Source organism: Streptomyces sp. NPDC052101, assembly GCF_040680235.1.
Taxonomy (GTDB): Bacteria; Actinomycetota; Actinomycetes; order Streptomycetales; family Streptomycetaceae; genus Streptomyces.
The window spans coordinates 57672-115204 of sequence record NZ_JBFAWH010000022.1; the positions used below are offsets into that span (position 1 = coordinate 57672).

The 57533-nt window shown below is 72.4% G+C and carries 47 protein-coding genes and 1 riboswitch (2 of these 48 cut by a window edge); of the genes, 29 read left to right on the forward strand and 18 right to left on the reverse strand.

Going from position 1 to position 57533, the window contains the following annotated elements; all coding sequences use genetic code 11:
• The 3 genes from AB0L75_RS31370 to AB0L75_RS31380 form a co-directional block, all read left to right on the forward strand.
• On the forward strand, positions 1–437 hold the final stretch of the coding sequence (locus AB0L75_RS31370) for a serine/threonine-protein kinase (RefSeq protein WP_365187706.1). Its footprint begins 496 nt before the window's first position; only the last 437 of its 933 coding nucleotides appear in the window; its start codon lies beyond the left edge, outside the window; it ends in the stop codon at positions 435–437.
• Between the two features lie 136 nt (positions 438–573).
• Positions 574–2187 carry a succinic semialdehyde dehydrogenase gene (locus tag AB0L75_RS31375; RefSeq protein WP_365187708.1) on the forward strand — a complete coding sequence of 538 codons (1614 nt, stop codon included), beginning with the start codon at positions 574–576 and terminating at the stop codon, positions 2185–2187.
• Between the two features lie 100 nt (positions 2188–2287).
• The gene (locus tag AB0L75_RS31380) at positions 2288–4066 is read left to right on the forward strand and encodes a GMC family oxidoreductase (RefSeq protein ID WP_365187710.1); all 1779 of its coding nucleotides are present in this window, start codon (positions 2288–2290) and stop codon (positions 4064–4066) included.
• Positions 4067–4610: 544 nt separating this feature from the next.
• Here AB0L75_RS31380 and AB0L75_RS31385 read toward each other — a convergent pair.
• Positions 4611–4904, reverse strand: coding sequence for a chorismate mutase (locus AB0L75_RS31385; protein WP_365187712.1), 294 nt, complete (start codon positions 4902–4904; stop codon positions 4611–4613).
• A gap of 296 nt (positions 4905–5200) precedes the next feature.
• Between AB0L75_RS31385 and guaA the strand changes: the two genes are divergently transcribed.
• Positions 5201–6781, forward strand: a complete 1581-nt coding sequence (guaA, locus tag AB0L75_RS31390) for a glutamine-hydrolyzing GMP synthase (protein ID WP_365187714.1) — start codon at positions 5201–5203, stop codon at positions 6779–6781.
• A gap of 3 nt (positions 6782–6784) precedes the next feature.
• Here guaA and AB0L75_RS31395 read toward each other — a convergent pair whose 3' ends face one another.
• Positions 6785–7249 (reverse strand): pyridoxamine 5'-phosphate oxidase family protein, encoded by a 465-nt coding sequence (locus AB0L75_RS31395; RefSeq protein WP_365187717.1) that lies wholly within the window; start codon positions 7247–7249, stop codon positions 6785–6787.
• A 140-nt stretch (positions 7250–7389) separates the two neighbouring features.
• Here AB0L75_RS31395 and AB0L75_RS31400 point away from each other — a divergent pair, with 140 nt between their 5' ends.
• The 3 genes from AB0L75_RS31400 (at position 7390) to AB0L75_RS31410 (ending at position 10434) form a co-directional block, all read left to right on the forward strand.
• A complete protein-coding gene (locus AB0L75_RS31400) occupies positions 7390–8184 on the forward strand; it encodes a class II aldolase/adducin family protein (RefSeq protein ID WP_365187720.1) in 795 nt (264 codons plus the stop codon).
• Positions 8185–8439: 255 nt separating this feature from the next.
• Complete coding sequence (locus AB0L75_RS31405; protein WP_365187723.1) at positions 8440–9720, forward strand: hypothetical protein; 1281 nt, start codon at positions 8440–8442, stop codon at positions 9718–9720.
• A gap of 183 nt (positions 9721–9903) precedes the next feature.
• On the forward strand, positions 9904–10434 hold the full coding sequence (locus AB0L75_RS31410) for a DoxX family protein (RefSeq protein ID WP_365187726.1): 531 nt from the start codon (positions 9904–9906) through the stop codon (positions 10432–10434).
• Between the two features lie 34 nt (positions 10435–10468).
• Here AB0L75_RS31410 and AB0L75_RS31415 read toward each other — a convergent pair whose 3' ends face one another.
• Together AB0L75_RS31415 and AB0L75_RS31420 are read right to left on the reverse strand one after the other, a co-directional pair.
• Positions 10469–10678, reverse strand: coding sequence for a hypothetical protein (locus AB0L75_RS31415; RefSeq protein ID WP_365187729.1), 210 nt, complete (start codon positions 10676–10678; stop codon positions 10469–10471).
• Positions 10665–12158 (reverse strand): PspC domain-containing protein, encoded by a 1494-nt coding sequence (locus AB0L75_RS31420; protein ID WP_365187732.1) that lies wholly within the window; start codon positions 12156–12158, stop codon positions 10665–10667. Before AB0L75_RS31420 ends, AB0L75_RS31415 begins: the two co-directional genes overlap by 14 nt.
• A 211-nt stretch (positions 12159–12369) precedes the next feature.
• Between AB0L75_RS31420 and AB0L75_RS31425 the strand changes: the two genes are divergently transcribed.
• Complete coding sequence (locus AB0L75_RS31425; RefSeq protein ID WP_365187735.1) at positions 12370–13656, forward strand: PspC domain-containing protein; 1287 nt, start codon at positions 12370–12372, stop codon at positions 13654–13656.
• Positions 13653–14396 carry a response regulator transcription factor gene (locus AB0L75_RS31430; protein ID WP_365187738.1) on the forward strand — a complete coding sequence of 248 codons (744 nt, stop codon included), beginning with the start codon at positions 13653–13655 and terminating at the stop codon, positions 14394–14396. The genes AB0L75_RS31425 and AB0L75_RS31430 overlap by 4 nt, the downstream gene beginning before the upstream one ends.
• A gap of 26 nt (positions 14397–14422) precedes the next feature.
• Here AB0L75_RS31430 and AB0L75_RS31435 read toward each other — a convergent pair whose 3' ends face one another.
• Positions 14423–15487 carry an NlpC/P60 family protein gene (locus tag AB0L75_RS31435; protein WP_365187847.1) on the reverse strand — a complete coding sequence of 355 codons (1065 nt, stop codon included), beginning with the start codon at positions 15485–15487 and terminating at the stop codon, positions 14423–14425.
• A 458-nt stretch (positions 15488–15945) separates the two neighbouring features.
• Here AB0L75_RS31435 and AB0L75_RS31440 point away from each other — a divergent pair, with 458 nt between their 5' ends.
• On the forward strand, positions 15946–16299 hold the full coding sequence (locus AB0L75_RS31440) for a hypothetical protein (protein ID WP_365187741.1): 354 nt from the start codon (positions 15946–15948) through the stop codon (positions 16297–16299).
• 3 nt (positions 16300–16302) lie between these two features.
• On the opposite strand, the gene AB0L75_RS31445 is transcribed toward AB0L75_RS31440, so the two are convergent.
• On the reverse strand, positions 16303–17268 hold the full coding sequence (locus AB0L75_RS31445) for a tellurite resistance/C4-dicarboxylate transporter family protein (protein WP_365187743.1): 966 nt from the start codon (positions 17266–17268) through the stop codon (positions 16303–16305).
• A gap of 137 nt (positions 17269–17405) precedes the next feature.
• Entirely contained in the window at positions 17406–18602 is a 1197-nt protein-coding gene (locus AB0L75_RS31450) for an NlpC/P60 family protein (RefSeq protein WP_365187746.1), read from the reverse strand.
• Between the two features lie 7 nt (positions 18603–18609).
• Positions 18610–18781: riboswitch (cyclic di-AMP (ydaO/yuaA leader) on the reverse strand.
• Positions 18782–19052: 271 nt separating this feature from the next.
• Between AB0L75_RS31450 and pcrA the strand changes: the two genes are divergently transcribed.
• On the forward strand, positions 19053–21545 hold the full coding sequence (pcrA, locus tag AB0L75_RS31455; protein WP_365187749.1) for a DNA helicase PcrA: 2493 nt from the start codon (positions 19053–19055) through the stop codon (positions 21543–21545).
• Between the two features lie 41 nt (positions 21546–21586).
• On the opposite strand, the gene AB0L75_RS31460 is transcribed toward pcrA, so the two are convergent.
• Positions 21587–23128: a M23 family metallopeptidase gene (locus AB0L75_RS31460; protein ID WP_365187751.1), complete on the reverse strand. Its 1542-nt coding sequence runs from the start codon at positions 23126–23128 to the stop codon at positions 21587–21589.
• 212 nt (positions 23129–23340) lie between these two features.
• Positions 23341–24192, reverse strand: coding sequence for an alpha/beta fold hydrolase (locus AB0L75_RS31465; protein WP_365187754.1), 852 nt, complete (start codon positions 24190–24192; stop codon positions 23341–23343).
• Between the two features lie 224 nt (positions 24193–24416).
• Here AB0L75_RS31465 and AB0L75_RS31470 point away from each other — a divergent pair, with 224 nt between their 5' ends.
• Positions 24417–24839: a cobalamin B12-binding domain-containing protein gene (locus AB0L75_RS31470; RefSeq protein WP_189816521.1), complete on the forward strand. Its 423-nt coding sequence runs from the start codon at positions 24417–24419 to the stop codon at positions 24837–24839.
• Here the strand turns inward: AB0L75_RS31470 and AB0L75_RS31475 are convergent.
• A complete protein-coding gene (locus tag AB0L75_RS31475; RefSeq protein WP_365187755.1) occupies positions 24815–26530 on the reverse strand; it encodes a DUF5691 domain-containing protein in 1716 nt (571 codons plus the stop codon). The genes AB0L75_RS31470 and AB0L75_RS31475 overlap by 25 nt on opposite strands.
• 247 nt (positions 26531–26777) lie before the next feature.
• Positions 26778–28133, reverse strand: a complete 1356-nt coding sequence (locus tag AB0L75_RS31480) for an SWIM zinc finger family protein (RefSeq protein ID WP_365187758.1) — start codon at positions 28131–28133, stop codon at positions 26778–26780.
• Between the two features lie 140 nt (positions 28134–28273).
• Between AB0L75_RS31480 and AB0L75_RS31485 the strand changes: the two genes are divergently transcribed.
• From AB0L75_RS31485 to sucD, 7 genes are all read left to right on the forward strand, one after another.
• Positions 28274–29413, forward strand: a complete 1140-nt coding sequence (locus tag AB0L75_RS31485; protein ID WP_365187760.1) for an AAA family ATPase — start codon at positions 28274–28276, stop codon at positions 29411–29413.
• Entirely contained in the window at positions 29410–32007 is a 2598-nt protein-coding gene (locus tag AB0L75_RS31490; RefSeq protein WP_365187763.1) for a DUF5682 family protein, read from the forward strand. Before AB0L75_RS31485 ends, AB0L75_RS31490 begins: the two co-directional genes overlap by 4 nt.
• Positions 32004–33182, forward strand: coding sequence for a VWA domain-containing protein (locus AB0L75_RS31495; RefSeq protein WP_365187765.1), 1179 nt, complete (start codon positions 32004–32006; stop codon positions 33180–33182). Before AB0L75_RS31490 ends, AB0L75_RS31495 begins: the two co-directional genes overlap by 4 nt.
• A gap of 146 nt (positions 33183–33328) precedes the next feature.
• Positions 33329–34198 carry a hypothetical protein gene (locus AB0L75_RS31500; RefSeq protein WP_365187767.1) on the forward strand — a complete coding sequence of 290 codons (870 nt, stop codon included), beginning with the start codon at positions 33329–33331 and terminating at the stop codon, positions 34196–34198.
• 190 nt (positions 34199–34388) lie between these two features.
• On the forward strand, positions 34389–36380 hold the full coding sequence (locus AB0L75_RS31505; RefSeq protein ID WP_365187770.1) for a hypothetical protein: 1992 nt from the start codon (positions 34389–34391) through the stop codon (positions 36378–36380).
• Between the two features lie 449 nt (positions 36381–36829).
• Positions 36830–38008 carry an ADP-forming succinate--CoA ligase subunit beta gene (sucC, locus tag AB0L75_RS31510; protein WP_365187772.1) on the forward strand — a complete coding sequence of 393 codons (1179 nt, stop codon included), beginning with the start codon at positions 36830–36832 and terminating at the stop codon, positions 38006–38008.
• Between the two features lie 27 nt (positions 38009–38035).
• On the forward strand, positions 38036–38920 hold the full coding sequence (gene sucD / locus AB0L75_RS31515) for a succinate--CoA ligase subunit alpha (protein ID WP_365187775.1): 885 nt from the start codon (positions 38036–38038) through the stop codon (positions 38918–38920).
• A gap of 64 nt (positions 38921–38984) precedes the next feature.
• Here sucD and AB0L75_RS31520 read toward each other — a convergent pair whose 3' ends face one another.
• Positions 38985–39869 carry a sigma factor-like helix-turn-helix DNA-binding protein gene (locus AB0L75_RS31520; RefSeq protein ID WP_365187778.1) on the reverse strand — a complete coding sequence of 295 codons (885 nt, stop codon included), beginning with the start codon at positions 39867–39869 and terminating at the stop codon, positions 38985–38987.
• A gap of 93 nt (positions 39870–39962) precedes the next feature.
• Between AB0L75_RS31520 and AB0L75_RS31525 the strand changes: the two genes are divergently transcribed.
• The gene (locus tag AB0L75_RS31525; RefSeq protein ID WP_365187781.1) at positions 39963–41735 is read left to right on the forward strand and encodes a DUF6350 family protein; all 1773 of its coding nucleotides are present in this window, start codon (positions 39963–39965) and stop codon (positions 41733–41735) included.
• 14 nt (positions 41736–41749) lie between these two features.
• On the opposite strand, the gene AB0L75_RS31530 is transcribed toward AB0L75_RS31525, so the two are convergent.
• Positions 41750–42601 (reverse strand): hypothetical protein, encoded by an 852-nt coding sequence (locus AB0L75_RS31530; RefSeq protein ID WP_365187784.1) that lies wholly within the window; start codon positions 42599–42601, stop codon positions 41750–41752.
• Between the two features lie 293 nt (positions 42602–42894).
• Here AB0L75_RS31530 and purN point away from each other — a divergent pair, with 293 nt between their 5' ends.
• Positions 42895–43533 carry a phosphoribosylglycinamide formyltransferase gene (gene purN, locus AB0L75_RS31535; protein ID WP_365187787.1) on the forward strand — a complete coding sequence of 213 codons (639 nt, stop codon included), beginning with the start codon at positions 42895–42897 and terminating at the stop codon, positions 43531–43533.
• Positions 43530–45110 (forward strand): bifunctional phosphoribosylaminoimidazolecarboxamide formyltransferase/IMP cyclohydrolase, encoded by a 1581-nt coding sequence (purH, locus tag AB0L75_RS31540; RefSeq protein WP_365187789.1) that lies wholly within the window; start codon positions 43530–43532, stop codon positions 45108–45110. Before purN ends, purH begins: the two co-directional genes overlap by 4 nt.
• 74 nt (positions 45111–45184) lie before the next feature.
• Here the strand turns inward: purH and AB0L75_RS31545 are convergent, their stop codons facing one another.
• From AB0L75_RS31545 to AB0L75_RS31560, 4 genes are all read right to left on the reverse strand, one after another.
• Entirely contained in the window at positions 45185–45655 is a 471-nt protein-coding gene (locus AB0L75_RS31545; RefSeq protein WP_365187792.1) for a hypothetical protein, read from the reverse strand.
• Between the two features lie 126 nt (positions 45656–45781).
• Positions 45782–47320 carry a protein kinase gene (locus AB0L75_RS31550; protein ID WP_365187795.1) on the reverse strand — a complete coding sequence of 513 codons (1539 nt, stop codon included), beginning with the start codon at positions 47318–47320 and terminating at the stop codon, positions 45782–45784.
• Positions 47317–48072 carry an FHA domain-containing protein gene (locus AB0L75_RS31555; protein WP_365187797.1) on the reverse strand — a complete coding sequence of 252 codons (756 nt, stop codon included), beginning with the start codon at positions 48070–48072 and terminating at the stop codon, positions 47317–47319. The genes AB0L75_RS31550 and AB0L75_RS31555 overlap by 4 nt, the downstream gene beginning before the upstream one ends.
• A 151-nt stretch (positions 48073–48223) precedes the next feature.
• The gene (locus AB0L75_RS31560) at positions 48224–48772 is read right to left on the reverse strand and encodes a hypothetical protein (RefSeq protein ID WP_365187800.1); all 549 of its coding nucleotides are present in this window, start codon (positions 48770–48772) and stop codon (positions 48224–48226) included.
• A gap of 263 nt (positions 48773–49035) precedes the next feature.
• On the opposite strand from AB0L75_RS31560, the gene AB0L75_RS31565 reads away from it, so the two are divergent.
• From AB0L75_RS31565 to AB0L75_RS31590, 6 genes are all read left to right on the forward strand, one after another.
• Positions 49036–49890, forward strand: a complete 855-nt coding sequence (locus tag AB0L75_RS31565; protein ID WP_365187803.1) for a bifunctional methylenetetrahydrofolate dehydrogenase/methenyltetrahydrofolate cyclohydrolase — start codon at positions 49036–49038, stop codon at positions 49888–49890.
• 52 nt (positions 49891–49942) lie between these two features.
• A complete protein-coding gene (locus tag AB0L75_RS31570) occupies positions 49943–50344 on the forward strand; it encodes a DUF3017 domain-containing protein (RefSeq protein WP_365187850.1) in 402 nt (133 codons plus the stop codon).
• 267 nt (positions 50345–50611) lie between these two features.
• Positions 50612–51727, forward strand: a complete 1116-nt coding sequence (locus tag AB0L75_RS31575; protein ID WP_365187853.1) for a sensor histidine kinase — start codon at positions 50612–50614, stop codon at positions 51725–51727.
• Positions 51728–51763: 36 nt separating this feature from the next.
• Entirely contained in the window at positions 51764–52432 is a 669-nt protein-coding gene (locus tag AB0L75_RS31580; protein ID WP_365187805.1) for a response regulator transcription factor, read from the forward strand.
• A gap of 231 nt (positions 52433–52663) precedes the next feature.
• The gene (locus tag AB0L75_RS31585; RefSeq protein ID WP_365187807.1) at positions 52664–53998 is read left to right on the forward strand and encodes a DUF2690 domain-containing protein; all 1335 of its coding nucleotides are present in this window, start codon (positions 52664–52666) and stop codon (positions 53996–53998) included.
• Between the two features lie 347 nt (positions 53999–54345).
• Positions 54346–55335, forward strand: coding sequence for a malate dehydrogenase (locus tag AB0L75_RS31590; protein ID WP_365187810.1), 990 nt, complete (start codon positions 54346–54348; stop codon positions 55333–55335).
• Between the two features lie 101 nt (positions 55336–55436).
• Here AB0L75_RS31590 and AB0L75_RS31595 read toward each other — a convergent pair whose 3' ends face one another.
• Entirely contained in the window at positions 55437–56831 is a 1395-nt protein-coding gene (locus AB0L75_RS31595) for an MFS transporter (protein ID WP_365187812.1), read from the reverse strand.
• A gap of 101 nt (positions 56832–56932) precedes the next feature.
• Between AB0L75_RS31595 and AB0L75_RS31600 the strand changes: the two genes are divergently transcribed.
• On the forward strand, positions 56933–57533 hold the 5' portion of the coding sequence (locus AB0L75_RS31600) for a LysR family transcriptional regulator (protein ID WP_365187814.1). Its footprint extends 329 nt past the window's final position; the window shows 601 of its 930 coding nt (coding positions 1–601); its start codon is at positions 56933–56935; its stop codon lies off the right edge, out of view.

The window sequence follows — 57533 nt, forward strand, 5'->3', positions numbered from 1 at the left end:
GGGACGTGAAACCGGCCAATGTCCTGCTGGAGTCCGGCACCGGCCGCGTGGTCGTCACCGACTTCGGTACCGGCGACGGACATCCGGCGCAGGCGCCCGCCGGCTTCATCGCCCCCGAGCGCGCCGCGGGCCCCGGTGCCGGACCGGCCAGCGACCTGTGGTCCCTGGGCGCGCTCCTCCGCGCCGCCCTGGGGGACGCGGACCCCGGCCCGCTGGGCCCCCTGCTGGAGCGGCTGCACGCCGACGAGCCCGAGGCGCGCCCCGCCGCGGAGGAGGTCACAGCAGCGCTGCGGACGTATCTGGGCCTTGGGCCCGTACCGGACGCGGAGCCTGGCACCGCGTCCGAGCCCGCCGCGCCGCCGCCCCCCGGCCCCCGTCGCCGCACCCCGCGCACCGCGCTGGGGCTGCTCCTGGCGAGAAAAGCCGGACTCGAATGATCGTTCTGCTCACCGCCGCGTCAACGCCCTGATCAGCACATTCGCTGCCAGTGATCACTGGCGGTATGTGAGTACTCCGTGAATCCGCGTTACCGACGGGTACACAAAGCCTGCGCTCCGGCATACCCTGCGCGTCATGACGGACACGCAGGCCCCGGACAGCACCGGCACCAACCCCCTCGCGCCCGCACCCGAAGGCGCCCGCACCGCCGCCGACGTGGTCACCCCGGAGCTGGTGGCCCAGCTCACCAAGGGTGTCGTCGGTTCCGGCCGTACCGCCAACCACACCCCGTTCACCGGCGAGAAGCTGGCCGACCTGCCCGAGTCCACGCCCGAGGACGTACTCAAGGCCTTCGAGGCCGCCCGCACCGCCCAGGGAGTGTGGGAGAGGACCCCGGTGCGGCAGCGGGCCGCGGTCCTGCTCCGCTTCCACGATCTGGTGCTGGCACGCCAGGCCGAGGTCCTCGACCTCATCCAGCTGGAGACCGGCAAGGCCCGCCTGCACGCGCACGAGGAGGTCCAGGCCGTCGCGGTCGCGGCCCGCCACTACGGCCGCAAGGCCCCCGCCTATCTGCGACCCAAGCGGCACACCGGCGCCGTCCCCACGCTCACGAAGGTCACCGAACTGCGCCACCCGCGCGGGGTCGTGGGCCAGATCGCCCCCTGGAACTACCCCCTGGAGCTGTCCGTCGGCGACGCGCTGCCCGCCTTCGCCGCCGGCAACGCGGTCGTGATGAAGCCGGACACCGAGACCTGCCTGACCGCCCTGTGGGCGCGCGACCTGCTGATCGAGGCCGGCCTGCCCGAAGGCGTCTTCCAGGTCGTGCTCGGCGAGGGCCCGGTCGTCGGCCCCGAGGTCGTCAAGCACGCCGACTACGTCTCCTTCACCGGCTCCACCCGCACAGGGCGCGAGGTCGCGCAAGGAGCGGCGGCCCGCCTGGTCGGCGTCTCCCTCGAACTCGGCGGCAAGAACGCCATGCTGGTGCTGGACGACGCCGACATCGAGAAGGCCGCCGCCGGTGCCGTACGCGCCTGCTTCTCCTCGGCCGGACAGCTCTGCATCTCCATCGAGCGGCTGTACGTCCACGAGTCCATCGCCGACGCCTTCCTGGAGCGCTTCGCCGCCCGCACCCGGGCCATGCGGCTCGGCAACTCCCTCGCCTACGGCGCCGACATGGGCTCGCTGGTCGGTGAGCGGCAGCTGAAGACCGTCGAACGGCACGTGGAGGAGGCCGTCGCCAAGGGCGCGAAGCTGGTCGCGGGCGGGGCCGCCCGCCCGGACATCGGCCCCTACTTCTTCGAGCCGACCATCCTCGACGGCGTCGAGGACTCCATGTCCGTGTGCGAGGAGGAGACCTTCGGCCCGGTCGTCTCCGTCTACCGCTTCTCCTCCGACGACGAGGCGGTCGAGCGCGCCAACGCCACGCCGTACGGCCTCAACTCCTCGGTCTGGACGAAGAACGCCGGGCGCGGCCGCGAGGTCGCCGCCCGTCTGCGCACCGGCACGGTCAACGTCAACGAGGGCTACGCACCCGCCTACGGCAGCGTCCAGTCCCCGATGGGCGGCATGAAGGACTCCGGCCTCGGCCGCCGCCACGGCTCCGAGGGCATCCTCAAGTACACGGAGGCCCAGACGGTGGCCCAGCAGCGGTTGCTGCCGATGGCTCCCTCGCTGGGCATGACGGACGAAGGGTACGCCCGCTTCATGAGCACGAGTCTGCGGCTCATGAAGGCATTCCGGTTCAGGTAAGGGCTTTGGGGGCGCGGGGCCGCATTCGATATGCGGCTCCGCCGCAGGGGCGCGACCAGCCACGGACGGCCCGCACGCGAAACTCAACGAGGAGACACCCGTGCCGCAAGACACCTACGACTACGACGTCCTGATCGTCGGATCCGGTTTCGGCGGCTCCGTGTCCGCCCTCCGCCTGACGGAAAAGGGCTACAAAGTCGGCGTGTTGGAAGCGGGCCGCCGCTTCACCCGCGAGGCCCTGCCCCGCAACTCCTGGGACCTCAAGAACTACCTGTGGGCTCCCAGGCTCGGCTGCTACGGAATCCAGCGCATCCACCTGCTGGGCAACGTCATGGTGCTGGCCGGCGCAGGCGTGGGCGGGGGTTCACTGAACTACGCCAACACCCTCTACGTACCGCCGAAGGCCTTCTTCGACGACCCCCAGTGGCGGGAGATCACCGACTGGCAGGAGGAGTTGAAGCCGTACTACGACCAGGCCCGGCGCATGCTCGGCGTACGGCTCAACCCGACGATGACCCCCTCCGACGTCCATCTGAAGGCGGCGGCCCAGCGGATGGGCGTCGGCGACACCTTCCATCTCGCCCCGGTCGGCGTGTTCTTCGGCGACGGCAAGGACGCCGACGGGACGGCGAAGGCGCAGCCGGGCGGTGAGGTCGCCGACCCGTACTTCGGCGGAGCCGGTCCCGCCCGCACCGCCTGCACCGAGTGCGGGGAGTGCATGACCGGCTGCCGGCACGGTGCGAAGAACACCCTCAACGAGAACTACCTCCACCTCGCCGAGAAGGCGGGTGCGGTGGTCCACCCCATGACGACGGTCGTGTCCGTCACGGACGACTCACGGGGCGGGTACGCGGTGGCGACCCTGCCGACGGACCGGAAGAAGAAGGGCGAGGGCCGGCTGTTCACCGCGCGGAGGGTCGTCCTCGCCGCCGGCACGTACGGTACACAGACCCTGCTGCACCGTATGAAGGCCGGCGGTCAACTGCCGTATCTCTCCGCCCGGCTCGGCGACCTGACCCGCACCAACTCCGAGGCGCTGGTCGGCGCGCAGACCGACAACCGCCGCTACCGCAAGGCGACCGGCGAGCCGAGGGCCGACTTCACGCGGGGTGTGGCCATCACGTCCTCGATCCACCCCGACGAGAACACCCATATCGAGCCGGTCCGCTACGGCAAGGGCTCCAACTCGATGGGCGGCCTGTCGATCCTCCAGGTGCCCTACGCCGAGGGCTCCTCCCGCGCGCTGGCCTGGCTGACGAACGCGACCAGGCACCCCCTCCTCGTCCTGCGCTCCCTCTCCAACCGGCGCTGGTCCGAGCGGACCATCATCGGCCTGGTCATGCAGTCGCTGGACAACTCCCTGACGACGTATCTGAAGCCCGGCGGCGTCGGCCGGGGCCTGCTCACCGCACGGCAGGGCCATGGCGCGCCGAACCCCAAGCAGATCAAGGCCGCCACGCAGGCCGCCTCCGCGCTCGCCGCCGAGATCAACGGTTTCGCCGGCAGCAACGTCGGGGAGCTGATGGGCACCCCGCTGACCGCGCACTTCCTCGGCGGCTGCCCCATCGGCGACTCGGCGGACACGGGGGTCATCGACCCGTACCACCGCCTCTACGGCCACCCCGGCATCTCGGTCGTGGACGGCGCCGCGGTCTCGGCGAACCTGGGGGTGAACCCCTCGCTGACGATCACCGCGCAGGCCGAGCGCGCGATGTCCTTCTGGCCGAACAAGGGCGAGGAGGATCCGCGTCCGGCGCCGGGCGCGGTGTACGAGCGGCTGAAGCCGGTGGAGCCGCAGGCTCCCGCGGTCCCGGACGGCGCCTTCGGCGCGCTGCGCCTGCCGTTCCTGGGGATGCCGGCGGTGCCGCCGAAGAAGTAGGCCCGCACCAGGACAGCTCCAGGACAGCTCCAGGAAAGAGGGACCTGCATCCCCCTCCGAAGGCAGGTCCCTCTCGCTGTCTTTTCGACTTGGCAGGTTTGATCAGCGAAGACCTTCAACGGTTGCTCCGGGCGCACCCGATTTCCCTGTGAGGTGGGTCACGCCATGGCGAAGGGCCCCGCGGGACGGAGAGACCGCGGGGCCCTTCTTTCAGTCAGCACCGACGTCAGGGCAGCGTCGGTGCCTGGGCGGCGCCGGGGGGTGCGCCGCTGGTCTGGGATCCCCCACTGTGCTGTTTTCCGCCGGTCGGCTCCGGGCGTCCCCGGAGCCGACCGTTCTCTTGGGTGACCGGGCTGCTGTCCCCTGCCGTCCGGTCACTTCCCTGGGGCGAGGTCCCACGGCGTACGGCACGACCCGTACGCCTCATCGCCCCAGCGAGCCACGCGTGGTTCTGTCGGGCCCGCCCCTGGCTGGCACGGACACCCCCTCAACGAAACGCCGCCCGAACCGGTCACGCTCCGTACGGGTGAGACGGTGATCGAACTCAGATACGCCCCCGGCACAGTTCGAGCAGGGTCATGGCGAGGCCGGTGCCCGGCTTGCCGAGGGCCTCGCGGTAGCGGCCGAGGATCTCCATCTCGCGGGAGAGGTGCACCCGCCGGCCGCCGGAGGCGATACGGGTCTGCTGGACGACGGCGGAGACGGCCATCCGCTCCTGGATGAGACCGATGATCCGGTCGTCGAGCACATCGATCCGCTCACGGGCGCCTGCGATGGTCCTTTCCGGGGCGGTGATCTCTTCCGGAGCGGTGGTCGCTTCCGGGGTGGTGGTGGTCATGTCGGGGCTCCTGGTGAAGGTGGCGGCAACGCCCCGGAACGGCAGGACCCGGAAAACGACAGGCGCCCCGGGCCTTGTCGGCCCGGGGCGCCTGGGAAGTCGCTTGGCGGTTGGCTCAAGCAGCACGACCATGGCAGCCGGCGGGCCGGTTGCCATAGGTAAAGAGGAAGGTCGAGTGCGTGAGCATGGCGCTCAGTATGCCACGGCGAGGTCCGGGCGAAGTCCAGGGGAAGCCCTCCCGCCCACGCCGTTAGACTCGTTAGCACAGCCCCCGCCCGACCACCAGAAGGCACCCCGTGTCACCAGCGACTTCCACTGCCGCCACCCCCGACACCGTCCTGGTCGTCGACTTCGGCGCGCAGTATGCCCAGCTCATCGCCCGTCGCGTCCGCGAGGCCCGGGTCTACAGCGAGATCGTGCCCAGCACCATGCCGGTCGCGGAGATGCTCGCCAAGAACCCGGCGGCGATCATTCTGTCCGGCGGCCCCTCGTCCGTGTACGAGGAGGGTGCCCCCCGTCTCGACCGCGCGATCTTCGAGGCCGGCGTCCCCGTCTTCGGCATGTGCTACGGCTTCCAGCTGATGGCACAAGCCCTCGGCGGCACCGTGGACAACACCGGCGCCCGCGAGTACGGCCGTACCGATCTGCACGTCTCCCGGACGTCCTCCACCCTCTTCGAGGGCACCCCGGCCGAGCAGCACGTGTGGATGTCGCACGGCGACGCCTGCTCCGCCGCCCCGGAGGGCTTCACGGTCAGCGCGTCCACGGACGTCGTCCCGGTCGCCGCGTTCGAGAACGACGAGAAGAAGCTCTACGGCGTCCAGTACCACCCCGAGGTCATGCACTCCACGCACGGCCAGCTGGTGCTGGAGCACTTCCTGTACCGCGGCGCGGGCCTGAAGCCGGAGTGGACCACGGGCAACGTGATCGAGGAGCAGGTCGCCGCGATCCGTGAGCAGGTCGGCGACAAGCGCGCGATCTGCGGTCTGTCCGGCGGCGTGGACTCCGCCGTCGCCGCCGCCCTCGTCGCCCGCGCCATCGGCGACCAGCTGACCTGCGTGTACGTCGACCACGGTCTGATGCGCAAGGGCGAGACCGAGCAGGTCGAGAAGGACTTCGTGGCCGCGACCGGCGTCAAGCTGGTCGTCGTGGACGCCGAGGAGCGCTTCCTCACCGCGCTCAAGGGCGTCAGCGAGCCCGAGGAGAAGCGCAAGATCATCGGCCGAGAGTTCATCCGCGTCTTCGAGCAGGCGCAGGCCGAGATCATCGCCGACGCGGGCCCGGCGGTGGAGTTCCTGGTCCAGGGCACCCTGTACCCGGACGTGGTCGAGTCCGGCGGCGGCACCGGCACCGCCAACATCAAGTCGCACCACAACGTCGGCGGCCTCCCCGAGGACCTGGAGTTCCAGCTCGTCGAGCCGCTGCGCAAGCTGTTCAAGGACGAGGTCCGGATGGTGGGCCAGGAGCTGGGCCTGCCGGAGGAGATCGTCCAGCGCCAGCCGTTCCCGGGACCGGGCCTCGGCATCCGCATCGTCGGCGAGGTGACGAAGGAGCGGCTGGACCTCCTGCGCGAGGCCGACGCGATCGCCCGCGAGGAGCTGACCGCGGCGGGCCTCGACCGCGACATCTGGCAGTGCCCGGTGGTCCTGCTCGCGGACGTCCGCTCGGTCGGCGTCCAGGGTGACGGCCGCACCTACGGCCACCCGATCGTCCTGCGCCCGGTGTCCTCCGAGGACGCCATGACCGCCGACTGGTCCCGGCTGCCCTACGACGTCCTGGCCCGGATCTCGACCCGGATCACCAACGAGGTCCGCGACGTCAACCGCGTCGTCCTGGACGTCACCTCCAAGCCCCCGGGCACCATCGAGTGGGAGTAGGCCCTATGCGCGCTTGATCGTGCGCACGGGCTCACCGGGCTTCCAGACCTGGACGACCAGATACTTCTCGTCCTCGACGTAGGTCCGTACGACCTCCGTCAGCTCGGTGCGGAAGAGGTGGAACGGCTGCGGCGGTTCCACCTCTTCGACGTATGCGGCCTTGGCCTGGTCGTCCCCGATCTCGAACGCCCGTCCGCCGACCCGGATGTCCCCGCTGCCCAGGTCGGCGTCCCCCGGATTCGCCTGGAGCGCGAAGCGCGGGTCACGGAGCAGGTCGAGGGCCTTGAGGGACCCCTGCATCATGCCCAGCCACAGCTCGCCCCGCGTGAAGCGGACCTCCAGGCCCGAGGTGCGCGGCGAACCGTCCCCGCGGAGGGTGGCGAGGACGTGATGACGGTACGAGCCGAAGCGCTCCTCGGCGATCCTGGCGAGGTCAGGTGCGGCGGTGCTGAAGGCTGCCCAGTTCATACGCGTCAGTCTCACCGGTAAACCGGACAACCTCCGTCGTGTATTCGCCGCGTACGTCATCTTTACAAAACAGCTCTGCCCTTTTGCGCTGACCGGCGGTAACTTCCGGCCAGTACCGCAATTGACGCGCTGGAGGACCTATGCCCGGGCCCACACCGCCGCTGCCGCTGCCCACCGACCAGCTGCGGTTCGCCATGCCGCCGATGCACGACTCGGTCGAGGACGAGCGCCGGCACCGCAAGGAACGGCTCGCCGGAGCCCTGCGGATCTTCGGGCGGGCCGGGTTCGAGGACGGGGTCTCCGGGCACATCACCGCACGCGACCCCGAGTTCAGCGACTGCTTCTGGGTCAACCCGTTCGGGATGCCGTTCAAGCACGTCACCGTGAGCGACCTCGTCCTCGCCAACCAGGACGGGCAGGTCGTCGAGGGCCGCTACCACGTCAACCAGGCCGCGTTCACCGTGCACACCCAGGTCCACGCCGCCCGCCCCGACGTCGTCGCCGTCGCCCACTGCCACTCCGTGCACGGCCGCGCCCTCGCCGCGCTCGGCGAGCTGATCGACCCCATCACCCAGGAGAGCTGCGCCTTCTACGAGGACGTGGCGCTCTACGACGCCTACACCGGCGTCACCGTCGACATCGAGGAAGGCCGCCGGATCGCCGGGGCGCTCGGCTCCCGCAAGGCGCTCGTGCTGCGCAACCACGGACTGCTCACCGTCGGCGACTCGGTGGACGCCGCGGCCTGGTGGTTCATGTCCATGGAACGGTCCTGCCAGGTGCAGCTGGCGGCGAAGGCGGCCGGCCGCCCCGTCCTCATCGACCACAAACTGGCCGTCGCCACCCGCGAACAGCTCGGCGGCGACCTGGTGGCCTGGATCAACTACCAGCCCCTGTGGCAGGACATCAGCCGCAGCGAGCCGGACCTGCTCAGCTGACGTCCTCCGGCACCGCACGCTGCCGCCGAAGCCCCGGGCTCGTCCCGCCGGACGACCTCGGGCATACGGAACTTCTCGCGGCCGGGTCAACACGGCGGTCCGTAATTCACCCGCCGTGACCCGGCCCGACGATCCAGGACGGCCTGTCGTAGGGCACAATTCGCTGTCGACGCAAGGGAGTTGCCCGGCGGCGAGGCCTTCCGTCAAGAGGTCGCCGACCGGGCCGGTGAGTCGAGGGGAAGGCGGGCGCCGGGCGTGGCGGTGCAGGAGGCGACACAGGGCACGGGAGCCGAGGGGATGCACGAGGGCGGCTGCGCCTGCGGGGACTGTCCGCACGGCGCCCGGGAGGGGCACCGGCGGGCCGTCGCCGCGTTTCTGCGCCGGCGCGACGAGTTCGCGGCCGGACAGGGCCTGCCGGCGGCCGTGGCGCACTCGGCCTCGGCATCGCGCCAGTGGGTCTCCGAGGAACTGACCCAGCGGGCGGAGGCCGTCGCCGAACGCGGCCGCGCCGAGGGCGAGGCACGGCTCTCCCGGCTGTGGCTGCGCACGGTGGCCACGGTGTGGTGCGCCGTCCTCGCGCTGCTCCTCGGCGAGGCGCTCACCGCGGTCGGCGCGGGCTGGACCGGCGCCCGTACCGCTGCCCTGGCCGCCGCGCTCGTCGTCGCCGGTACGGTCAGCGCCGCCTCCTGGCTGCACCGGGCGCGCGGCGGGGTGCTGGCCCCGGTGATCGGCGAGGACAACCGGATGTCCACCTCCCGCACGGTGGCCGCCTGTTGGGTGCTGTTCGTCGGCTATGCCGTGCTGCTGCTGGCCGCCCGGCTGGCCGCCGCCTCCGACCACGCCGAACGCGACGCGCTGATCTCGGGCCTCGCTCTCGCGCGCGGCGCGGGCGTGGTGACCGTCCTCGCCGTGGTGTGCGGCATCGCCGTCCTGGTCCGCCGGGTGGTGGGCCTGCGTATCCTCGCGCAGCGGCTGCAGAAGGTCCCGGCCCACCGGCCGCGCGCCGCCGACCTGCTCACCGACGACTCCGGCCGGGGCGCCTTCGCCGACATCCAGTACGTCGCCATCAGCGCCGTCGCCCTGCTGTTCGCCGTGGTACGGCTCGCCCGCCGCCCCGACCGGCTGCCCGACCTGCCCTGGGGGCTGGGCATGGTGGTGCTGATCTCGGCCGCCACCTATCTGGCAGGCAAGTACGCCGAGGGCACTCGCCCGGTCGTCCTCTCCGTGGTCCGCGTCCGTGAACCCGGCGACCTGGACGGGCCGATCCGCACCGGCGACGACATCGAGATCCGCGGCGCCGGATTCGTGCCGCCCGGCGCCCACGGCGCCGACCGGCTCTCCCGCATGGTCGTCCGCATCGGCACCGTCGACGTGCATGTGCCGCTGGTCCCCGTCCCGGGCGGCTTCAGCAACCCCACCGACACCGTCCTGACCGTGCCCGTACCGGCCGATGTCGAGCCCGGGGCGGTGGAGGTGCAGGTGGTCACCGCGGCCGGCGTGGCGACCAACCGGTGCATCGTCCAGGTGACCGAGTGAACGACACCGGCGACCGGCGACCTCCCCGCCTCTGACGGACCCCGCCCGGCCCCTCTTCGCACGAGGGGTCGCACCTGGGGCCGAAATCCGGAAAAACGTCCGGGGTGGGATTGAACTGCACCCCCTTGTCGTACGTATGGTCAAGTGAGGGGCGGGACGGCGGGCGAGAGGCGGCGGGCGACGATGACTCACGGCATGCGGACCGACACGCACATGGACCGGCCGAACGGCCTGCGCGGCTGGCGGGACGCCGCCGGCCACTACGCCCTTCTGCCGCTGCGCGTCTTCCTCGGCGTCACCTTCATCTACGCCGGCCTGGACAAGCTCACCGACAGCGCCTTCATGAAGTCCGGCGGCGCCGGCTCCATCGGCGACACCATGCGCGCCGCCCGCGACTCCGCCGCCATCCCCGCCCTGGTCGACCTGGCGCTGAAGGCCCCGGTGGGCTTCGGCTACGCCATCGCCTTCGGTGAGCTGGCCGTCGGCATCGGCACCCTGCTCGGTCTGGTCGCCCGGCTGGCCGCGCTCGGCGGCGCGCTGATCTCGTTCAGCCTGTGGATGACGGTGAGCTGGGCGACGACCCCCTACTACTATGGCAACGACCTCGCCTACTTCATGGCCTGGATCCCCCTGATCCTCGCCGGCGCCCCCTACCTCTCCGCCGACGCGGTCTGGCGAGCCCGGCACCGACACCCACTGGCTGGCTACCACTAGCCGACGGCCCGCCCACCGCCTAACCGCCCGCCGCCTAACCGCCCTCCACACGGCGCCGTCTGCGTATGCCCCGTGCCACGGCCGAAGTGACACCGGCCAGCCACAGACCGCCCACGACCAGCGGCACGACCGCGGCCCACGGAGCCTTCCACAGCCCGCCCGCGTCTCCCGCGAAGACCACGCCGGTGGCGGTGAGGAAGAGCCCGGCGACCAGCTTCCCGGGCTGGAACTCATGACGCAGCACGACTGACCTCCACCTGTCCCAGTCCGACGCCCAGCTCGAGGTCGAGCGTGCCCGCGTCCTTGGTGCCCTTGGCCGGAGCCAGCGTCACGCTCTGGTGCCTGTCCGGCTGCACGTCCACGTCCCTTCTGCTGTCCCCGGGCAATCGGATGTCGCCCACCCCCACATCGATCTTCATCCGCACGGTCGCGTCCGCCGGCACGATGACCTTCAGCTGTCCCGCACCCACGTGGGCGTGCGTCGCCACGGTCCGCCCCTTGCCCGGACGCACCCCGCTCAGGTCCAGGGTGCCGCGCCCGGTGCCGAGGTCGTACGCCGGCCGTATCTGCGCCGTCGCGGTGGGCGTCCAGGAGGCGTTCCTCCAGTGGGTGGTGATGTCCTTGGGCATGGCCGACGCCCCGGCGAGCAGCGCCGCCGTGACGATGGCCAGGAACACCGTCCCGGCTCCCGTACGCCCCAGGAACGCGCTGACCATGAGACCCAGGCCGAAGACCGCCAACGCGCACGCCAGGCCGGTCTGCAGACTGGTGCCCAGCGGATGCCTGTCCCAGGTCAGCCCGGTGCCCAGGCCGCCCGCCAGCAGCGCGAGCAGGAACACCCAGCCGCCGATCCAGCGGGGGCCGCGCGGTCTCGGGGGCGGGGCGGGCCGCGGTTCTACGGAGCCCTGGTGGACCCAGGGGGTGGCGAGGCGGACGTCGAGCACCGAGGTGAGGTCCCGCTCGCGGCCGTCCCCCGGCCCCCACAGATAGCCGGTGCCGCCGACATGGGTGCCGTCCTTGACGATCGGATCCCGCCACCAGGACGGGTAGACGGCGACGACCGGCGGCGCCTGGGCCTCCGGCGGGGCGTCGGCGGCGGCCTGCGCGGAGAGCGGGTCGGGATCGGGGGCGCCGCGGCGCTGCGACCAGTACCCGGTGCCCGCCAGCAGCAGGGAGAGCACCACGGCGAAGGTCAGCACCGCGCCGTTTCTCAGCATGGTCAGGAAGATTCCGCAGCCGACCAGGGCGAACAGCACGGCGGCGAGCGCCTGCCCGTCGACCCGGCCCGTCAGCAGCTTGCGGACCTCGTTCTCCTCCTCGTCCGCGTACGGCACGAGGAGCCAGGCGAAGCCGTAGAAGATGAGGCCGATGCCGCCGGTCGCGGACAGCACGGCCAGGGTGATCCGGAAGATCACCGGGTCCATGTCGGTCTGCCGGCCGAGGCCCGCGCACACGCCCCCGATCATCTTGTGCCGGCGGTCGCGCCGGAACCGCTCGGGGGCTCCGGCAGCCGGCTGCTCCTGGTCCTGCAGCTGTTCATCGGCGCGGACGTCGGCTCCCGTGTCCGTGCCCGTGCCTGTCTCTGTACCTGCTCCTGCGCCTGTGCCGCCCGCTCCCGTCTTCTCCGTCGCGGCGGGCGCGGCATCCGTCGGTCCGGTGCCCGGGGCCGGGCGCGGGCCGGGGCCGGGTCCCGGACCCGTCGCGGCGTGCTCGTGATCCGTCATGCGTCCATGGTGACGGCCCGGCCGCCGCCACGGCAGTCGGGACGACCCTGGGCGAACCCTGAAATCGGCCCCGAGGCGGACCGGGGAACCGTTCGAGCGGCACGGGACCGCCCCGGTCCGGCGTTCCCCGACCCGGCCCCGCCGAAGATCAGGGGCGTCTCGGGGGCCGACCCTGATGCCTGGCCCCGCCAGCCGTGTGACCATCGTTGGCATGCCGGAAGCCGCAAGCCTGCCAGTCGACGACCCGCGGCCGCCGCGCAAGCTCTACCGCAGCAGCGACGGACGCTGGCTCGGGGGAGTGGCGCGGGGCCTCGCCGGGCATCTCGGATTGCCCGTCATCTGGGTCCGGCTCGCCTTCGTCGGCCTGTTCATGGCCAACGGACTCGGTGCGCTGCTGTACGCGGCGTTCTGGTTCTTCGTCCCGCTCGGCGTAGGCGGCGTAGGGGATCACAAGCCGCCGGCCGCCGCGGAGACCCCGCCGGGTGGCCGTCGCAGACTGGTGGCCCGCAAGCCGGACCGCGGACAGATCGTCGCGCTGCTCCTCATGGTCATCGTGTCCGTGGTGTTCGTGGGCAGTGTGAACCTGACCAGCGCGGCCAAGGCGTATCTGCTGCCCGCCGTCCTCGTCGCGGCCGGTGTCGCCCTCGTCTGGCGTCAGGCGGACAATGCCCGCCGGGCCCGCTGGGTCGAGGTCGGCCGCCGGCGCCGCACCCTCACCCTGCTGCGTGCGGCCGGCGGTGTCCTGCTTGTCACGGCCGGTGTCTCCGCCATCTTCGTGCTGCAGGGCTCGGCCGCCCACCTCGGCGCGGTGCTCCAGGCGGCCCTCGCCGTCCTCGTCGGCATCACGCTCCTCGCCGGCCCGTATCTGGTCCGGATGACCCAGGACCTGTCCGAGGAACGCCTGATGCGCATCCGCGCCCAGGAGCGCGCGGAGGTCGCCGCCCACGTCCACGACTCGGTTCTGCACACCCTCACCCTGATCCAGCGCAACGCCGACAACGCCGGCGAGGTGCGCCGCCTGGCCCGCGCCCAGGAGCGCGACCTGCGCACCTGGCTGTACAAGCCGGAGGGCACCGGCAAGGAGGAGGCCGATGAACCGGACACGGTCGCCGAGGCCGTGCGGCGCAGCGCCGCAGAGGTGGAGGACAAGCACGGTGTGCCCATCGAGGTCGTCATAGTCGGCGACTGCCCGCTGGACGAGAGGACCGGCCCGCAGATGCAGGCCGCCCGCGAGGCGATGGTGAACGCCGCCAAGTACGGTGGCGAGGGCGGCGCCGTACAGGTCTATGCCGAAGTCGAAGGGAAGACGGTCTTCGTGTCCGTGCGCGACCGCGGCCCGGGCTTCGACCTCGACTCGATACCCGCCGACCGCATGGGCGTTAGAGAATCGATCATCGGCCGCATGGAGCGCAACGGCGGCACGGCACGGCTGCGGTCGGTGCCGGGCGGCGGCACGGAGGTCGAGCTGGAGATGGAGAGGGCGGAGAAGACGTCATGAGCGACGCGACCGAGGCGAACGGCACGGCGGGAGCCGCCGGGACGGCCGGGGCCGGTGCTGCCGGAGGCGGACCGGGCGGACGGCACGTACGGGTGGTGCTCGTGGACGACCACCGGATGTTCCGCACCGGCGTCCAGGCCGAGATCGGGCAGACCGCCGAGACCGGTGTCGAGGTGGTCGGCGAGGCCGCCGACGTAGACCAGGCGGTCACGGTCATCACCGCGACCCGGCCCGAGGTGGTCCTCCTCGACGTCCATCTGCCGGGCGGCGGCGGTGTCGAAGTGCTGCGCCGGTGCGCGGCGTTGATGGCGGACTCCGACCAGCCCGTCCGCTTTCTCGCGCTGTCCGTGTCGGACGCGGCGGAGGACGTGATCGGTGTGATCCGCGGCGGCGCCCGCGGCTATGTCACCAAGACCATCACCGGCACCGACCTGGTCGACTCGATCTTCCGTGTCCAGGAGGGCGACGCGGTCTTCTCCCCACGGCTGGCCGGGTTCGTGCTGGACGCCTTCGCCTCCACCGACGCCCCGCCCGTGGACGAGGACCTGGACCGCCTCACCCAGCGCGAGCGCGAGGTGCTGCGCCTGATCGCCCGTGGCTACGCCTACAAGGAGATAGCCAAGCAGCTGTTCATCTCGGTGAAGACGGTCGAGTCCCATGTCTCGGCGGTCCTGCGCAAGCTCCAGCTGTCCAACCGCCATGAACTGACCCGCTGGGCGACGGCCCGCCGCCTGGTCTGACCCCGCACGGCCCCTACGGGGCGCCCTCACACCACCCGGGTCGCGCCCGCGAACGGCATCAGGTCGACGGGGGCCAGCCGGACCGGGGCCGACGGGTTAGGGGCGTGGATCATCTGCCCGTTGCCCACGTAGATGCCGACGTGGCTGATCCCGGAGTAGAAGAACACCAGGTCCCCGGGCTGGAGTTCGGTGCGGGAGACGCGCCGGCCGGCGTTGATCTGGGCGTAGGTGGTGCGCGGCAGGGAGATGCCGGCGGAGCGGTAGGCGGCCTGGACCAGGCCCGAGCAGTCGAAGGCGTTCGGGCCGGTCGCGCCCCACACATAGGGGCTGCCGAGCTTGGTGTAGGCGTAGGCGAGGGCCGCCGTGGCGCGGGCGTTCGGGGCCGTGGCCGACCCGGGCTGCTCCAGCGTGTCCCGTGGGCCCGAGGCTGACCGGGAGGCACGACCCGGCACGGCGCCGTCACCGGTGGCCTCGCCGCGCTGCTGCGGCGTGAGTTGCGCCAGCAGCCGCCGAGCCTCGCCCAGCTTGGCGGTGATGATCTTCTTCTGCCGTCTCAGCTGCGCCTGCCGTGACCGCAGCGACGCCAGATCGACGCGCGCGGCGCCGCGCAACTGCTCGATCTCCCGGAGCTGTTCGCGCACCTGTGACACGGTGGCGGCCTGCCGGTCACCGACCCGCTCCATGAGCGCGGCGTCGTCCAGATACCGGTCGGGGTCGCCGGACAGAGCGAGCTGCCAGGCCGGGGCGAAGCCGCCGTCGCGGTACTGCGCCGCCGCGAACCCACCGAGCGTGCCCCGGGCCGTGTTGAGCCCGCCCTGCTTGCGGGCGGTCTCGTCCTGCAGTGCGTTCAGCCGGCGCTGCGCCGAGTCCGCCTCCTCCTTGGCGCCGTCGTACTTCTCGGTCGCGGCCTCGGCCTCCTGGTACAGCTTGTCCACCTTGGCCTTCACCTGTGCCGGCGTCAGCTGCGGCTCGGCCTGTCCCGTCCCGTCGAACCCCGTCGCGGTGGCCGCGCCCGCCAGGGCGAGAGTGGCGGCCGTCCGGGCCGTATGGCCACCGATCGAGCGTTGCCGGGGCTTGCGGTGCGCTGCCACCTGGACCGTCACGTCCTTCCGTACGACTCGTACGGCCGAGGGGTCCGACCGGGCGGTCCGACCGTGAGCCCGTACGTCACGTCCGGCGGCGGCCCGCACAGGGGAAGCGGGCCACCGCCGGACCTTTCTCGGCGGTGGTGGCCGGCTGCCGCCCTGGCCCGAGCGGCGGTGGGGAGCCGGTCACCTGGGGGAGGACGCTAGGCCCGACTGTGACGACCAGGTAACGGGGTGTACGGAACTGGCCCCGACGGGCCGGGATGTGACCGCAAGTGACCGCGTCGCCGTTCTGGAGTCGTCGCCTTCACGCAGCGTAGTGACCGAAGCGTGGAAAGCGGGTCGAGCGGGCGGTGCGGGGTGCTATGGGGCGCATATATGCAAGATCGTCAGCGGGGGATCGTCGAGTGTCGGCCGGGCCCGGTGACAGGAGGTCCAGGAGCCCCTGGCTAGGCTCCGGCCCCATGGACGTACTCATCCATCTCTTCGTCGGCCTGCACATCATCGGCATCGCCGCGCTGCTCGGCGGTTTCCTCACCCAGATGAAGGCGATGGGCCAGGGCGCGGCCCGGTTCGTGCCCGGGATGCTGCACGGCGCGCTGACCATGCTGGTCACCGGCGTGGTCCTGGTCGGGCTCAACCAGGCCGACCACCACCACATCAACACCATCAAGATCGGCATCAAGCTGGCACTGCTGATCGTGATCCTCGGACTGGTCTATGTGAAGCGCGACGAGGAGAAGATCGACAAGGGCATGTTCGGGCTGGTCGGCCTGCTGACCACGGCGAACATCTTCATCGCCGTGCTGTGGACCTGACGGTCAACCGTTCCGGCCGCCGGCGCGGGCCGCGCGCACCGCGCCGGCGGCGACCGCGAGCCACACCGCCACCGCCACCCACAGCAGCACCCGTCCCGGCCCGCTGAGCCACGGGACGCCGACGGCGGTCGCGACGGACAGTGTCGCCACCGCCGCCATCCCCATCGGGAACACCGTCGACCACCGCCGCTCGTCGTAGCCGGGCCGGGGCCGCGCGGCCTCGGCGGCCAGCAGCACCAGATACCAGGCCAGATCCAGCACGAGCAGCGCGACCGTCACGGCGCGCAGCACGCCGCGGTCGTCGTCATCCCACAGATACAGGCCCGTATCCGCGGCGACGAGCAGTTTCGCCCCGGCCAGCGCCGAGATCGCGAGCGCCCCGCCCGCGATCCAGTGGTCACCCGCCCCCTCCAGCACCTGCCGCAGGTCGAAGTGGGCCAGCGCGAGGCCGTAGAGCACCAGGCCCAGCCAGAACAGCACCAGCGCGGTGTGCGCGAGCCACGCCGTGCGCTCCGCCGCCGCCAGCGTGGCGGCCAGTACGGCGAGCCCCTGTGTGGCCACACAACACAGGAACACCGCTCCCGGCATGCGCCGCCTCCAGCGCCGTACGACCAGGAACAGCAGCACCGGCCAGAGCAGCGCCGCGAGCGCCAGCAGCGCCTCGGCCAGGGGCTGCCGGCCCAGCGCCGAGATCCGGGTGCCGAGCACCGTGGTCGCGGCGACGGCGGTGAGTGCCCCGGGACTTCCCGCCTCCGCCACCCAGCGCAGCCGCTCGCCGCACAGCCGCAGGACGAAGTCGGCGGCCAGCGCCACCCAGGCGACGCAGACCATCGCCAACGCCAACCGGGAGACCGTCTCCGCGCCGGTCATACGCAGGCCGACCGACAGGATGCCGGTCGCCATCACGGCGGCCCCGGCCGCGGGGGGCCGGTCCGCCCACCACGCACGCAGACCTGGGATGCCGGGCATGCGCCTGATGCTAGGGAGCGGCCGGATCCCCGCCCGGGAAAGGCACGCACGCGTGGAGCGCGAAAACGCGGCACGCGTGCGTGGAACGCGGAAGGCCCGGGCGCTCCGGAGCCCGGCCGCGGTCAGCCCGGCCGCGGTCAGCCCGGCCGGACCACGCTGTGGATGATGGACTCTCCGCCGTAGTAGATCGATTCCTCGCGGACGTACGCGCCCGGTTTCGGGGCGTGGATCATCATGCCGTTGCCTATGTAGACGCCGACGTGGCTGATGTCGTCGTAGAAGAAGACCAGGTCGCCCGGCCGCGCGTCGGCCAGGGAGACCGTGGTGCCCGTGTTGACCTGGTCGTACGTGGTGCGTGGAAGCGTGACGCCGGCGGCCCTCCAGGCGGCCTGGGTGAGGCCGGAGCAGTCGTAGGAGTCCGGCCCGGTGGCGCCCCACACATAGGGCTTGCCTATCTGCGCACGGGCGAAGGCGATCGCCTTCTCGGCCTTGGTGTCGTACGAGCCGGAGGTCGAGGAGCCGGTCGACCCGGACCCCGTCGAGCCGGACCCCGTCGATCCGGAACCGGAAGCCGATCCGGACCCGGACCCCGTGGACGAGGATGATGACGAGTTGGCCTGCTGCTCGGCCTGCTGCTTCGCCAGCTCGGCCGCCTTGCGGTCCGCCTCCTGCTGCTTCTCCCGCTCGATGGCGGCCAGCCGCGCCTTCTCCTGGGCCGTCAGCTGCGACAGCAGCTCGCGCGCGGAGGCGAGCTTCGTCTGGACGGTGGCCTTGGCGGTCTGCAGGTCGTGCTGCGAGTCGGTCAGGGTCTGCAGGCTCTGAGCGGCCTCCCGCCGTTCCTTCATGGTCGCGGCCTGCTCGCCTATGTAGTCGTCGACCGCGCTCTTCTCCCGCGAGGTCAGCCGGTTCATCAGCTGGGTCTGGTCGAAGTAGTCCTGCGGGCTGTCCGCGAGCAGGAAGGTGGCCGTGTCGGGAGCGGCGACACCGGTGCGGTACTGGGCCGCGGCGAAGGAGCCCAGCTGCTCACGGGCCTTGTTGAGCCGTCCGGTGCGCCGGGCGACCTCGTTGCGCAGGGCGTCGACGCGCCCCCGCTGTTTGCCGGTCCGCTCCTTGGCCGCGTTGTACTTCTCGGTCGCCGACTCGGCCTGGCGGTAGAGGTCGTCGACCTTCTTCTCGACCTCCTCCAGGCTCGGCTTGGCGTGATCGGTTCCCGGGGTGGCCTCGGCGGTCTGAGAGAACACGGCCATGGAGGTGAGGGCGGCGGTGGCGAGGGCGGGAGCGCGGAGGCCTGCTCCGAGGTTTCCGCCGGGGCGCGGCTTGCGATGCGACGCCAAGGGAGGCGACTCCTTCCAGTGGGCCGCCTACCGGGTTAGCTGTCGGGTTCGGGCGGGGGTTCGGAAGGGTTGCCCTACGGCGTCGTCCCGGGCGGGAGTCGGCCGATTCACCCCAGGATCGGTGGGTCCCCGGCTCCGGGCACCAAGCGGAGGCGCGCCGGACTCGGCGGAGGCCGTGCGGCCCGGCGGGGATCGCCGGTAGGGGTCGTACGGCCCGGACGCACGCTAGCCAACTCGTGTGACTCCTGTGAAGGTTGGTGCGTGATATGTCCGATACATTTTTGTGACCTGGGGGCGGTTTCACGGCTGCGTCATGGGGTGGTTCCGCTGCGTGAGCGGCCGGTGGGCCGCGCGGACCGCCGGGCCGTGGAGATCGACTCTCCTCGCGAACCGGCCATGTTCCGGGGACGGCGACCGGTTGTCGGTGGGGCGCCCTAGACTCGGAGAGCGATGAGCAGCCTCTTTGACGACAGCTTCCTGGCGGACCTCCAGCCCCCTCGCGGGCACGCGGAGGAGCCCCCGCCGCCACCCGAGGACGATCACGCTCCGGAGTCGATTCCGGACGATCTGTTCGGCGGGAAGTTCGACGTGCCGCCGGACCGGGACGTCTACTACCGCGACGGCGCCCCCCGCCCCGTGCTCGACTCGGCGGCCCTCCTGGCGGGGCTGAACGACAACCAGCGCGCCGCGGTCGTGCACGCCGGCTCCCCGCTGCTCATCGTCGCCGGCGCCGGCTCCGGCAAGACCCGTGTGCTCACCCACCGCATCGCCCACCTGCTCGCCGAGCGGAATGTGCACCCGGGCCAGATCCTCGCGATCACCTTCACCAACAAGGCCGCTGGCGAGATGAAGGAGCGCGTCGAGCAGCTCGTCGGCCCGCGGGCGAACGCGATGTGGGTGATGACCTTCCACAGCGCATGCGTGCGCATCCTGCGCCGGGAGAGCAAGAAGTTTGGCTTCACCTCGTCGTTCTCGATCTACGACGCCGCCGACAGCAAGCGCCTGATGGCCCTGGTCTGCCGCGACCTGGACCTCGACCCCAAGCGCTTCCCGCCGAAGTCCTTCAGCGCGAAGATCAGCAACCTGAAGAACGAGCTGATCGACGAGGAGGACTTCGCCGCCCAGGCCGCCGACGGTTTCGAGAAGACCCTCGCCCAGGCCTACGCGCTCTACCAGTCGCGGCTGCGCGAGGCGAACGCGCTCGACTTCGACGACCTGATCATGACCACGGTCAACCTGCTGCGCGCCTTCCCGGACGTCGCCGAGCACTACCGCCGCCGCTTCCGGCACGTCCTGGTCGACGAGTACCAGGACACCAACCACGCCCAGTACGCGCTCGTACGGGAACTCGTCGGCACCGGCGAACGCTCCGCGCAGGACGCGGACACCCCGCCCGGTGAGTACGACATCCCGCCCGCCGAACTGTGCGTCGTGGGTGACGCGGACCAGTCGATCTACGCCTTCCGCGGCGCGACGATCCGCAACATCCTCCAGTTCGAGGAGGACTACCCGGATGCGACGACGATCCTGCTGGAGCAGAACTACCGCTCCACGCAGACGATTCTGAGCGCCGCCAACGCGGTCATCGAGCGCAACGAGTCCCGCCGCCCCAAGAACCTGTGGACCAACGCCGGCCAGGGCGCGCGGATCACCGGCTACGTCGCCGACACCGAGCACGACGAGGCCCAGTTCGTCGCCGACGAGATAGACCGCCTCGTCGACGCGGGCGAGGCCAAGTCGGGCGACGTCGCCGTCTTCTACCGCACCAACGCCCAGTCCCGTGTCTTCGAAGAGGTCTTCATCCGCGTCGGCCTGCCCTACAAGGTCGTCGGCGGTGTCCGCTTCTACGAGCGCAAGGAGGTCCGGGACGTCCTCGCCTATCTGCGCGTCCTCTCCAACCCCGAGGACTCGGTGCCGCTGCGCCGCATCCTCAACGTGCCCAAGCGGGGCATCGGCGAGCGCGCCGAGGCGATGATCGACGCGCTCTCCCAGCGCGAGAAGATCAGCTTCCCGCAGGCGCTGAAGCGCGTGGACGAGGCGTACGGCATGGCCGCGCGCTCCACCAACGCGGTCAAGCGGTTCAACACGCTGATGGAGGACCTGCGGACGATCGTGGAGTCCGGCGCCGGACCGGCCACCGTCCTGGAGGCGGTGCTCGAACGCACCGGCTATCTGGCCGAGTTGCAGGCCTCCACCGACCCGCAGGACGAGACCCGCATCGAGAACCTCCAGGAACTCGCGGCCGTGGCCCTGGAGTTCGAGCAGGACCGCGGGGAGGGCGAGTCGGTGGCGTTGTCCGACTTCCTGGAGCAGGTCGCGCTGGTCGCCGACTCCGACCAGATCCCCGACGAGGACGAGGACGGCTCCGGCGTCATCACCCTGATGACCCTGCACACCGCCAAGGGCCTGGAGTTTCCGGTCGTCTTCCTGACCGGCATGGAGGACGGCGTCTTCCCGCACATGCGCGCCCTCGGCCAGACCAAGGAGCTGGAGGAGGAGCGGCGGCTGGCGTACGTCGGCATCACCCGCGCGCGGGAGCGGCTCTACCTCACGCGTTCGGCGATGCGCAGCGCCTGGGGCCAGCCGTCGTACAACCCGCCCTCCCGCTTCCTGGAGGAGATCCCGCCCGTCCATGTGGAGTGGAAGCGGACGGGAGCCGCGGCGCCGGTGTCCTCCGGCCCGGCCTCCGGGATCGCGGCCTCGCTGTCCTCGACCCGCTCGCGCTCGTCGGCGTCGGGCGCGTCCGGGTTCGCCACGCGGCGCACGGCGGAGAAGCCGGTCGTCGGGCTGGCCGTCGGGGACCGCGTCACCCACGACCAGTTCGGGCTCGGCACGGTCGTCGCCGTGAAGGGCACGGGTGCGAACGCGGAGGCGACGATCGACTTCGGCGACACCAAGCCGAAGCGGCTGCTGCTGCGGTACGCGCCAGTGGAGAAGCTGTAGAACGAACGGGCCCTCGCCGTCGGCGAGGGCCCGGGGGACGCTCAGGTCGGATCGAGCCCGTGGCTCCGTAGCCACGGCAGTGGGTCTATCGCCGCCCCGCCCGCAGGACGCACCTCGAAATGGAGGTGCGGGCCCGTGGAGTTGCCGGAGTTGCCGGAGAAGGCGACCGGATCCCCGGCCTTGACGCTCGTGCCGGAGGCGACGCGATAGCTGGACAGATGGCAGTACCAGGTCTCCGTGCCGTCCTTCGCCGTCACGATCAGCATGTTGCCGTAGGCGCTGTTCCACTTCGTGGAGACGACGCCGTCGGTCGCGGCCATCACCGTGGTGCCGTAGGCGACGGGGAAGTCGATGCCTGTGTGCACCGACATCCAGTTCACCCCCGCCTGGCCGAAGAAGGCGCTGAGCCCCTTCTGCGTGACCGGCAGCACGAACTTCGGGCGCAGCCGCTCCTTGAGCGCGGCCGCCGCGGCGGCCTTCTTCTTCTCCAGCGCCTGCTGGTTCCTGAGGTCGAGCCGCTCCTGCGTCCGGCTGGCCCGGTCGGCGAAGTCGTCGGCGCCGGCGGAGAGGTTCGTGAGCTGGGAGTCCAGCTTGCTGTTGGCGATCGACGGCTTGACCGCCTGCGCGTCCGAGGCGGAGGCGGTGGTGTCCCTGCCGTCGTCGCTCAGGGCGCCGACGGAGGCGGCGGCGATCCCGGCGACCCCCATCACACAGACCGAGGGCACGGCGACGGTCAGCAGCGCGGAGCGCTTGGCGGGCGTGCGCCGGCGGGAACGCGCGGCGCTGCGTGCGCCGGCGCGGGTCGTCGGCGCCGGAACGACCTCTTCCTGGTCGTCCAGCAGCTGGGGCATGGCGTTCGACTCGTCGCCCCCGGAAGGCTGTTCACCGAAGACGCCGTCCTGGTACGGCATCCCGTCCTCGTACGGCACCCCGTCCTCGTACGGCGCCTGGTTCCCGAACGGCGTCTGATGCTCGTACGGCATCTGCGCGAAGGCAGCGGTCGGCTGTGCGTCGCCGACCTGGTCGAAGGCGGCACCGGCCTGCTGGCCGAACGGTTCGGCAGCCTGCTCGGGCTCCGCCGGCATGCTCATGGCCGGGCCGCCGGAGTTCCACTGCGTGGCGTCGTACGTGCCCGTCTCGAAGGTCTGGGTGCCCCACTCCCACTGCTGGGTCGGCTCGGCGCCGGACTGGCCCGGCTGCAGCCAGGCGCTGGTGTCCCAGTGGCCGCTGATGTCGTTGCCTGTCGCCTGGGCGGGGACCGTCCAGGCGGTGGTGTCGTGGATGCCGGAGCCGTAGGTGGCGTGGTGCTGGGCGGCGTACGGGTCGTAGGCCGGGGTCTGGCCGGTCTGCCACTGCGTGGTGTCGTACGCGCCGATGCCCTGCTGGCCGGGCAGGCTGCCGAAGAGCGGGTCGGTGGAGTAGGAGCCGGTGCCGTCCGGAAAAGCGGTGGCGCCGTAGCCGCCGTACGTGGTGAGGTCACCGTAGGGGGCTTCTTGGCTTCCGTACGGCGCGTAGTGCGCTGCGGAGGCGTCGGAAGCCGGGGCCGGGGAGGTCATGGTCCCCGACGGGTGACGGTCGTTCACCAACTTCTCTTTCGCCTCGACAACAGGGGCTGCCAGAGCAGTGCGGCGACTGTACCCGCCGGTACCTGGGCGCGACAATCTTCAGTTGGTTTCGCGTTGGCGGGAAACGGGCATTCGGCGGTGTTTCGGGGGCACCGGACACGAGTTTGGCCCAGGGTTCGATTGGTGTTCGATGTGCGGTGACCGTTCGTCACCTGTATGTCGCCTGTGCGTCACGCCACCGTCAGGCCGTCGGCCACCCGGTTCCCGGGGTGCGCGGTGTCGAGCGCCTCGCGTATCCCGGCCGCGACGGCGGGGTGCACGGGCAGCGCGAGATGCCCGATACCGGTCACCCGGACATTCCGCACATCGAGATCGGGGTGCTCCAGGCAGGCCGTCTCCAGCGGCACCATCACGGAGTCCAGGTCGCTCCAGAAGCTGACGAACCGCGTACGGCAGCCGGGTGCGGGCCGGGCCAGCTCCTCTATCACCCCCGAACCGGGCCGCATCTGGCGGACGATCGGATGGGCGTTGGCCAGCGGCGCCACGCTGGTCCCGGAGTGCGGCGTGCCCAGCGTGACGAGCGTGCGCACCCGCAGGTCGCCGCCCAGGCACTGCGCGTAATAGCGGGCGATCAGCCCGCCGAGGCTGTGCCCCACGATGTCGACCCGGTCGCTGCCGGTGCGCTCGCAGATCTCCTCGACATGCCGGCCGAGCAGTTCGGCGGCGGCACGGATGTCGCAGGTCAGCGGCGAGTAGTTGAGCGATATGACGCGCTGTCCGCCGTGCTGGGCGAGGTTGCGGCGCAGCAGCACGAACACCGAGCGGTTGTCGATGAAACCGTGCAGCAGCAGCACCGGTGGCCCGGCCCGGACCGGCAGCTGGGCGGTGCCGTCCTGGGCGGGCAGGACGGGGAAGGGGCGCTCCTGGGTGAGGCCGGTCGGGTAGAGGAGCAGATGGCCGGCGAGGATCACGGCCTCGAGGGCGGTCGCCTTCAGCAGCGCCACGGAGAATCCGGCCAGCCCGCCGGGCCACAGGCGCCGGTAGAGCGGGAGGAAGAGCGGCAGTACCCCGGTGACCTTCATGGCCGACCTCCTGTCGGCACGCCGGAGGACGGCTCCATCCCCCGTGTGCCCTCATGTCCCACCATGTGATTTCCCCCTCGCTGCGCACCGTAAAACTGCCGGTTGCGGGATGCTGGAGATAACGTTCGTTCACTTCGCGACGGGTGGCGGAACGCGCCAAAAGTGCGGTACTTGTCGTTACGGACGGAAGCGATCGCTTCCGGGGTCGTCTGATGGAGGCAGTGATGGGTGTGGCAGCGGGTCCGATCCGCGTGGTGGTCGCCAAACCGGGACTCGACGGCCACGATCGCGGGGCCAAGGTCATCGCGCGTGCCCTGCGCGACGCCGGTATGGAGGTCATCTACACCGGGCTCCACCAGACGCCGGAGCAGATCGTCGACACCGCCATCCAGGAGGACGCCGACGCGATCGGCCTGTCCATCCTCTCCGGCGCGCACAACACGCTGTTCGCCGCGGTGATCGACCTGCTCAAGGAGCGCGAGGCCGAGGACATCCTCGTCTTCGGCGGCGGCATCATCCCTGAGGAGGACATCCCGCCGCTGAAGGAGAAGGGCGTCGCGGAGATCTTCACGCCGGGTGCGACGACGGCGTCGATCGTGGAGTGGGTGCGGGAGAACGTACGTCAGCCGGCTGCCTCCGGTGGTTGAGCAGTCGCCTCAGCTGGTTGAGCGTGTGCCTTTGGCGGTTGAGCCGGCGGTTCGGTGAGTCCGCCGTCCGGGGTCAGTTCCTCGGCCATGTCCGCCCGCAACCGCAGCGTGGTCATCAGCCGCTGAAAGGCCTCCGCCCAGTACCCGCCGGCCCCGGGTGCGGCATCTTCCCGTTCGTCGGGTATCGCCAGCAGTCCCTCCAGCCGTATGGCCTCCGCGGGGTCCAGGCAGCGTTCGGCCAGCCCCATCACCCCGCTGAAGCTCCATGGGTAACTGCCCGCGTCGCGCGCGATGTTGAGCGCGTCGACGACCGCCCGGCCCAGTGGCGCGGCCCAGGGTACGGCGCACACCCCGAGCAGTTGGAACGCCTCCGACAGACCGTGCGTCGCGATGAAGCCGGCCACCCAGGCGGCCCGTTCCCCCGGATCCAGGGTCGCCAGCAGCTTCGCCCGCTCGGCCAGCGACACCGCGCCCGGCCCGCCGGCCTCCGGCGCCGACGGTGAGCCGAGCAGCGCCCTCGACCACTGCGGGTCCCGCTGTCGCACCGCGGCCCGGCACCAGGCGGCGTGCAGTTCGGCCTGCCAGCCGTCCGCCACCGGCAGCGCCACGATCTCGCGCGCCGTCCGCCCGCCGAGCCGCCCCGGCCAGGTGCCGAGCGGGGCGGCCTCGACCAACTGCCCCAGCCACCAGGACCGTTCCCCTCTGCCCGCGGGAGGCGTGCCCGCCACACCGTCCCGCTCCATGCCGGAGTCGCACTCCAGCGGCGGCTCCACCACGATCGCCGGCGCGTCCTTCGTACGGTCGAGGGCCACGCATGCCGTAGCCCGTACGGCCATGCGCGCGGCGAGTGCCGAAGCGGGCAGCGCCGACAGCAGCTCCGCCGCCGTCGCCCGCACATTGCGGCTGCGGTCGCCCAACGCCTGCTCCAGGAATGGCTCGTCCGCGGCGGACAGCCCCGTGCGCAGCGAGTCGAGGAACATCAGCCGGTCCTCCGCCCGTTCCGTGGGCCACGTCGACGCCAGCAGCTCGCGTCCGAGCGCGGGCGCACCGGCGCGCAGCGCGCCCAGCAGGGCCGCCCGCTCCGCGAACAGGCCTTCCTGCCACAGCCGGAGCACCGCCTCGGTGTCCTCGGGATCGGGCAGCTTGGCGCCGCCGCCGGGGGCCGCGCGCAGGGCGAACCGCCAGTCCGCGTTCAGCCGGGCCAGCCACAGTGCGCGCGGGCCCGCGAACGCCAGCGCCGCCGGGCGCAGATCCGTCCGGCCCCGGGCCGCGTCCAGCAGGGCGGGAAGCGCCTGCGGAGGCGGCGCGTACCCCTGCGCGTTCGCCGCCGCGAGCCACTGCGGGAGCAGCTCCATGAGATCCGGTGAGCTGCCCCGGCGGCCACCGGCCCCGCCGCCGGATCGGTCGGCCAGCAGCATGGCGAGCCTGCGGGCCGCCGCGCCGGGCAGCGCCGGGCGCGGATCCTCGGCCGCCGGTTCCGGTCGGCGGGCCGCCCGAGCGGGCCGTAGCCCCGCCCGCCGCCGTACGGTCGCCACGGCGGCCTCGTCGAGCAGCGCCAGCGGGGCCTGCCGGCCTGATCCGCCGTATGCCGCGGGGCGTCGGTCGGTGCCGAGGAGAGCGGCGGTGACCAGGTCTTCCCAGGGGCTCGGGGCAGCCGCGGTGGCCGCGCTGGCCGAGGACGTCCCGTTCATCGCGTTCCCTTCCCTGCGTGGGTCCATGTCCGGTGAGCCGGTCCGCACGGCGGCGCCGCCTCGACCGGGTGTGTCCGAGGGTGTTGGTGTCGGCGTCTGTGACCGGTTGTTACGGAGGCGCCATCTCGGACGAGTGCGTCTGCCGGTGTTGGTGTCGGTGTCGGTTTCCGGGGGCCGGTCAGCTCGGTGGCTCCGTGTCGGCCGGGTGTGTTCGCGGGGCGAAGGTGTCGCTTCGCCAGTGGAGCGGTCAGCACAGCGGTACCGGCTCGCCCGTGTCCTGCGGCCAGGCCGTGAGCGGGGTGAAGCCGCGGTGGCCGCATTCGCCGAACACCTTGACCGGGGCGCCGCCGGACAGTGCGACCAGTCGCCACAGGCCGGGGCGGGAGCGGGCGGTGCGGGTCAGCGGCAGCGCGGAGTCCGCGTCGGCGTCGGCCAGCTGCCACAGGTCGCCGTCCGGGACCGGTATCACCCGGTCCAGCGTCACCGGGACCGACTCCAGCCAGGGGTCGTCGCGCAGCGCCTCACCGTATCGGGCCGCCGCCTCGGCCGTGGTCGTGCCCGACGGGCGGAACGCGGCCGGTGCGGGTGGCGCGAACCGCTCGCCCAGGGCGGACCGGGACTGACCGGCACCCGGATAGGCGGACAGCTCCGCGTCCAGGGCCAGCCCGACCGGCAGGGACAGCTCCGGAGCCCGGCCGGCCGCGCCGTAGGACAGCAGCAGCCGGGTGCGACCCGATGCAGCGCCGTGCAGCCACATCCGGCGGGTCGTCAGTTTGGCGTCCACCGTGTCGTACTGGGCGAGGACCAACCAGTGGTCGCGGACCGGCGCGCCGTCCGCCGTGGCGGGCAGGCCCAGCCGGGAGCGGACCGTGGCCGCGAGGGCGTCCGGCAGCCGGTCGCGGCGCAGCCAGCCCTGGTCCAGCAGATGCAGCAGCGCGCACTCCTCCAGCAGCCGGGCCGGCCAGCCCGCGCCGGACGCCGGGATCGCCCCCAACTCCCGTACGCGCGCGGCGAGTCCAGGTGCCTGTGCGTCCACCATGCGGGCCGCCGTCTCGTCCCACAGTCCGTACCCCGCCTGCTCGGCCGCGGCCAGGCCGCCGCGCAGGAGGTCGGCGAGGCGCTGCTCCAGCTCCGTCGCGCCCGCCGTGACCCGCTCGGCCCGGCGCCCGGCCCGCCGCCGCGCCGCCTCGGGATCGGCGGCCCCGCTCCCCGAACTCCCCTCTCTCCGGGGCTCCTTGCTCTCGGCGCGCTCACGTCTGCCCGCGAGCCACTGCTCGGCCCAGTCCGGCGGTTCGGCGGAGGCCGGCACCGAGCCGTCGCCGCCCGCCCACAGCAGAAGCAGCCCGAGCGCGTGCTTGCACGGGAACTTACGGCTCGGACAACTGCACTTGTACGCCGGACCGGCCGCGCCGGCGAGATCGACCACCGTCTGATACGGCCTGCCGCCACTGCCCTTGCACAGCCCCCACACCGTCCCCTCTCCGCTTCCCGCCTCGGACCACGGACCAGCCGCGCCGAGCTTGCCTCCCGCTTTGCGTGACGCGGCGTCAGGCGTCAGTGCCAGCACCTGTTCCGCGGTCCAGCGCACCCCCTGCTCAGTCATGCCACCGACGGTAGGTCCCGCCACTGACAATCGGCCCGGAGCGGGAGTTTGTGCAGGTCGGAGCGATTGTCAGTGGCGTGGTGCACGGTGGATGTCAGACCGAACCGGCCGAGCTGGAGGGGGCCTCAGCCATGTCCGCCATGTCTGTCACATCCGCGTCCGAGCGACCGACCACCGTCGAACCGAGCCAAGGCGAGAACGCATCGGCGCTGCGCCCGCACGCCGAGCACGCCTTCGCGGCCGAACTCGCCGCTCTCGCCGCGCAGGACGACCGTCCGCGCCCGGCCCGCTGGAAGCTGTCGCCGTGGGCGGTGGCGACGTATCTGCTCGGCGGCACCCTGCCGGACGGCACGGTGATCACACCCAAGTACGTGGGCCCGCGCAGGATCGTCGAGGTCGCCGTCACCACGCTCGCCACCGACCGCGCACTCCTTCTGCTGGGCGTGCCCGGCACCGCGAAGACCTGGGTGTCGGAGCACCTGGCCGCCGCCGTCAGCGGCGACTCCACCCTGCTGGTGCAGGGCACGGCCGGCACCCCGGAGGAGGCCATCCGCTACGGCTGGAACTACGCGCAGCTGCTCGCGAACGGCCCGAGCCGCGACGCGCTCGTGCCGAGTCCCGTCATGCGCGCCATGGCCGAGGGCATGACGGCCCGCGTGGAGGAGCTGACCCGTATCCCGGCCGATGTGCAGGACACGCTGATCACGATCCTGTCCGAGAAGACCCTGCCCGTCCCGGAGCTGGGCCAGGAGGTCCAGGCGGTCCGCGGGTTCAACCTCATCGCCACCGCCAACGACCGGGACAGAGGCGTCAACGACCTCTCCAGCGCGCTGCGCCGCCGCTTCAACACCGTGGTGCTGCCGCTGCCGGAGAGCGCCGACGCCGAGGTCGACATCGTCACCCGCCGAGTGGAGCAGCTCGGCCGCTCCCTCGATCTGCCGGCCGCGCCCGACGGCATCGAGGAGATCCGCCGGGTCGTGACCGTCTTCCGCGAGCTGCGCGACGGCATCACCGCCGACGGCCGCACCAAGCTGAAGTCGCCCAGCGGCACACTGTCCACGGCCGAGGCGATCTCCGTCGTCACCAACGGCCTTGCCCTGTCGGCGCACTTCGGCGACGGCGTGCTGCGCCCGGGCGATGTCGCCGCGGGCATCCTCGGCGCCGTCGTGCGCGACCCGGCGGCCGACCGGGTCGTCTGGCAGGAGTACCTGGAGACGGTGGTCCGCGAACGCGACGGCTGGACGGACTTCTACCGCGCGTGCCGGGAGGTGAGCGCATGAACGACACCCGCTGGCCCAAGGCCCACGACCCCGGACCGCTGCTGCTGGGGGTACGGCATCACGGTCCGGGTTCCGCCCGCGCGGTGCGCGGCGCGCTCGATGCCGCCCGGCCGGCCGCCGTCCTGATCGAGGGCCCGCCCGAGGCCGACCCGCTGATCACGCTGGCCGCCGACCCGGATCTGCGGCCTCCGGTCGCCCTGCTGGGCCACGCCGTGGACGAACCGGGCCGCTCGGCGTTCTGGCCGTTCGCCGAGTTCAGCCCCGAATGGGTGGCGATCCGCTGGGCCGTGGAACACGGTGCCCCGGCCCACTTCATCGACCTGCCGGCCGCATACACGCTCGCCTGGGACGAAGGCGAGCAGGAGAGGGAGAAGGCGGAGGCGGAGGAGAGCCAGGGCGATGAAAGCCGGGACAGCGAGGAGCAGGTCCGTGTCGACCCGCTCGCCGTGCTCGCCGGGACCGCCGGATACGACGATCCCGAACGCTGGTGGGAGGACGTCGTCGAGCACCGGGGCCCGGGGGAGCGGGACCCGTTCGCGCCGTTCGCCGCGCTGGCGGAGGCCATGGGCGCGCTCCGCGAGCGCTACGGAGCAGGCGGGCACACCCGGGACCTCGTCCGCGAGGCGCACATGCGGCTCCGACTGCGCGCGGCACGCAAGGAGTTCGGGGAGGCGGTGGCCGTGGTCTGCGGGGCCTGGCATGTGCCCGCGCTGCGCGCGAAGACCACCGTCGCCGCGGACCGGGCCCTGCTGAAGGGGCTGCCCAAGGTCAAGGCCGATCTGACCTGGGTGCCCTGGACCCACTGCAGGCTCGCCCGGTCCAGCGGATACGGCGCGGGCATCGACTCGCCGGGCTGGTACAGCCATCTGTTCCACGCCCCCGACCGGCCGGTCGAGCGGTGGCTGACCAAGGTGGCCCGGCTGCTGCGGGAGGAGGACCGGATCGTGTCCTCCGCCCATGTCATCGAGGCCGTCCGGCTCGCCGAGACCTTGGCGGCGCTGCGCGGTCGCCCACTGCCCGGGCTGAGCGAGACCACCGACGCGGTGCGCGCCGTGATGGGCGACGGCTCGGATGTGCCGCTGGCGCTGGTGCACGACCGGCTGGTGGTCGGGGACGTCCTCGGCGAGGTCCCGGAGTCGGCGCCGGCGGTACCGCTCCAGCGCGACCTGGCCCGGCAACAGCGTTCGCTGAGGCTCAAACCGGAGGCGCTGGAGCGCGAACTGGAGCTGGACCTGCGGGGCGGCACCGACGCCGGCCGCAGCAGGCTGCTGCACCGGCTGCGGCTGCTCGGCGTCGGCTGGGGCGAGCCCGCGCGGTCGCGGGGGAGCACGGGCACCTTCCGGGAGACCTGGCGGCTGCGCTGGGAACCGGAGTTGTCTGTGCGGGTGGCCGAGGCGGGCGTATGGGGGACGACCGTACTGGCCGCGGCGCAGGCCAAGGCCGAGGCGGACGCGACCGGCGCGGGCACGCTCGCCGATGTCACCGCGCTCGCAGAACAGTGCCTGCTCGCCGGTCTGGCGGACGCCCTGCCGGTCGTCATGCGGGCCCTCGCCGACCGGGCGGCGCTCGATGCGGACGTCGGCCATCTCGCCCAGGCCCTGCCCGCCCTGGTCCGCTCCCTGCGCTACGGCGATGTGCGCGGCACGGACACGGGTGCGCTGGCCGACGTCGCCGCGGGCCTCGCCGAACGCATCTTCGTCGGCCTGCCCCCGGCGTGCGCCGCGCTCGACAGGGACGCGGCGGACGAGATGCGCGGCCATGTGGATGCCGTGCACACGGCGGTGGGGCTGCTGACGGAGACCCTGGCCGGAGCCGGAGCCGGAGCCGGAGCCGGAGCCGGAGCCGGAGCCGGTGGCGGTGGCGATGGTGGTCCGGGCACGGTGGAGCGTGCCGGTGCCGTGGGTCAGGTCGGCGCTGGAGATGGCGCCGACCGACCTGCCGCCGCCGCTGAGTGTGCCGGTGCCGGTGCAGGGGCGGACGGTGGCGCGGTGGGCAGTGCCTTCTCCGGTGTCGGGTTCGGGGGCGGGGGCCTGCGGGAGCGCTGGCGGGCTGTGCTGCGGGCGTTGTCGTCGCGGGACAGCGTGCCCGGTGTGCTTCGGGGGCGGGCGGTGCGGTTGTTGCTGGACGACGGCGCGTTGCGGCCCGAGGAGGCCGCCCGGTTGATGGGGCTCGCGCTGTCGCCGGGGACGCCGCCCGCCGACGCGGCCACCTGGATCGAGGGCTTCGTCGGTGGCGGGGGAGGACTGCTGCTGGTGCACGACGAGCGGCTGCTCGGCCTGGTGGACGGCTGGCTGAGCGGGGTGCCGGCGGAGGCGTTCACGGATGTACTGCCGCTGCTGCGGCGCACGTTCGCGGCGTACGAGCTGGGGGTGCGCAGAACGCTCGGCGAGCTGGTCCGGCGCGGACCGGGAGACCGCGCGGCCGGGCGGGTGGCCCACGGCACCGTGACACCCGGCTTCGCCGCCGAGCCGGACACCGAGCGCGCCGACGCCGTGGTGCCGGTGCTGCGTCTGCTGCTCGGCCTGGACGACACAGGCGTGGGCGACCTGGGCGACACGACGGACCGCAACAGCCTTGTGGGGGTGGGTGCATGACGACCGAGTCGATGCCGGTGGCTGTGGACGATCCGGCGCGGGAGCGGTTGCGGCGCTGGCGGCTGGTGCTCGGCGGCGACCAGGCCGACGGCACCGGATGCGCGCTGTCCGGCCGGGACGCGGCGATGGACGGCACGCTCGCCGCGCTCTACGGCAAGGGGGACAAACCGCAGACGGGCAGGGACCGTTCGGCGGGGCTCGGCGCGTCGGCGCCGTCCGTGGCCCGCTGGCTGGGGGACATCCGCACCTACTTCCCGGCCTCCGTCGTCCAGGTCATGCAGCGCGACGCCATCGACCGGCTCGGCCTCGCCTCACTCCTGCTGGAGCCGGAGATGCTGGAGGCGGTGGAGGCGGACGTGCACCTGGTCGGCACGCTGCTCTCGCTGAACAAGGCGATGCCGGAGACGACGAAGGAGACGGCACGCGCGGTCGTGCGCAAGGTCGTCGAGGATCTGGAGAAGCGGCTCGCGACCCGTACGCGGGCCACCCTCACCGGCGCTCTCGACCGCAGCGCGCGCATCAGCCGTCCGCGCCACCACGACATCGACTGGAACCGCACCATCGCGGCCAACCTCAAGCACTATCTGCCCGAGTACCGCACGGTGGTGCCGGAACGGCTCGTCGGATACGGGCGCGCCGCGCGGTCGGTGAAGAAGGAGGTCGTGCTCTGCATCGACCAGTCAGGATCGATGGCCGCGTCGGTGGTCTACGCGTCCGTGTTCGGCGCGGTCCTCGCCTCGATGCGGTCGATCAGCACCCGGCTGGTCGTCTTCGACACGGCGGTGGTCGACCTCACCGACCAGCTGGACGACCCGGTCGACGTTCTCTTCGGTACCCAGCTCGGCGGCGGCACGGACATCAACCGGGCGCTCGCCTACTGCCAGTCGCAGATCACCCGGCCCGCCGAGACCGTGGTCGTGCTGATCAGCGACCTCTACGAAGGCGGCATCCGCGACGAGATGCTCAAAAGGGTGGCGGCGATGAAGGCGTCCGGGGTGCAGTTCGTGGCGCTGCTCGCGCTGTCCGACGAGGGCGCGCCCGCGTACGACCGGGAGCACGCGGCGGCGCTGGCCGCGCTCGGCGCACCGGCCTTCGCCTGCACACCCGATCTGTTCCCCGACGTCATGGCCGCGGCACTCGAGAAGCGGCCGCTGCCGATACCGGACACCGCGTGACGCCGGGTACGAAAGAGGAGGGACAAGATAGAGGAGGGAAAAGGGGCATGACCACCCCTCGGTAACACCCGGGTTGCGCGGCCTCGGACGGGCCGTGCAAGGATCGACGGAGCCCGTGTCGCGCCGACTCGAGGATGTCCCTCTCCTTGACCTTCCCAGCAGCCCTCCTTGGTACCGCCGTGCGCATGCTGCGTACGGGGGCGGGACGGCGTGCGCTCCAACTGGTGCTGCTGGTGGCCGGACTGTTCGCGCTGGGATTCCTCTGCGGCGAACAGGCGCATGCGGCCGAAGCGACCCCGGTTCCGGCGAAGGTGACTTCGGTGCCCTCCGGAGCGATCGGGAGGATCGCCACCACGAGCAAGGCCGGCGAGCGGGGTGTCGTCCCCGTCCGCGAGGTCGGCGAGCCGGCCGGCGCGCCCGTACGCCACGTGGTGAGCACCGTGAGCACTGTGACCGCCGCGCCGACCGTGCCCAGGTCCCTCGAGGGCACGGCGGCCCAAGTCGTCGACAAGCCACGGACCCCGGTGCCCTCCCTGCCGCTGCCCGACTTCCGCCAAGTCCAGGTCCCGGACCTCCCGGTCCACCCGACGCCGCAGCCGCAGTCCACGGCGCCCGCTCCGCCGCGGCACGGCGGCGCCACGGCGCCCGGCTCGGCGGAGCAGAAGCAGCCGTACGCCTCGGCTCATGCCCAGGCGGCTCGTACCGCCGTCGGTGCGCCGGTCACGGTCGCCTCGTACGGTCCGCGGACCGGCTTCGCGCCGCAGTCCCCGGCGCACGCCCTCCCGCGCCACGGCACCGCCGCCGTGGGCGCCCCCGGTACGCCCATGCCCACCGGGGACCCGGACGGTCTGCTCGGAAAGCAGGCCGCCGACGGCAACGCCTCCCGCCACGGTGACGCGTACGCCGTCACCCTCGACGACCGGGCGCCGCTGCGGCTCGCGCCCGGCGCCACCGCGCGCGTCGACGCGCCCCGCACCCGGGAACGGCACCGGGACATCCCCGTCTTCCCCGGCTAGGCAGCAGGGCCGACCTCCCCGCCGCGGATCTGTCGTGCGGGCGGAACAGGTCAGCCCCGCCCGTCCGGACCCGCACGCGTTGCGTGTTTCTGAATTCTGAGGTCCCCGGACGGAGCCCGTTCAGCCGTTTCCAGCGGTTTGCAGCCGCTTCCAGCCGTTTCCAGTCGTTCCCGAAGGACTGACGTACGCAATGAACAAGAACATCCGTCGTTCGATCGTGATAGCCGCCGGGGTCACCGGTGCGTGGGCGCTCGGCTCGGCCGCCGCCAGTGCCGACGAGCTGTCCGGCACCTCCGTGTCCGTACCGGACGCGGGCACCGACACCGTCGCCGGTACGGTCGACGGCGTCCTCACGGGCGTCCACGACACCGTCTCCGGTGTCCAGAACACCGTCTCCGACCTGTCCGACCTGTCCGGCACGGCCGCCTCGACCGGTTCGGCCAGTCTGACCGCCTCGGGCCCCGCCGCCCAGGCGAAGCGGACCTCCACCACCGCCACCAGCGGCGTCGCCGGGACCACCGCCACCGCCGACCACGTCCGCCGCCATGCCGACGCCGAAGTCCCGGCCGCGGGGACGCACCTGTCCGGCCAGGTCGCCCACGCCGCGCACGCCGCCCCGCACGCCGCCTCGACCGTGCCCCAGGGTGCTTCCCACAGCACCCCACACGTCACCCAGCACGTCACCCCACACATCACCTCGCACGTCACCGCGCGCGTCACTCCGCAGGAAGAGATCGACTACCTCTTCGGCCCGCTCTCCTCCTTCGCCCCCGAGGTGGAGGAGGCCCTGGCCGCCGCCCAGACCAAGCTCCAGGCCACCCAGGCGGCCGCCCGCCTGAGGGCGCAGGGCGTCGAGGGCGTCGTACGGACGACGGCTCAGCGGACCGTCGCCGGCGCGCAGGGCCGGACCGCCGGTGCCGCGAACGTCGCGCGTGGCGCGGCCGCCGGGGCGACCGACGCGGCCGAGGCCTCCGTCGCCGGTGTGCCCGCGCAGGTCACCGGTACGGCCACGGGGGTCGAGCAGCGCGTCGTCGGCGCGGTCGCACCGGTCGTGGACGAGTCGACCGCCGCCGCCGTCCCGCCGGTGGCCTCCGCGGCGGTGAACGGCGCCGTGCCGGTCGCCGGGCAGGCGGTGACGGGCGTCCGGGCCACGGCCGGGCATGCGGTGACGGGCGGACACGGGACCGTCCAGCACACCTTCTCCGCCGTGCACGGGGCCGCCGAGGCCGCCGTGTCCGGGGTTCACGGGGTGGCTGCGGGTGCCCTCGGCGATGTGCGGCCGGTGGCCGGGGACGCGACGTCGTACGCCGGCGGGCTGGTCGGGCAGGTGACCCGGGATGCCGTGGAGGCCGTGCTGCCGCCGGTGGCCTCCGGGGCCGTGCACGGGATCGTGCCGGTCGCCGGGCAGGCCGTCGCGGACGCGGGCGCCCTCGGCCAGGGCGTGGCCGGCGACGTCCAGCCCTTCGCGGGCGGCGTCGTGGGCGCCGTACCGCCGCTCGCGCACGGTGTGACCGCGCGGACCGGTGCCTTCGCCGACGGCGCGACCGCCCAGCTGCCGCCCTTCGCGGCCGGTGTCACGGGCGCGGCCGCGCCGCTCACCGGTGCCGTGACCGGTGTGGTCGGGCAGAGGGCGGACGCTGCCACCGGGGTGGTGCACCAGGCGGTCGGCACTGTCACGGGGACTGTGGCGCCGGTGGCCGATGGGGTCGGCGGGAGCACGGCCGGTCTGGTGCATGGTGTCGCGGGAGCGGCTGGGCCCTTCGCGGGCGGGGTGGCGGGCGCGGCCGCGCCGCTCGCCGGTGCTGTGACCGGTGTGGTCGGGCAGAGGGCGGACGCTGCCACCGGGGTGGTGCACCAGGCGGTCGGCTCCGTCACGGGGATCGTGGCGCCCGTGGCCGATGGGGTCGGCGGGAGCACGGCCGGTCTGGTGCATGGTGTCGCGGGAGCGGCTGGGCCCTTCGCGGGCGGGGTGGCGGGCGCGAACGCGCCGTTCGCCCAGCGGGCCGGGGCCTTCGCGTCCGACGTCCAGGGCACGGCCAGGGACACCGGTGGTCCGCTCGCCGGGCATGCCGTCGAGGGGGTCGCAGGTGTCGCCCGTACGGCCGCACCCACCTACGTCCAGGACCTCCAGGACCCGTACGGCGTGCGGGGCGCCGGGCAGGGCATCCGGTACCAGGGGTGACCGGCTGAGCGGGCCGAGTGCCCCAACGCTCCGCGGGGTGTCCGGACCCGGACGGCCGAATGCCGTCGGACCGTCCGGCCGGACGCCCTGCGGCCCGGGCGGGTGGTCCCCATTGGGGTGGGGATCAACCGCCCCGGCCCCGGAACCACCGGGGCCGAGAGGCCTCACCGGGTCAACCCCAGCCCGGTGAGGCCTCGCACATCGTCACCAAGGCCGTCATGTGTCGGCACGCCGTGCCAGGAAACCCGGCATCATGTGACAGGTATCACCGCTCAGGTGTGACCCTCGATTTAGGGAGCCCCGGCATGCGGCGATAACCTGCGAGACGGACATGCCGCGCGCTCGGACACCGTGTGCGCCCCCCTTGTGACAAGCGGACGTCACGTTGCCCTTCGCGGCACGCCCACGCATCCAACGAACCGCGAGATCACTGATAGGGACGGAAGCGCGTGGACCTGTTCGAGTACCAGGCGAGGGACCTCTTCGCCAAGCACGATGTACCGGTGCTGGCCGGTGAAGTCATCGACACGCCTGAGGCGGCGCGCGAGATCACCGAGCGACTGGGCGGCAAGTCCGTCGTCAAGGCGCAGGTGAAGGTCGGTGGTCGTGGCAAGGCCGGTGGCGTCAAGCTGGCCGCCTCCGCGGACGAGGCCGTCGCCCGTGCGACGGACATCCTCGGCATGGACATCAAGGGCCACACGGTCCACAAGGTGATGATCGCCGAGACCGCCCCGGAGATCCTCGAGGAGTACTACGTCTCCTTCCTCCTCGACCGTGCCAACCGCACCTTCCTCTCCATCGCCTCCGTCGAGGGCGGCATGGAGATCGAGGAGGTGGCGGCCACCCGCCCCGAGGCCGTCGCCAAGACCCTGATCGACCCGATCGACGGTGTGGACGAGGCCAAGGCCCGCGAGATCGTCGCGGCCGCCAAGTTCCCGGCCGAGGTCGCGGACAAGGTCGCGAACGTCCTGGTCAAGCTGTGGGACACCTTCATCAAGTCGGACGCCCTCCTCGTCGAGGTCAACCCGCTCGCGAAGGTCGCCTCCGGTGACGTGCTCGCCCTCGACGGCAAGGTGTCGCTCGACGACAACGCCGAGTTCCGCCACGACTGGGACGAGCTGCACGACAAGGCCGCGGCCAACCCGCTCGAGGCCGCCGCCAAGGAGAAGAACCTCAACTACGTCAAGCTCGACGGTGAGGTCGGCATCATCGGCAACGGCGCCGGTCTCGTCATGAGCACCCTGGACGTCGTCGCGTACGCCGGTGAGAACCACGGTGGCGTCAAGCCCGCCAACTTCCTGGACATCGGCGGTGGCGCCTCCGCCCAGGTCATGGCGAACGGCCTGGAGATCATCCTGGGCGACCCGGACGTCAAGTCCGTGTTCGTGAACGTCTTCGGTGGCATCACCGCCTGCGACGAGGTCGCCAACGGCATCGTGCAGGCCCTGAAGCTCCTGGAGGACCGCGGCGAGAACGTCTCCAAGCCGCTCGTCGTCCGCCTCGACGGCAACAACGCCGAGCTGGGCCGGCAGATCCTCACCGACGCCAACCACCCGCTGGTGCAGCGCGTCGACACCATGGACGGCGCGGCCGACAAGGCCGCCGAGCTGGCCCACGCCGCCAAGTAAGCACTCAGGACGAGGACACAACACACCATGGCTATCTGGCTCAACAAGGACAGCAAGGTCATCGTCCAGGGCATGACCGGCGCCACGGGCATGAAGCACACCAAGCTCATGCTCGGTGACGGCACCAACGTCGTGGGCGGCGTGAACCCGCGCAAGGCGGGTCAGACCGTGGACTTCGACGGCACCGAGGTACCCGTCTTCGGCACCGTCGAGGAGGCCATCAAGGCCACCGGCGCCAACGTCTCCGTCATCTTCGTGCCGGAGAAGTTCACCAAGGACGCGGTCGTCGAGGCGATCGACGCCGAGATCCCGCTGGCCGTCGTGATCACCGAGGGCATCGCCGTGCACGACACGGCGTCCTTCTGGGCGTACGCCGGCAAGAAGGGCAACAAGACCCGGATCATCGGCCCGAACTGCCCCGGCATCATCACCCCGGGCCAGTCGAACGTCGGCATCATCCCGGGCGACATCACCAAGCCGGGCCGCATCGGACTGGTCTCGAAGTCCGGCACGCTGACGTACCAGATGATGTACGAGCTGCGTGACATCGGCTTCTCGACGGCCGTCGGCATCGGTGGCGACCCGATCATCGGCACCACGCACATCGACGCCCTGGCCGCGTTCCAGGACGACCCGGAGACCGAACTCATCGTGATGATCGGTGAGATCGGCGGCGACGCCGAGGAGCGCGCGGCCGCGTTCATCAAGGAGAACGTGACCAAGCCGGTCGTCGGCTACGTCGCGGGCTTCACCGCGCCCGAGGGCAAGACCATGGGCCACGCCGGCGCCATCGTCTCCGGCTCCTCCGGCACCGCCCAGGCGAAGAAGGAGGCCCTGGAGGCCGCCGGCGTCAAGGTCGGCAAGACCCCGACCGAGACGGCGAAGCTCGCCCGCGAGATTCTCGCCGGCTGACCTTCCCGGCTCAGCGTTGGTGGGCCCGTTCCCCAGGTGGGGGCGGGCCCACCGGCGTTCACGCTCACCGAAGCTCCGGTGCCAGTCTGGCCGGTCCGCGTGCGCCGGCCCTGCGCAGCAGCACCGTCCGCACCGCCTGTGCCTCCCGCGACAGCGGACCCATCACTGCGGCCGGCGGAACCCCCTGGACCGCCTGGGCCGGAGCGATCGGCGCCTCGTAGTGCGTCGGCGCCGTCCATAGCGTGAGCGTCGTCGCGCCGATGATCGTCACCGTGGACGCGATCGCCGCCCGCGTCCAGAACACGTTCCGCCGCTCGCCCTCACGCCGCACCGGCTCCGGCTCGGCCGCGCGCAACCGCTCCTTCGAGGCCAGCACGAGCAGCCGGCGATGGAGTTCGCCGAGGTCGGCCAGTTCCGGCAGCAGCGCGGCCAGCGCCTCGCGGGCGTGGGTCAGCCGGTTGGCGGCGGCCGGCGTGCTGGCCTCCGTCTCCGCCGCCGTCTCCGGCAGATCGAGGCCCACACCGTCGTACAGGACGAGGGTGCGCCGGTACGACGGTGGGAGTCTCAGCAGGGCGTGCAGCAGCGCCCGGTCGGCGGGGTCGGACGGCGGCGGCTCCGCGTTCCGGTACCGGGGCCGCAGGAGATGCCAGGGCGAGAGCGCGCAGTCGTACGCCACCGCCCGCACCCAGCCGCCCGGATCCCGGTCCTGCGCCACCTCGGGCCAGTGCTGCCAGGCCAGCTGGAAGGCCCGCTCCACGGCCTCGCGGGCCAGTTCCCGGCGCCCGGTGAGCAGGTAGGTCTGGCGTACGAGGGCGGGGGCGCAGAACGCGTAGAGCGCGTCGAAGGCCTGAGACGGCGTCAGGTCGGGGGTGGTCGTCCCCTGCTCCGTCCCCGGTTCGGCGGGCGTGGCGGCCTGATCCTGCGTCAGCGTGTTCTGCGTCGTCACCATGCACCCTTTCGTACGAAAAAGAACATAAACATATATTGGGCGACACATCGGAGGTTCGCCTGTTACGACGGGAAAGCGCGTGTCGTTGGGACCATGGCGGGCGTGGACCTGATGACCGCCGGCCGAACATCGCTGTCCCCCCTGCTGACGCGGATGCGGGAGCGCGAGCCCGGGCTGGCCGCGAGCTTCCTGGGCGGAGCCGTCGCGGCCGGGCTCGGATTCGCCTCGTTCGCCGCGCTCCTGATGCTGTTGTGGGTCAGCTCGCCGTACCCCGACAGCGGTCCGGGCGGTGCGCTGCATGTGGCTGCCGCGCTGTGGCTGCTGGCGCACGGCGTCGAACTGGTCCGCACCGACTCGCTGTCCGGCGCGCCCATGCCGGTGGGCGTGACCCCGTTGCTGCTGCTGGCGCTGCCCGTGTGGCGGGTGTACCGGGCGGCCAGGGACGGGGTGGACCCGCCCGAGGACGCCGACGGTCCGCCGCCCGTACCGGCGCGCACGGTGTGGACCGGGGTCGTCCTCGGTTATCTCGGCGTCGGCGTCGCGGTCGCGCTGTACTGCTCCGAGGGCGTACTGCGCCCCGCGTGGGGCGGGGTGACGGTGTGTCTGCCGCTGGTCGCGGCCGGCGCGGCGGCGGCCGGGGTGTGGTCGGCGTACGGCTGCCCGCGCGAGCCGGTGCTGAGAGCGCTGGTGGTGGTGCCGGGGCCGGTGCGGCGGCTGGTGTTCGGCGCGGACGCCCGCGCCCGGCTGGGTACGGCCGTACGGGCCACCGGTGCGGCCCTGGCGGTGCTCTGCGGCGGCGGGGCGGTGCTGCTCGCGGTGTCGATGGTGTGGCACGGCGGTGCGGCTCGGATGTCCTTCCTCCAGCTGACGGAGGGTTGGACGGGCCGGTTCGCGGTGCTGATGCTCGGTGTCGCGCTGATCCCCAACGCGGCGGTGTGGGCCGCGTCCTACGCGCTCGGCCCCGGGTTCCTCCTCGGCGCCAGGCATCTGGTGCACCCGTTCGCCTCCGATCCGGCCCCGCTGCTGCCGCCCTTCCCCCTGCTCGCCGCGGTGCCGGACCCGGGCGCGGGGACGCCGCTGAACTGGGCGGCGGGGGCGGTGCCGGTGGCGGCCGGGGTGACGGCGGGGTGGTTCGTGGCGCGGGGCGCCATGGGCCGGCCGGAGCCGGGCGCACCGGCGGCGGCACGCTGGTCGGCCGCCCGTACCGCCGGGGTGGCGCTGCTGACGGCGGCGGTCTGCGCGGCGGCCTTCGCCCTGCTCACCGAGCTGGCGGGCGGCCCGCTGGGCGTCGCCGCGCTGGCCGACTTCGGGCCGGTGTGGTGGCAGGCCGGGGGAGCGGCGGGAGTGTGGACGGCGGTGTTGGCCCTGCCGGTGGCGCTCGTCGTACGGGCATGGCGACTGTGGGGTCTGCGCAGGCGGGGCGGGGGGATCCCGGGGCAGGGCACGGAGGCGGGGAACGCCGGGAGCGGAACGGACCGAGCCGATCAGGGGCAGCCGAATACGAAGGAGGAAGAGGAGGAAGAGGGCGACACGGAGACCGCCGCCGGGTCGGGCCAGGGCAAGGAGGCGGCCGAGGGCGGGACCGAGGAGTCGGGCAAGGGCAAGGGTAAGGGTAAGGGCGCTGCCCGGAGGGGGGCCGCCGTGCCCGGCGCGGCCGGTGTCGACGCGGACGAGCTGTACGACTTCCTCCCGGCCGACGACCCGTTCCCCTCGGACTGGCAGGACGACCTGGCACGCGTCTCACGCAGGACGCCCCCACGGGAGGCCGCCGACCCGCAGGACCATGCTGACGCCCCGGTCGAGCCCCCGTCGCCCGGCACCGACCCACGGCCGGGCACCCCGGAACCCCCTGACACGGCCCACTGACCGGGTGTCCGGCTTCAGCTGTTGCCGACTCCCAGGACCCCCCGCAACTCTTGCGGCAGCAGGCGGTCGCAGGACTGTTTGGCCTCGTGGGTGAGGGCGTCGTTCACGCAGGTGTAGTAGTCCCGGTAGACGAGCTGGACCGTGAAGGTCGAGGCGACCAGGACCAGGGCCAGGGAGGCCGTGACGAGGCCGCCGACTGCCGCTGTCGTCAGGGAGCGGCCGGCGCCGGGCGGCGGAGTGGCCGGGCCCGAGCCGCGCGGCTCGGCGCGCAGCGCGCTGATGCCCCAGTACAGGGCGAGCGCGCCCAGCAGCAGGCTCACGTACGGCCAGCTGAACAGGGCGAAGAAGACGGCCCACATGCCGGACAGAAGGGCGTAGCGCGCGCGGCGCTGGGCGGGGTCGGTCGGGTCCCAGCGCATGTCGGGGCCGGCCGGTCCGCCGGGACCCTGGGGGCCGCCGCCGGGCCGCTCGCCGAAGCCGCCGGGGGAGCGCCCGGGCTGGCGGTCGCTCCACTGCCCGCCCCACGGGGAGCCGCCCCCGGGGCCGGAACCGGGCTGTCCGTGCCCGTGGCCGTAGCCATGGCCGTGACCCTGGGTGCCTTCGGGGTGGCGGGGCTGCCAGGGTCGGTCCGGGGCTCCCTCGGGCGGCGGCGCGAACGGGTTGTCGTCCTGCTGCCCCCCGCTGCGGCCGTCGCCGTCCCGGCCACCCTGACCCGCATGCCCGCTGTGCCCACCGTGCCCGGCGTGACCGTCCTGCGGAGCCTCCGGGGGCGAGGTCGGGCGGTCTCGCAGCAGGACAGTGCCACGCTCGCCTCCCTGGGCCGGGCGCGGAGGGAACGTGAGGAGTCGCAGGCTGCGATCGGGCATCAAAAGAGCGTCTTCCCCTAGGTGAATACGGCTGTGAATCCGGCAGTCCGATATGAGCTTCCTCCCCGTCAACGCACCGTATGACGACCGCGTTCCCCGGGCTGCCCTTCGTGATTCCCTGCGAACGCTACCTTCCGGCCAAGCCCCCGTCCCGAGGGGGCCTTCCCGTGTGCCGGTATCGTTGCTGGCGGTCGGCCGCTTCGTAGACTTCCCTGTATATCGAGGCATGAAGCATTCGTACGAATGTACAAGCGCCGGCCCGGAACCGTCGCCACCCGAGAAAGGGCCCCACAGTGGCCGCCACCCCCGCTGGCCCCGCGGTCAAGCGCCTCGTCGTGCTGGTCTCCGGATCCGGCACCAATCTGCAGGCGCTCCTGGACGAGATCGAGCGCACCGGAGCCGAGCGGTACGGCGCACGGATCGTCGCCGTAGGGGCCGACCGCACCGGTGTCGAGGGGCTGGCCCGCGCCGAGCGGGCCGGGCTGCCGACCTTCGTGTGCAGGGTCAAGGACCACGACAGCCGTGAGGAGTGGGATGCCGCCCTCGCCGAGGCCGTGGCGGCGTACGAGCCCGACCTCGTGGTCTCGGCCGGGTTCATGAAGATCGTGGGGAAGGAGTTCCTCGCGCGCTTCGGCGGGCGGTTCATCAACACCCACCCGGCCCTGCTGCCCAGTTTTCCGGGGGCTCACGGCGTCCGCGACGCGCTCGCGTACGGCGCCAAGGTCACCGGCTGCACCGTCCACTTCGTCGACGACGGCGTCGACACCGGCCCGATCATCGCTCAGGGCGTGGTCGAGGTCCGGGACGAGGACGACGAGAGCGCGCTGCACGAGCGCATCAAGGAAGTCGAGCGAAGGCTGCTCGTCGAGGTCGTGGGGCGCATCGCCCGCAACGGCCATCGCATTGAGGGACGAAAGGTAGTAATCCTGTGACCGCCGAGAGCACCGTCACGGCCGAGAGCGGCAAGCGGGTCATTCGCCGCGCGCTCGTCAGCGTCTACGACAAGACCGGTCTTGAAGACCTCGCGCGCGGGCTGCACGAGGCCGGTGTGGAGCTGGTCTCCACCGGGTCCACGGCCGGCCGTATCGCCGCCGCCGGGGTCCCCGTCACCAAGGTCGAGGAGCTGACCGGCTTCCCCGAGTGCCTGGACGGCCGGGTGAAGACCCTGCACCCGAGGGTGCACGCGGGCATCCTCGCCGACCTGCGGCTGGACAGCCACCGCGAGCAGCTCGCCGAGCTGGGCGTGGAGCCGTTCGACCTGGTGGTCGTGAACCTCTACCCGTTCCGTGAGACCGTCGCCTCCGGCGCCTCGGACGACGAGTGCGTGGAGCAGATCGACATCGGCGGCCCGTCGATGGTGCGCGCCGCCGCCAAGAACCACCCGTCGGTCGCCGTGGTCACCAGCCCCGAGCGGTACGCCGACGTGCTCGCGGCCGTCAAGGACGGCGGCTTCGACCTCGCCGCCCGCAAGCGGCTCGCCGCCGAGGCCTTCCAGCACACCGCCGCGTACGACGTGGCCGTCGCGTCCTGGTTCGCCTCCTCCTACGCCCCGGTGGACGAGTCGGGCCTCCCGGACTTCGTCGGCTCCACCTACGAGCGCAAGAACACCCTGCGCTACGGCGAGAACCCGCACCAGGACGCCGCGCTCTACGTCGACGGCACCGGCGGTCTCGCCGAGGCGGAGCAGCTGCACGGCAAGGAGATGTCGTACAACAACTACACGGACACGGACGCCGCCCGCCGTGCCGCGTACGACCACGACGAGCCGTGCGTCGCGATCATCAAGCACGCCAACCCCTGCGGTATCGCGGTCGGTTCGGACGTCGCCGAGGCGCACCGCAGGGCCCACGCCTGCGACCCGGTCTCCGCGTACGGCGGTGTGATCGCCGTGAACCGGCCGGTCAGCAAGGAGATGGCCGAGCAGGTCGCCGAGATCTTCACCGAGGTCATCGTCGCGCCGGACTACGAGGAGGGGGCTCTTGAGGCCCTCACCAAGAAGAAGAACATCCGTGTCCTGAAGGCCCCGAGCGCGCCCTGCAACCGGGTCGAGGCCAAACAGGTAGACGGCGGTGTGCTGCTCCAGGTCACCGACCGGCTCCAGGCCGAGGGCGACGACCCGGCGAACTGGACCCTCGCCAGCGGCGAGGCGCTGTCGCCGGAGGAACTGAAGGAGCTGGCCTTCGCCTGGAAGGCGTGCCGCGCGGTGAAGTCCAACGCGATCCTGCTCGCCAAGGACGGCGCCTCGGTCGGTGTCGGCATGGGCCAGGTCAACCGCGTCGACTCCTGCAAGCTCGCGGTCGAGCGGGCCGGCGAGGAGCGCGCCCGTGGCTCCTACGCGGCCTCCGACGCCTTCTTCCCCTTCCCCGACGGCCCGGAGATCCTCATCGGCGCCGGCGTCCGCGCGATCGTCCAGCCGGGCGGCTCGATCCGTGACGAGCAGGTCGTCGAGGCCGCCAGGAAGGTGGGCGTGACGATGTACTTCACGGGCACGCGCCACTTCTTCCACTGACAGACCCGCAGGCAGCAAGGACGGCCTCCGGCCCTCCCCCGAGGGAGCCGGAGGCCGTCCGCTCTGTTACGGCATCAGCAGGGACGCAGGGAGTAGATCGGGTCCCACGTCGCGTTGCCGGCCTCGTAGGCCGTCGAGGTCCAGCGGACGCTGCCGTCCTGGTTGAAGAACCTGGCGACCGTGCCCGGCGTCTGGTTGTTGGTGAACGGGCCGTCTCCGGTCCAGTTGTTCACGGTCCAGGTCTGGCACTTGTAGAAGTCGAACTTGGTGCCCTTGACGATCATGCAGAGGTGACCGTAGGCGCAGTCCAGGTCCTTGGCGGTGACCTTGCCCTTCGGGGCCTTGGTGAGGGTCAGGCCGTCGTAGCGGACCTGGTCGGCGGAGGCCGAGAGCGGCTTCGGGTGGCCGGCGAGGACCTGGTCGGCCGTCGCCTGGATGCCGGTGACCCGGACGCCGTCCGGGGCGGCCGCGGTGGCCGCGACCGTGGAGCCGGCGAGCAGGGCGGTGGCCGCGACGAGCAGCGCGGCGGGCTTGGCGATGTTCACGATTCCCCCATGTGAACGATTGGTGTCGGTCCCTCCGCCGCGAGGTCCGTGACGCCGCGACGCCGTGGCGGAGTGGTTCCACCGTGCCGCCGTATCCCGTCCGCCGGTACCTCGGAACTCTCAGGGTCACTTCTTTCCGGGTGGCGTGTACTCCTTGAGGTAGTGAGCGACACGGGCGCAGTAGTCGCGGTACTTCGGGGGAACTCCGCCCGTGTCGTTCACCTTCTTGTACGACGTCCGGTAGCCGGCCGCGATCAGCACCCGCTTGTCGCCGGACAGGCCGTCCTTCAGGTGGGAGTCGATGAAGCACAGGTAGCGGCCCATGGCCGGGATGGACACGGAGGGGCTCAGCGGCGGCGTGGGCGTGGCCGACGCGGGGACACCGTCCTCGCGCATCCACCAGCGCAGCACGCCGGGGGTCCAGCGGGCGATGCCGAACTCCTGGTTGCCGGGGTCGGAGAGGTTCGGGTCGAAGTCGCTCTCGGACTTCAGCATCGCCGCGATGAGCGAGGGCGTGACGTCGGGCTGGGCGCAGGCGTGGGCGGAGTTCACGATGAGCCGCCGATACTCGACGGGAACGCCCTGGCCGGTGCGGAGTTCCGAGCCGCCGTAGCCCGCGGCGGACGCGTCGGCCGAACCGTCGTTGCCGCCGAAGGCCCAGGTGCTGAGGCCGTAGCCGAGGACCGCCACGGCGGCGGTGGCGGCCGCGGCGCCGGCGATCACCGCCTGCCGGCGTCCGCGGCGCGGGAACAGCCGGGGCAGGCGCGGCGAGCGGCCCGTCCCGGCCGCCGACTCGACACGGCGCAGCAGCGCGTCCGTGCCGATGCGGCCGGCGTGCGTACGGGTCAGGCAGTCGCGCACGATCTCCCGCCAGGCGTCCGGGAGTTCGGGCGACAGGCGCAGCTCGTCGGTGCCGCGCGCATACGCGGCGGCCGCGTCGCGGCGGGCCGTCGGGGTGCCTCCGGGCAGCGGGAAGGAGTCCGTGAGGACCAGATGCGCGAGGACACCGAAGGCCCAGACGTCCGCCGACGGGCGGATGCGGCGGCCGCGTTCACCGATCTCCGACCAGAGGAGTTCGGGGGGTGTGTAGTCGGGGGTGGAGAACGCGGGCGTATACGCGTGCGTGCCCTCCAGCTCCGCCGCCATGTTGAAGTCCGTCAGCCGTGCCGAACCGTCCTTCATCAGGAGCACGTTGGCCGGCTTCAGGTCGCCGTGCACCCAGCCGGCGTGGTGCAGCTGGGCCAGGCCCTCGCAGATCTGCGCGAGCAGGGCGGGGCCGGCGGGCGGACGGGGTGTCGTACGCACCAGCGCGGACAGGGAGTGCTCCGCCTTCTCCAGGACGAGGACCGTGGCGCCGTCGAGTTCGGGGCGGGACGGGTCGTCCACGACGAGGGACTCGTACATCCGGATCAGCCGCGGCCGCCTGAGCCGGCGGTACAGGTCGACCTCGCGCTCGATGAGTTCGCGCAGATGGGCCAGTTGGCGCGGGGTGCCGGTGCCGGTGGGCAGGAACTTCAGCGCGGCGGCGTCCGGCAGTTCCGCGGAGCCGCCGGTGCGCCGGCCGGCGTACACGCTGCCGAAGGCGCCCGTCGCGATCGGCTCGCGCACCTCCCAGACGCCGACCCGGTAGCCCCGGGGCACCGGCACGGCGTACGGCTCGGTCACCGGCGCGCCCGGCCCGCGTCGGCGGACTCGGACCCGGACAGGACGACCAGGTCGTCCTCCCGCACCAGGTCGAAGCGGAGCGCCAGGGAGACCAGGGACTCCTTCTTGCCGTTGAGGCGGGGGCCGGTGTCCGCGGTCTCCGGGCCGGGCTTGAGCCGCAGCTTCACGGCCAGGTAGTCGATGTTCCACTGCACCGAGGTGCGCGAGGCGGCCGGCCAGGCGGGGCTCAGCCGGTCGACGACCTGGTCGACGGTGGGCAGCGGGGCGTGCGGGTCGCCGCGCAGCCGCGGTTCGCACAGGGCGGCCAGGACGGCGAAGTAGCGCTTGGTGCGGTCGACGGAGAAGGCCGGGGCGGTGGTGTCGCCGTCCGGTCCGCCGCCGTCGCGCAGATAGTCGTGCCGCGGCGCCCACACCTCGATCGTCAGCAGATCCCCGGCGGCGGGCAGCACGATCCGCGAGAACTCGAACGGGACGGGCGCGTCGAGCCGGCCCGGACCGACCTTGATGTGCTCGCCGGCGCCTTCCGGGTTCTCCACGACGTACGTCTGCCGCGCGGACAGGTTGCTCAGTATCCAGAACGCGCCCTGCGCGCTGACCTCGCCGGCCCGGCGGGACACCCCGTCGTGCGGGATCGTCAGGCCGTTGCCGGACGCCCGGCCGAAGGTGAGGCGCTCGCCGGGGGCGAGCCGGATCTGGCTGCGCTGCTGCCGGTCCTCCGGGGTCGGCGGAGGTACGACGATGATGCTGTACAAGGTGCGTCTCCCCGAGCCTGACGGCCGCGCCGGCCGGTACGGCTACGCCGGCCAGCCTAGGGGGAGACACCAGGGCCGTGCCTCCCCCTGTACGGGTGAGACACGGCCCTGGGCGATGAATGGCGCGAACTGGTCTGTCGCGCGGGCGGGTTCAGTAGCGGGCGCGGTTGAACCAGGCCTTGCCGTTGGCGCCGCCCACGAAGCAGGCGATCAGGATGGCGAGCACCAGGTGGATGATGCCCAGGATCGTGAACGGGTAGAGGGCGAGCACCGCGGTGATGATGCCGAAGACCAGCGTCGTGACGCGCAGGCCGTTGCCGCCGGTGGTGAACTTCGAGGCCAGGACCGCCGCCCAGACCAGCCACGCGAGCGCGAGCGCCGCGAAGGCCCACAGCACGCCCACCGGGTAGTTGGAGAGCGACGGGATGGAGTTGTCCTTCTTGACCTTGTCGATGGCCACGGCGCCGAAAGCGAAGAGCGCCACGCCGAGCACCTGAAGACCGACGATCACCCAGAGCATCACCCGGGCCGCGCTGACGTTGCCCGGCATGGCGGTCATCGGGACGCCGGCGCCGTACTGCTGCTGGACCGGCGGGGCCTGGGGGTAGCCGTAGCCGGGCTGCTGGCCCTGGGGGTGGCCATAGCCGGGCTGCTGCCCCTGCGGGGCGCCGTAGGGGTTGTTCGGGTCGCCGTAGCTCATGGCGGTGTTTCCTCCGTTGCTCGAGTGCTGGGGACGAGGCGCGGCACTGCACGGAGGAGAGTTTCTACAGATGCGGTCCGTCCCCCCGTCGAGCTGCCCGCTGCACTGTGCTGTTCATCGTTCTTGACCGATTACCGGCTTGTCCAGTCGGAAGCCACAGGTGTTGTGCAAGTGCAACATCATCGATCATCTGGTGACAAGGCGGTACGACGGCCGGGACCCCGGATTGGAACAGGGGCCGGGTCATCCGCGAGGATGGGAACATGACCGCCCAGATTCTCGATGGCAAGGCCACCGCAGCCGCGATCAAGTCCGATCTGACCGCCCGCGTGGCGGCGCTGAAGGAGAAGGGCGTCACGCCCGGCCTCGGCACGATCCTGGTCGGGGACGACCCCGGCAGTCAGAAGTACGTCGCCGGCAAGCACCGCGACTGCGCGCAGGTCGGCATCGCCTCCATCCAGCGTGAACTTCCGGCCACGGCGACCCAGGAGGAGATCGAGGCCGTCGTCCGCGAGCTGAACGAGGACCCGGCCTGCACCGGTTACATCGTCCAGCTGCCGCTGCCCAAGGGCATCGACGAGAACCGCATCCTGGAGCTGATGGATCCGGCCAAGGACGCCGACGGGCTGCACCCGATGAACCTCGGCCGACTGGTGCTGAACGAGCCCGCGCCGCTGCCCTGCACCCCCAACGGCATCCTCTCCCTGCTGCGGGCCCACGGCGTGGAGATCAAGGGCGCCGAGGTCGTGGTCGTCGGCCGCGGTGTCACCATCGGCCGCCCGATGCCGCTGCTGCTCACCCGGCGCAGCGAGAACGCCACGGTGACCCAGTGCCACACCGGCACCCGTGATCTGTCCGCCCACCTCAAGAGCGCCGACATCATCATCGCGGCCGCCGGCTCCCCGCACCTGGTCCGCGCCGAGGACGTCAAGCCGGGCGCCGCCGTCCTGGACGTCGGCGTCTCCCGCAACGCCGAGGGCAAGATCCTCGGCGATGTGCACCCGGACGTGGTCGAGGTGGCCGGCTGGATCTCTCCGAACCCCGGCGGCGTGGGCCCGATGACCCGGGCGCAGCTGCTGGTCAACGTGGTCGAGGCGGCGGAGCGAAGTGCCGGCTGAGGACGCCCGCGCGGGGGCGGTCACCCGCGGAGCACACGGCGCTGAGGAGAGCCTGCAGCGGACCACCCGCCGTTTCCCCCGGATCACCCGGGACACCGCGCGACCCGAGGGCGGCGGCCGGGCCGCGCCCGGCGACGCCCCGGCCCCGGCGCGGCAGTGGCCCCTGCTCGTCGTGCTCGGCGCGGTCGCGCTCGGCCTGCTGCTGACCTCGCTCGACCTGTTCCGGGCCGGCACCCTGCTGATCGGCGCCGCCCTGCTGGCCGGCGCGGTCATGCGCTGGATCCTGCCCGGCGTCGGCATGCTCGCCGTCCGCTCCCGCTTCACGGACATCGCCACCTACGGCATCCTCGGCCTCGCGATCGTCCTGCTGGCGATGATGGCCCAGCCCAAGCCGTGGATCCAGGTCCCGTTCCTGAAGGACACCCTGCACTTCACGCTCACCACCAACAAATAGCGGTGTCCGCGCCGGTGGCCCGCGTCTCCCCCGAGGACGCGGGCCACCGGCATGTCCCCGTCCCCGACGCTACGGCCGCCCGCCCGGGCCCCGCCTCCACCGGTGGGCTGAACTCCCCTGGCACCCGGCGCGGTAGCCGGCCGGTGCCTGCAACTTCCGCGGTACCGCGCCCGGTTGACTCCCGCCTGTGGCCTCGGGCGTTACCCTGCGGCGGTGCGACTGAGGACCCCCCGCCCGCTCGTCGTGGACACGCTGATCGCGGTCGCCATGGCCGTGGTCGCCGTGCTGCTCGGGCAGGAGTCGCGCTCGCAGGGGTGGCCCGACCTCGACGCCCGCGCCTATGCCCTGGTCGCCCTCGCTCATCTGCCGGTCGCCCTGCGCGGCCGCCGCCCCCTCGCCGTCTTCGCCGTCGTCCAGGCCGCCGTGATCGTCTACGTCACCCTCGGCTACTGGCCCGTGGTGTGCACCTTCGGCGCCATGCTCGCCCTGTACACCGTGGCCTCCGTCCGCCCCGTGCGCACCGCCCTGGCCTGCGCGGCCTGCATGACCGGGGTCTGGGCGTACGCCGGTGTGGTCAGCCACACCCCGTCCATGGCGTCCGTGCTCGGCCAGGCGCTGCTGTACTGCTCTGTGCTGGTCTGGTTCGGGCATCTGGCCCGCCGCTCCGCCGAACTCACCCGCCGGCTCCGCGCCGAGCAGGCCGAGCGGGCCCGGCGCGCGGTTGCCGAGGAGCGCGGGCGGATCGCGCGAGAGATGCACGACGTGGTCGCCCATCACATGTCCGTCATCTCGGTGCAGGCAGGCCTCGCCCGGTTCGTCTTCGACTCCGACCCCGCCACGGCGCGCGGCGCCCTCGGCACCATCGCCGGCACCAGCGGCGAGGCCCTGGAGGAGCTGCGCCGCATGCTGCGGGTGCTGCGCGAGGAGGATCCCGAGGCGCCCGAGCGGGCCCCCATGCCCACGCTGGCCCGGCTCGGCGACCTGCTGGACCGGGTCCGGTCCGGCGGACTGCCCGTGCACCTCGCCGTCGCGGGCATCGAGCGCCCGCTGCCGCCCGGCGTCGAACTGTGCGCCTACCGCGTCGTGCAGGAGGCCCTCACCAACACCCTCAAACACGCGGGGCCCGCCCACGCGCGCGTGGAACTCCGGTACGGCGCCCATGAGCTGACCGTCCGGGTCACCGACGACGGCAAGGGGACGATTTCGGCCAGAGTGCCGGCAGGTGGTGGACATGGCTTGATCGGTATGCGCGAGCGGGCCAAGCTCTACGGCGGGACGATCAGGGTCGGCCCACGCCCCGAGGGCGGCTTCGAGGTGCTGCTGGCCCTGCCCACCTCGGCCGCCGGACGCGGCCGTACCGGCTCGCCGGAGGCGGAGCGGTAACGAGGACGGCGCACGGCGGGGGGACGACCGTACGGCATGACCAGAGTGCTCGTCGTCGACGACCAGTTCCTCATCCGCGCCGGACTCGTCGGCCTGCTGCAGGCCGCGCCGGGCTTCGAGGTGGTGGGCGAGGCCGGGGACGGCGCGGAGGCCGTACGGCTCGCTGCCGAGACCCGTCCCGATGTGATCCTCATGGACATCCGGATGCCCGGCGTCAACGGCATCGAGGCCACCGAGCGCATCCTCGCCGAGGCCGACGGGCGCCCGCCGCGCGTGCTGGTGCTGACCACCTTCGACCTGGACGAGTACGTCTACGGGGCGCTGCGCGCCGGGGCCTCGGGGTTTCTGCTGAAGGACTCCGGGCCGGAGCGGCTGCTCGCCGCGGTCACCGCGGTCGACGGCGGCGACGCGCTGTTCGCGCCCAGCGTCACCCGGCGCCTGGTCGAGGCCTTCGCCCGGCAGCAGGCCCCGGAGCCGGCCGGTGCGGCCCCGCCCGACCTCGGCGTGCTCACCTCCCGGGAGACCGAGGTGCTCAAGCTCACCGCCCGCGGACTGTCCAACCTGGAGATCGCCGACCGGCTCTACATCAGCGAGGCCACCGTCAAGACCCATCTCAACCGCACGATGAGCAAGCTCGACCTGGGCAGCCGCGCCCAGGCGGTCGTGCTGGCGTACGAGACGGGACTGGTGACCCCGGGCGGCTGAACGGCGGCTCGTCCCCTCCCCCGAGGAAGGACGAACCGCCGCCGGGATTCAGCCTTCCGCCCATGAACTGCCTGTTCAACGCCTGTCCTTGCGCTGTGGCACGGAAGTGACCGTTCCGCTACGGTGTCCGCGCGCCGTCCATGCTCCCGCGCGCCCCCTCTCCGGGAACTGGAATCCTTAGGCAGTGCATCCTTGTGGGTAGCCAGGACGGGGGAGAGCAAGGGGGAAGCGATGCCGCGTTGGAAAGATCTGCCCGACGATCTGGACCCACAGATCAGGGAGTTCACCAGCCAGGTGCGGCGGCTTGTGGACGGCAGCGGCCTGAGCGTGGCGGCACTGGCCGACCGCACGGGCTACAGCAAGACGTCCTGGGAGCGCTATCTGGGCGGCCGGCTCCTCGCGCCCAAGGGTGCGGTCGTCGCACTCGCCGAGGTCACCGGCACCAATCCCGTGCATCTGACCACGATGTGGGAGCTGGCCGAACGCGCCTGGAGCCGGGCGGAGATGCGGCACGACCGCACCATGGAGGCGATCCGCATCTCCCAGGCGCGCGCCGCGCTCGGCGAGTTCGGGGCGGCGGAGGCCACCGGGGGACCCTCGGGCCGCATCGGTTCTCCGTCCGGCCGTACCGGTGGATCGTCCGGCCGTCCGGGCGGTGGCGTCGGTACGACCACGGGGATCGCCGGTCCGGCGGGTGTCTCCCCGACGATTCCGCCCCAGCCGACGGCCCCCGACGCCGATGCCCGTGAAAACGCGGGACGTGAGGGCGCGGGCCGTGACGGCGAGGGGCGTGGCCCGGTCGACCGTGAGGACGCCGGGCGCGGCACCGGGACCTCGGGCGGCAACTCCTGGGGCCTGGCCGGGTATCAGGGCCCGTCCCAGGCGACCGCCCGCCCTGGCAGCGGCATCCGCGCGGATGCCGGCGCCGCTGCCGCCGCCGGCGGTGCCCGGCCCGCCGTCGCGCCCGACGGCTCCGGCCGGACGCCGGGCACCCCGAACCCGTACGACGGACAGCCGCCGGCGCCCCGGCCCGCTGGGGGTACCCCCTCCGGGGGAGGCGTTCCGGCCCGGGGGAGCGCGGGCCGGCAGCGGGTGATCATGTTCGTCGCGGGGCTCGTCGGCGTGCTCGTCGTCATCGCGGCCGTCTTCTACGTCACCGACCGCAACGGCGCGCGGCACAAGAACGCCGCCAAGTCGCCGTCCCCGACCGTGTCGCAGGCGAGCCCGCCGCCCGGCGTCAAGTGCGCCGGCTCCGCCTGCGGCGGCAAGGACGCCGAGGCGATGGGGTGCAGCGGCGACCTGGTGACCACCGCCAGGACTGTCACCATCGGCACCACCACCCTGGAGGTCCGCTACAGCAAGGCCTGCGGCGCCGCCTGGGGCCGGATCACCGGCGCCGCCCAGGGCGACAAGGTCCGGATCTCCGCGGGCCGGGCCGAACAGACCGGCGAGACCAGCGGCGCCGGAGACACCATCGCCTACACCCCGATGGTCGCCGTGAAGGACGCGGCACAGGCCAAGGCCTGCGCGACGCTGGCGTCCGGGCGGACGGGCTGCACGAAGTAGGAGACGTGCGGGCCGGGCGGCCGGGTCCGGAAAACCGGGAGGATGAATTTCCTGGGGCGGGCGCATGGCCGGACGGATCCTGGGCACGCGAGGAGTACCCCCACGGGAGTCCGGCAGTCCGGTACCCCCACCCGGCGGCCGCCTCCGTCCTCTCCCCCTCTCCCGGACAGGCGGCCGCCTCTTCGTGCGCCATGTGCCCGACTTGTGGGGTGAGCCACACGGCCCCCCGGACGTCTCGCATGCCGGATGCGCGATAGCCTGACCGCTGGATCTCTCTTGATGCCAAGAGATCGATCATCCGCCCGGGGCAGGGACGCCCCACCGCCAGCTGTCATACGGAGAACGCCATGACCCGCACTCCCGTGAACGTCACCGTCACCGGCGCGGCCGGCCAGATCGGTTACGCCCTGCTCTTCCGCATCGCCTCCGGCCAGCTGCTCGGCGCGGACGTGCCGGTCCGCCTGCGCCTCCTGGAGATCACCCCGGCCCTCAAGGCCGCCGAGGGCACGGCCATGGAGCTGGACGACTGCGCGTTCCCGCTGCTCCAGGGCATCGACATCACCGACGACCCGAACGTCGCCTTCGACGGCACCAACGTAGCCCTCCTCGTGGGCGCCCGTCCGCGCACCAAGGGCATGGAGCGCGGCGACCTGCTGGAGGCCAACGGCGGCATCTTCAAGCCGCAGGGCAAGGCCATCAACGACCACGCCGCGGACGACATCAAGGTCCTCGTCGTCGGCAACCCGGCCAACACCAACGCGCTCATCGCGCAGGCCGCCGCGCCGGACGTCCCCGCCGAGCGCTTCACCGCGATGACCCGTCTGGACCACAACCGCGCGCTGACCCAGCTCGCGAAGAAGACGGGCTCGACGGTCGCCGACATCAAGCGCCTGACCATCTGGGGCAACCACTCCGCCACCCAGTACCCGGACATCTTCCACGCCACCGTCGCCGGCAAGAACGCCGCCGAGGTCGTGAACGACGAGAAGTGGCTGGCCGAGGACTTCATCCCGACCGTCGCCAAGCGCGGTGCCGCGATCATCGAGGCCCGCGGTGCCTCGTCGGCCGCCTCCGCCGCCAACGCCGCCATCGACCACGTGTACACCTGGGTCAACGGCACGGCCGAGGGCGACTGGGCCTCCATGGGCATCCCGTCGGACGGCTCCTACGGCGTCCCGGAGGGCCTGATCTCCTCCTTCCCGGTCACCACGAAGGACGGCAAGTACGAGATCGTCCAGGGCCTGGACATCAACGAGTTCTCCCGTGCCCGTATCGACGCGTCGGTGCAGGAGCTCGTGGAGGAGCGCGAGGCTGTCCGTTCCCTGGGCCTCATCTAAGAGTTCCGTAGACGCAGCAAACGCTCGGCAACCCGCCACAGGGGTGCCGAGCGTTGCCGTGTGCGGGTGCGTCGTGGCTGGTCGCGCAGTTCCCCGCGCCCCTAGGGAGCTGCAGTGCCGTCGGCTTCATAGCGCGGCACCCCTCCAGCGCGGGCAAGCGAGCCATACCCCGCCATCACCAGCGCCGTAGCCGCCAGCACCACCACCCCCACCGTCCGCAGCGCCGGCCCCATGCCATGGAGCAGGTCGGAGTGAGCCGACAGCACCGTGCCGGTGACGGCGACACCCAGCGCGGCCCCGGTCTCGCGGGCCGTGGTGCCGAGGCCGGAGCCGAGGCCTGCCTGGTGGGCGGGGAGTGAGGTGACCACGCCGAGGGTCAGGGCGGGCATGGACAGACCGGTACCGGCCGCGATGACCAGCAGCCAGCAGGCGTACACCGCGTAGGGGGTGCCCGCGTCGGCGGTGGACACACCGAGCAGGCCGAGGCCGATCAGGGTGAGTCCGGTGCCGATGACCGCGCGGGGGTGGCCGGCCCAGCGGGTGGCCAGCCGTTGGGCGACCGCCATGCCGAAGGGCAGCGGCAGGATCGCGACGCCGGTGACGGCCGCGCCGAAGCCCTTCAGCTCCTGCAGATACTGCGAGTTGACGAAGAACAGCGCGAACAGGCCGAAGAAGCCGGTGGCCGTGCCGAGGGAGGACGCCCGCAGACGGGCGGAGGCGAAGACGCGCGGGTCGAAGAGGGGGGCGGGCGAGCGCAGGGCGTGGCCGGTGAAGACGGCGATCAGCAGCGCGCCCGTCGCGAAGGCGCCGAGGATGCGGGCGGAGGACCAGCCGTAGGCGGGACCCTCGATGATGCCGAACAGGACGGCGACCAGGCCCGCCGTGAGCAGCAGGGTGCCGAGGGGGTCGGGGTTGCTGCGGGCGGAGCGCTCGGTGCGCGGGACGGTGACCGCGACGGCCGCGGCGAGTACGGCGGCGAGCGGGACCATGGCCGCGAACAGGGCGCGCCAGGTGAGGAACTGGCCGGCCAGACCGCCGCCCAGGTTGCCCGCCGCGCCGCCCAGGCCGATCGACAGCGTCCAGGCGCCCATCGAGCGGGCCCGGTGCTCGGGCGCGGACAGCTGCATCAGGATCGAGAGGGTGGCCGGTGTGATCAGGGCCGCTCCGGCACCGGACAGGCCCCGGCCCGCTATCAGGACGGCCGGGCCGGACGCGAGCGCGCTGGTGGCGGCGCCCGCCGCGAACAGGGTGAGCCCGGCGAGCAGCGCGCCCTTGCGGCCGTATCGGTCGCCGAGCGCGCCGGCGGGGATCAACAGGCCCGCGAAGACGATGACATACGCGTCGACCGTCCACAGGATCTCGGTGTGCGAGGGGTGCAGGGGCGAGGAACTCAGCTGCGGGATCAGGAGGTTGATGGCGGCGACCATGCTCTGCGCGACCAGGACGCAGGCGCACAGCGCGAGCAGGGTGGGGCGTTTCAGGGCGTGCGTGGGCACGGCTCCTCCCGGGAGCTTCGGAAGTGGTGTCGGGATCGCCCTCACCGTAGGCTCGCCGGTAACCTGCTTTCCAGTGCAACCTTTGCAAGGGGTACCTGCGCATGACGCAATCCACCGGCCGGGACCTGAGACTGGACCTGAATCTGCTGGTCGCGCTGGACGTGCTGCTGGAGGAGCAGAGCGTGCAGGGCGCCGCGCACCGGCTGCATCTGTCCGAGCCCGCCATGAGCCGCACCCTCGGCCGGATCCGCAAGGCGCTCGGTGACCCCGTCCTGGTGCGCGCCGGACGGCAGATGGTGCCGACCCCGCACGCGCTGGCCGTGCGCGCCGAGGTGAGTGCGGTGGTGGAGCGGGCCCGGGCCCTGTTCGCGCCGGGCCGGGACACCGATCTGCGCACGGTGACCCGTACGTTCACGATCCTCGGGCACGACTCGATCGCCGCCACGCTCGGCGCCGCCCTCTTCGAGCGCGCCGCCCGCGAGGCGCCCGGCATCCGGCTGCGCTTCCTCTCCGAGAGCCATGTGGACCTGCCGTATCTGCGCCAGGGCACCGCTGACCTGGAGGTCGGGGTGATCGACACGTCCGCGCCCGAGGTGCATGTGGAGACGGTGTACGAGGAGCGCATGCTGGGCGTCGTACGGGCCGGACATCCGTTGCTCAGCGGGGAGTTGACGCCCGAGCGGTTCGCCGGGCAGGCCGGTC

Excerpts from the sequence above, each read along its gene's own strand:
- AB0L75_RS31375 (WP_365187708.1), top strand. The coding sequence starts at position 574 with ATGACGGACACGCAGGCCCCGGACAGCACCGGCACCAACCCCCTCGCG.
- AB0L75_RS31385 (WP_365187712.1), bottom strand. The coding sequence starts at position 4,904 with ATGACCACCACCACCCCGGAAGCGACCACCGCTCCGGAAGAGATCACC.
- AB0L75_RS31395 (WP_365187717.1), bottom strand. The coding sequence starts at position 7,249 with ATGAACTGGGCAGCCTTCAGCACCGCCGCACCTGACCTCGCCAGGATC.
- AB0L75_RS31400 (WP_365187720.1), top strand. The coding sequence starts at position 7,390 with ATGCCCGGGCCCACACCGCCGCTGCCGCTGCCCACCGACCAGCTGCGG.
- AB0L75_RS31410 (WP_365187726.1), top strand. The coding sequence starts at position 9,904 with ATGACTCACGGCATGCGGACCGACACGCACATGGACCGGCCGAACGGC.
- AB0L75_RS31420 (WP_365187732.1), bottom strand. The coding sequence starts at position 12,158 with ATGACGGATCACGAGCACGCCGCGACGGGTCCGGGACCCGGCCCCGGC.
- AB0L75_RS31425 (WP_365187735.1), top strand. The coding sequence starts at position 12,370 with ATGCCGGAAGCCGCAAGCCTGCCAGTCGACGACCCGCGGCCGCCGCGC.
- AB0L75_RS31430 (WP_365187738.1), top strand. The coding sequence starts at position 13,653 with ATGAGCGACGCGACCGAGGCGAACGGCACGGCGGGAGCCGCCGGGACG.
- AB0L75_RS31440 (WP_365187741.1), top strand. The coding sequence starts at position 15,946 with ATGGACGTACTCATCCATCTCTTCGTCGGCCTGCACATCATCGGCATC.
- AB0L75_RS31445 (WP_365187743.1), bottom strand. The coding sequence starts at position 17,268 with ATGCCCGGCATCCCAGGTCTGCGTGCGTGGTGGGCGGACCGGCCCCCC.
- pcrA (WP_365187749.1), top strand. The coding sequence starts at position 19,053 with ATGAGCAGCCTCTTTGACGACAGCTTCCTGGCGGACCTCCAGCCCCCT.
- AB0L75_RS31465 (WP_365187754.1), bottom strand. The coding sequence starts at position 24,192 with ATGAAGGTCACCGGGGTACTGCCGCTCTTCCTCCCGCTCTACCGGCGC.
- AB0L75_RS31470 (WP_189816521.1), top strand. The coding sequence starts at position 24,417 with ATGGGTGTGGCAGCGGGTCCGATCCGCGTGGTGGTCGCCAAACCGGGA.
- AB0L75_RS31475 (WP_365187755.1), bottom strand. The coding sequence starts at position 26,530 with ATGAACGGGACGTCCTCGGCCAGCGCGGCCACCGCGGCTGCCCCGAGC.
- AB0L75_RS31480 (WP_365187758.1), bottom strand. The coding sequence starts at position 28,133 with ATGACTGAGCAGGGGGTGCGCTGGACCGCGGAACAGGTGCTGGCACTG.
- AB0L75_RS31485 (WP_365187760.1), top strand. The coding sequence starts at position 28,274 with ATGTCTGTCACATCCGCGTCCGAGCGACCGACCACCGTCGAACCGAGC.
- AB0L75_RS31490 (WP_365187763.1), top strand. The coding sequence starts at position 29,410 with ATGAACGACACCCGCTGGCCCAAGGCCCACGACCCCGGACCGCTGCTG.
- AB0L75_RS31495 (WP_365187765.1), top strand. The coding sequence starts at position 32,004 with ATGACGACCGAGTCGATGCCGGTGGCTGTGGACGATCCGGCGCGGGAG.
- AB0L75_RS31505 (WP_365187770.1), top strand. The coding sequence starts at position 34,389 with ATGAACAAGAACATCCGTCGTTCGATCGTGATAGCCGCCGGGGTCACC.
- sucD (WP_365187775.1), top strand. The coding sequence starts at position 38,036 with ATGGCTATCTGGCTCAACAAGGACAGCAAGGTCATCGTCCAGGGCATG.
- AB0L75_RS31520 (WP_365187778.1), bottom strand. The coding sequence starts at position 39,869 with ATGGTGACGACGCAGAACACGCTGACGCAGGATCAGGCCGCCACGCCC.
- AB0L75_RS31525 (WP_365187781.1), top strand. The coding sequence starts at position 39,963 with ATGGCGGGCGTGGACCTGATGACCGCCGGCCGAACATCGCTGTCCCCC.
- AB0L75_RS31530 (WP_365187784.1), bottom strand. The coding sequence starts at position 42,601 with ATGCCCGATCGCAGCCTGCGACTCCTCACGTTCCCTCCGCGCCCGGCC.
- AB0L75_RS31560 (WP_365187800.1), bottom strand. The coding sequence starts at position 48,772 with ATGAGCTACGGCGACCCGAACAACCCCTACGGCGCCCCGCAGGGGCAG.
- AB0L75_RS31565 (WP_365187803.1), top strand. The coding sequence starts at position 49,036 with ATGACCGCCCAGATTCTCGATGGCAAGGCCACCGCAGCCGCGATCAAG.
- AB0L75_RS31575 (WP_365187853.1), top strand. The coding sequence starts at position 50,612 with ATGGCCGTGGTCGCCGTGCTGCTCGGGCAGGAGTCGCGCTCGCAGGGG.
- AB0L75_RS31580 (WP_365187805.1), top strand. The coding sequence starts at position 51,764 with ATGACCAGAGTGCTCGTCGTCGACGACCAGTTCCTCATCCGCGCCGGA.
- AB0L75_RS31585 (WP_365187807.1), top strand. The coding sequence starts at position 52,664 with ATGCCGCGTTGGAAAGATCTGCCCGACGATCTGGACCCACAGATCAGG.
- AB0L75_RS31590 (WP_365187810.1), top strand. The coding sequence starts at position 54,346 with ATGACCCGCACTCCCGTGAACGTCACCGTCACCGGCGCGGCCGGCCAG.